Origin of the sequence: Pseudomonas reactans (assembly GCF_013387025.1) — a bacterium.
GTDB classification, from domain to species: Bacteria; Pseudomonadota; Gammaproteobacteria; order Pseudomonadales; family Pseudomonadaceae; genus Aquipseudomonas; species Aquipseudomonas reactans.
Map to the genome: position 1 here is coordinate 1 of NZ_JACAQP010000032.1, position 45,718 is coordinate 45,718.

Annotated in this window: 39 protein-coding genes; 26 read left to right on the plus strand and 13 right to left on the minus strand. The window is 62.5% G+C overall.

Annotation, left to right across the window (positions count from 1 at the left end; all coding sequences use genetic code 11):
• Positions 1–176 precede the first annotated feature (176 nt).
• From HX793_RS24565 to HX793_RS24580, 4 genes are all read left to right on the plus strand, one after another.
• Positions 177–617, plus strand: coding sequence for a GNAT family N-acetyltransferase (locus HX793_RS24565; protein WP_177049174.1), 441 nt, complete (start codon positions 177–179; stop codon positions 615–617).
• Complete coding sequence (locus HX793_RS24570) at positions 614–1,207, plus strand: FMN-dependent NADH-azoreductase (RefSeq protein ID WP_177049172.1); 594 nt, start codon at positions 614–616, stop codon at positions 1,205–1,207. The genes HX793_RS24565 and HX793_RS24570 overlap by 4 nt, the downstream gene beginning before the upstream one ends.
• 60 nt (positions 1,208–1,267) lie before the next feature.
• Positions 1,268–2,419, plus strand: coding sequence for a MalY/PatB family protein (locus tag HX793_RS24575; protein WP_177094816.1), 1,152 nt, complete (start codon positions 1,268–1,270; stop codon positions 2,417–2,419).
• An 87-nt stretch (positions 2,420–2,506) separates the two neighbouring features.
• On the plus strand, positions 2,507–5,857 hold the full coding sequence (locus HX793_RS24580) for a hypothetical protein (protein WP_177060177.1): 3,351 nt from the start codon (positions 2,507–2,509) through the stop codon (positions 5,855–5,857).
• Positions 5,858–5,972: 115 nt separating this feature from the next.
• Here HX793_RS24580 and HX793_RS24585 read toward each other — a convergent pair whose 3' ends face one another.
• Positions 5,973–6,188, minus strand: coding sequence for a TOBE domain-containing protein (locus tag HX793_RS24585; protein ID WP_003173733.1), 216 nt, complete (start codon positions 6,186–6,188; stop codon positions 5,973–5,975).
• 318 nt (positions 6,189–6,506) lie between these two features.
• On the opposite strand from HX793_RS24585, the gene HX793_RS24590 reads away from it, so the two are divergent.
• The 3 genes from HX793_RS24590 to HX793_RS24600 are packed head-to-tail and all read left to right on the plus strand — an operon-like array spanning position 6,507 to position 9,008.
• A complete protein-coding gene (locus HX793_RS24590; protein WP_177049166.1) occupies positions 6,507–7,463 on the plus strand; it encodes an aliphatic sulfonate ABC transporter substrate-binding protein in 957 nt (318 codons plus the stop codon).
• A gap of 10 nt (positions 7,464–7,473) precedes the next feature.
• A complete protein-coding gene (locus tag HX793_RS24595; RefSeq protein ID WP_016979599.1) occupies positions 7,474–8,295 on the plus strand; it encodes an ABC transporter permease in 822 nt (273 codons plus the stop codon).
• Positions 8,292–9,008 (plus strand): ABC transporter ATP-binding protein, encoded by a 717-nt coding sequence (locus tag HX793_RS24600; RefSeq protein ID WP_177060179.1) that lies wholly within the window; start codon positions 8,292–8,294, stop codon positions 9,006–9,008. The genes HX793_RS24595 and HX793_RS24600 overlap by 4 nt, the downstream gene beginning before the upstream one ends.
• On the opposite strand, the gene HX793_RS24605 is transcribed toward HX793_RS24600, so the two are convergent.
• The 3 genes from HX793_RS24605 to HX793_RS24615 all read right to left on the minus strand — a co-directional run bounded on the left by HX793_RS24605 (position 9,005) and on the right by HX793_RS24615 (position 11,470).
• The gene (locus HX793_RS24605) at positions 9,005–9,922 is read right to left on the minus strand and encodes a FecR domain-containing protein (protein WP_177094814.1); all 918 of its coding nucleotides are present in this window, start codon (positions 9,920–9,922) and stop codon (positions 9,005–9,007) included. The genes HX793_RS24600 and HX793_RS24605 overlap by 4 nt on opposite strands.
• On the minus strand, positions 9,919–10,437 hold the full coding sequence (locus HX793_RS24610; protein ID WP_177094812.1) for a sigma-70 family RNA polymerase sigma factor: 519 nt from the start codon (positions 10,435–10,437) through the stop codon (positions 9,919–9,921). The genes HX793_RS24605 and HX793_RS24610 overlap by 4 nt, the downstream gene beginning before the upstream one ends.
• Positions 10,438–10,528: 91 nt before the next feature.
• Positions 10,529–11,470: a LysR family transcriptional regulator gene (locus tag HX793_RS24615; protein WP_061436758.1), complete on the minus strand. Its 942-nt coding sequence runs from the start codon at positions 11,468–11,470 to the stop codon at positions 10,529–10,531.
• A gap of 116 nt (positions 11,471–11,586) precedes the next feature.
• On the opposite strand from HX793_RS24615, the gene HX793_RS24620 reads away from it, so the two are divergent.
• The 9 genes from HX793_RS24620 (at position 11,587) to HX793_RS24660 (ending at position 20,954) form a co-directional block, all read left to right on the plus strand.
• Positions 11,587–12,882, plus strand: a complete 1,296-nt coding sequence (locus HX793_RS24620) for an MFS transporter (RefSeq protein ID WP_177005408.1) — start codon at positions 11,587–11,589, stop codon at positions 12,880–12,882.
• Between the two features lie 16 nt (positions 12,883–12,898).
• Positions 12,899–14,083, plus strand: a complete 1,185-nt coding sequence (gene rhmD / locus HX793_RS24625; RefSeq protein ID WP_177094810.1) for an L-rhamnonate dehydratase — start codon at positions 12,899–12,901, stop codon at positions 14,081–14,083.
• Between the two features lie 10 nt (positions 14,084–14,093).
• Positions 14,094–14,894, plus strand: a complete 801-nt coding sequence (locus HX793_RS24630) for an HpcH/HpaI aldolase family protein (RefSeq protein ID WP_177094808.1) — start codon at positions 14,094–14,096, stop codon at positions 14,892–14,894.
• 11 nt (positions 14,895–14,905) lie between these two features.
• Positions 14,906–16,339, plus strand: a complete 1,434-nt coding sequence (gene aldA / locus HX793_RS24635; RefSeq protein ID WP_177094806.1) for an aldehyde dehydrogenase — start codon at positions 14,906–14,908, stop codon at positions 16,337–16,339.
• A gap of 70 nt (positions 16,340–16,409) precedes the next feature.
• Entirely contained in the window at positions 16,410–17,285 is an 876-nt protein-coding gene (locus tag HX793_RS24640; protein WP_177094804.1) for an amidohydrolase family protein, read from the plus strand.
• Positions 17,285–17,605, plus strand: coding sequence for an L-rhamnose mutarotase (rhaM, locus tag HX793_RS24645; RefSeq protein WP_177094802.1), 321 nt, complete (start codon positions 17,285–17,287; stop codon positions 17,603–17,605). Before HX793_RS24640 ends, rhaM begins: the two co-directional genes overlap by 1 nt.
• 40 nt (positions 17,606–17,645) lie before the next feature.
• Positions 17,646–18,704, plus strand: a complete 1,059-nt coding sequence (gene rhaT, locus HX793_RS24650) for an L-rhamnose/proton symporter RhaT (protein WP_177060184.1) — start codon at positions 17,646–17,648, stop codon at positions 18,702–18,704.
• A gap of 29 nt (positions 18,705–18,733) precedes the next feature.
• Positions 18,734–19,504 carry an L-rhamnose 1-dehydrogenase Lra1 gene (gene lra1, locus HX793_RS24655; protein ID WP_177005402.1) on the plus strand — a complete coding sequence of 257 codons (771 nt, stop codon included), beginning with the start codon at positions 18,734–18,736 and terminating at the stop codon, positions 19,502–19,504.
• 127 nt (positions 19,505–19,631) lie between these two features.
• The gene (locus HX793_RS24660) at positions 19,632–20,954 is read left to right on the plus strand and encodes a carbohydrate porin (protein WP_177049145.1); all 1,323 of its coding nucleotides are present in this window, start codon (positions 19,632–19,634) and stop codon (positions 20,952–20,954) included.
• Here the strand turns inward: HX793_RS24660 and HX793_RS24665 are convergent.
• Together HX793_RS24665 and HX793_RS24670 are read right to left on the minus strand one after the other, a co-directional pair.
• Complete coding sequence (locus tag HX793_RS24665; RefSeq protein ID WP_177049143.1) at positions 20,951–21,565, minus strand: LbetaH domain-containing protein; 615 nt, start codon at positions 21,563–21,565, stop codon at positions 20,951–20,953. The genes HX793_RS24660 and HX793_RS24665 overlap by 4 nt on opposite strands.
• A 42-nt stretch (positions 21,566–21,607) precedes the next feature.
• Positions 21,608–22,684 carry a sigma-54 interaction domain-containing protein gene (locus HX793_RS24670; RefSeq protein ID WP_095016028.1) on the minus strand — a complete coding sequence of 359 codons (1,077 nt, stop codon included), beginning with the start codon at positions 22,682–22,684 and terminating at the stop codon, positions 21,608–21,610.
• Positions 22,685–23,086: 402 nt separating this feature from the next.
• Between HX793_RS24670 and HX793_RS24675 the strand changes: the two genes are divergently transcribed.
• From HX793_RS24675 to HX793_RS24700, 6 genes are all read left to right on the plus strand, one after another.
• Positions 23,087–24,154 (plus strand): ABC transporter substrate-binding protein, encoded by a 1,068-nt coding sequence (locus HX793_RS24675; RefSeq protein WP_177060185.1) that lies wholly within the window; start codon positions 23,087–23,089, stop codon positions 24,152–24,154.
• Between the two features lie 14 nt (positions 24,155–24,168).
• Positions 24,169–25,395: an alpha/beta hydrolase family protein gene (locus HX793_RS24680; RefSeq protein ID WP_177060186.1), complete on the plus strand. Its 1,227-nt coding sequence runs from the start codon at positions 24,169–24,171 to the stop codon at positions 25,393–25,395.
• Between the two features lie 12 nt (positions 25,396–25,407).
• Entirely contained in the window at positions 25,408–26,613 is a 1,206-nt protein-coding gene (locus tag HX793_RS24685) for an LLM class flavin-dependent oxidoreductase (protein ID WP_177049139.1), read from the plus strand.
• Between the two features lie 4 nt (positions 26,614–26,617).
• On the plus strand, positions 26,618–28,174 hold the full coding sequence (locus tag HX793_RS24690) for an ABC transporter substrate-binding protein (RefSeq protein WP_177094800.1): 1,557 nt from the start codon (positions 26,618–26,620) through the stop codon (positions 28,172–28,174).
• Positions 28,175–28,325: 151 nt separating this feature from the next.
• The gene (locus HX793_RS24695) at positions 28,326–30,887 is read left to right on the plus strand and encodes a TonB-dependent receptor plug domain-containing protein (RefSeq protein ID WP_177094798.1); all 2,562 of its coding nucleotides are present in this window, start codon (positions 28,326–28,328) and stop codon (positions 30,885–30,887) included.
• 14 nt (positions 30,888–30,901) lie between these two features.
• A complete protein-coding gene (locus HX793_RS24700; RefSeq protein ID WP_028615999.1) occupies positions 30,902–31,987 on the plus strand; it encodes an LLM class flavin-dependent oxidoreductase in 1,086 nt (361 codons plus the stop codon).
• A gap of 117 nt (positions 31,988–32,104) precedes the next feature.
• Here HX793_RS24700 and HX793_RS24705 read toward each other — a convergent pair whose 3' ends face one another.
• From HX793_RS24705 to HX793_RS24735, 7 genes are all read right to left on the minus strand, one after another.
• Positions 32,105–33,883 (minus strand): dipeptide ABC transporter ATP-binding protein, encoded by a 1,779-nt coding sequence (locus HX793_RS24705; protein ID WP_177094796.1) that lies wholly within the window; start codon positions 33,881–33,883, stop codon positions 32,105–32,107.
• Positions 33,880–34,689: an ABC transporter permease gene (locus HX793_RS24710; RefSeq protein ID WP_177094794.1), complete on the minus strand. Its 810-nt coding sequence runs from the start codon at positions 34,687–34,689 to the stop codon at positions 33,880–33,882. The genes HX793_RS24705 and HX793_RS24710 overlap by 4 nt, the downstream gene beginning before the upstream one ends.
• The gene (locus tag HX793_RS24715) at positions 34,686–35,744 is read right to left on the minus strand and encodes an ABC transporter permease (RefSeq protein ID WP_177094792.1); all 1,059 of its coding nucleotides are present in this window, start codon (positions 35,742–35,744) and stop codon (positions 34,686–34,688) included. The genes HX793_RS24710 and HX793_RS24715 overlap by 4 nt, the downstream gene beginning before the upstream one ends.
• Positions 35,737–37,293: an ABC transporter substrate-binding protein gene (locus HX793_RS24720; RefSeq protein ID WP_177094790.1), complete on the minus strand. Its 1,557-nt coding sequence runs from the start codon at positions 37,291–37,293 to the stop codon at positions 35,737–35,739. Before HX793_RS24720 ends, HX793_RS24715 begins: the two co-directional genes overlap by 8 nt.
• Positions 37,294–37,297: 4 nt before the next feature.
• Positions 37,298–38,485, minus strand: coding sequence for an LLM class flavin-dependent oxidoreductase (locus HX793_RS24725; protein ID WP_177094788.1), 1,188 nt, complete (start codon positions 38,483–38,485; stop codon positions 37,298–37,300).
• Between the two features lie 137 nt (positions 38,486–38,622).
• Positions 38,623–39,354, minus strand: a complete 732-nt coding sequence (locus HX793_RS24730) for a class II aldolase/adducin family protein (protein WP_028615993.1) — start codon at positions 39,352–39,354, stop codon at positions 38,623–38,625.
• Between the two features lie 15 nt (positions 39,355–39,369).
• Positions 39,370–40,413, minus strand: coding sequence for an ABC transporter substrate-binding protein (locus tag HX793_RS24735; RefSeq protein ID WP_095016018.1), 1,044 nt, complete (start codon positions 40,411–40,413; stop codon positions 39,370–39,372).
• Here HX793_RS24735 and HX793_RS24740 point away from each other — a divergent pair.
• The 4 genes from HX793_RS24740 to HX793_RS24755 are packed head-to-tail and all read left to right on the plus strand — an operon-like array spanning position 40,412 to position 45,594.
• On the plus strand, positions 40,412–40,702 hold the full coding sequence (locus HX793_RS24740; RefSeq protein WP_177049123.1) for a hypothetical protein: 291 nt from the start codon (positions 40,412–40,414) through the stop codon (positions 40,700–40,702). The genes HX793_RS24735 and HX793_RS24740 overlap by 2 nt on opposite strands.
• Positions 40,703–40,706: 4 nt before the next feature.
• A complete protein-coding gene (locus HX793_RS24745; RefSeq protein ID WP_177049121.1) occupies positions 40,707–41,939 on the plus strand; it encodes an acyl-CoA dehydrogenase family protein in 1,233 nt (410 codons plus the stop codon).
• Positions 41,940–41,990: 51 nt separating this feature from the next.
• Entirely contained in the window at positions 41,991–43,757 is a 1,767-nt protein-coding gene (locus HX793_RS24750; RefSeq protein WP_177094786.1) for an ABC transporter ATP-binding protein, read from the plus strand.
• Entirely contained in the window at positions 43,750–45,594 is a 1,845-nt protein-coding gene (locus HX793_RS24755) for an ABC transporter ATP-binding protein (protein ID WP_177049117.1), read from the plus strand. Before HX793_RS24750 ends, HX793_RS24755 begins: the two co-directional genes overlap by 8 nt.
• The last annotated feature ends 124 nt before the right edge of the window (positions 45,595–45,718 follow it).

Consider the following 45,718-nt stretch of genomic DNA (forward strand, 5'->3'; position numbering starts at 1 on the left):
AGAGCCCTTTGGTTACTTTGGGGCTTTTCCAAAGTGACCCGCCGTAAGGGCGGAACCTTAAGCCGCCGTTACCCAAATATCGGATATGCCCCAACCCAAATGTCCAATCATGCCCCTGTCCCACCTCAGCCATACCCACAACAATGGCATACCCCTCACCACACAAAGCCCCCACCATGAATGACCACATCGAATTCACCTACCTGGAAACCGAAGCCGACCTCATCGCCAGCTTCCCAGTCATGCACCAACTACGCCCCCACCTCACCGACGCCCCAGCATTCGCCGAACAAATCCACCGCCAACGGCAAAACGGCTATCACCTGCTCGCAGCAAAAGAGCACGGCAAGGTAATCGGCCTGGCCGGCTATCGGCTAACCGAAAACACCCTGTACGGCCGCTTCATCTACGTAGACGACCTGGTCGTAGACGCCACGCAACAAAGGCGCCGCCTGGGCGAACACCTGCTGGACCGCGTACGCGAAGAAACCCGCGCCCGCGGCTACCGCTGGCTGGTACTGGACACCGGCATGCACATGGCCCTGGCCCAGCGCTTCTATTTCCGCCAGGGCCTGTTGCCCCTGGGCATGCACTTTTCCCAGGACCTGAACCAATGACCCGCACCCTGCTCCTCAGCTTCAGCCCCCACGGCAAAGCCGCGCAGACCTTCAAACTGGCCCGCGCCTTCTTGCGCGACCTGGTCCCCGACGCCGAGGTAACCGAGCGTGACTATGGCAGCCAGGCACTGCCGCCCCTGACCCGTGAATATGCCAACGCGCTGACCACCCCCGGCGGACTCAGCGGCAGCGCCACGACACTCTCGGAACAATTGATTGTGGAATTGGAAGCCTGTGATCTGCTGATCCTGTGCACCCCCGTACACAATTTCACCGTGCCGGCGGCGCTCAAGGCCTGGATCGATCATGTGGTGCGCATCCAGCGCAGTTTTACCGTGAATGAACAGTTCGCCAAAGTCGGCTTACTGCAGGACCGGCGTACCTTTGTGCTGGTCAGTTCAGGTAACGCCCGCAAGGGCCATGAGCCGGACTTCCTGACCCCGTACATGAGCACCATCCTGTCGACGGTGGGCATTCACTCGGTGGATTTCGTCTACCTGCCGGCCATGGTGCGCGGTGAAGAAGCGGTCAACCGCGCCCTGGAACAGGCGCACCGGCAACTCGCGGCGGCAATCAGCTCTGGCCTATAAAAATAATGGCGCTAGAATCAGCGCCATTCTTGCGCCTGACTTCCTGATACGAGCCCCCCCATGAGCTTTGATTTCGACACGATCCACCCCCGCCTCGGCACCGGCAGCACCAAGTGGAACCGTTACCCGCAAAACGTGTTGCCGATGTGGATCGCCGACATGGACATCGCCGCCCCGCCCGCCGTCCTGCAAGCCCTGCACGCGCGCCTCGACCAGCAGGTGCTGGGCTACAGCGTCGCCGGGCCAGATGTGCGCGAGGCGATCATCGCCGACCTGTGGGCCAAGTACGCTTGGCGCGTTCAGCCGGATGAACTGCTGTTTCTGCCCGGCGTCGAGCCCGGCTTTAATATGGCGCTGCACGCGTTTGTAAAACCGGGCCAGGCCGTGGTGCTGCAAACCCCCAACTACCGGCCGATTCGCCTGGCGCCCGGCCACTGGAACCTGACGCGCATCGAAGTGCCCTTCGAGCTGATCAACGGCGAATACCTCACGCCAATGCCTGCGATGCGCCAGGCGCTGACCGGCGCGGGTGCGCTGTTGCTGAGCAACCCGCACAACCCCATGGGCAAAGTCTTCCCACGCGAAGAACTGCTGGCCGTGGCCAACGCCTGCCTGGAACACGGCGCGCTGATCATCTCCGACGAGATCCATGCCGAACTGTGCTTCGACGGCCGTCGCCACATTCCCACCGCCAGCCTCAGCCCCGAGATTGCCCAGCGCACCATTACCCTGATGTCGGCGAGCAAGGCCTACAACGTTGCTGGCCTGAAGACCTGCTTCGCGGTGATCCAGAACGCCGAGATCCGCGAGCGCTTCAACAATGCCCGTTGCGGCATGGTCGACAGCGTCAGCCCGCTGGGCCTGGAAGCCACCCGCGCAGCCTACAGCCAGTGCAGTGATTGGCTCGACGCACTGGTGCAGTACCTGCAAAGCAACCGTGACTACCTGCTCGACGCCGTGCAAACCCGCCTGCCTGGCGTGGTCATGCATGCACCACAAGGCACCTACCTGGCCTGGCTGGATTGCAGCGCCCTGGGCCTGGATGACCCACAGCAGTTTTTCCTGGAGCAGGCCAAGGTCGGCTTGAGCGCCGGGATCGAGTTTGGTGACGACAGCCAGCAATTCGTGCGCCTGAACTTCGGCTGCCCACGGGCCATGCTGGAAGAAGGCCTGCAACGCATGGAGCGCGCGCTGCGCAACCGTCAGGCCTAATTCACAACTTTTCGCAACGAGTGCCGAACCCCTGCTGTTACTGTTTTTGCCGACCGCCACAACCGGCTACAGCAGGAGTTCCATGGCATGACGACCCAGCCCCTCGATCGCTCGTCCGACCCCAAAGCCCTTCCCCGCACGCCGCCCAAGTCCGGCGCGCCGTTCCATGTGCTGCTCAAGAACAGCGCCAATAACAAGAAGGTAGAGGCCCACGACAAGACGCCGTCCGGGTTGGATGCCAGCAAGAAAGACGGTTATGAACTGGCCGCCAAGGATGCAACACCACCTCCCGCCCTCGCCGACTACAAGGCCATCGGCCCACCCGATGAAGTCGGCCCGGGGTTGATTCGTTATGAGACCCAGGACGGCAAGAAAGTCATCGTCAGCGAACAGGACAGCCCCGAGCTGTTCAAGCAGGTCAGTACCGACTTCAAGTCCCTCTCCGGCGTGGTCGCCAGCCAGAATGCCGGCTACCAGAGCCTCGGCGCCGACGGCAGCGCCCCGGCGAAACTCGCCGACTACAAATCACTCGGCCCACCCGATGAAACCGGCCCGGGCGTGATCCGCTACGAGACCCAGGACGGCACCAAGGTCGTCATCAGCCAGCGCGACAACCCCGAAGCGTTCCAGAAAGCCAAGGACGCCTATGCCAGCTTCACCGGCCTGTCCAGCAGCGAAGACGCCGGCTACAAGCGCGCCAGCGACAATGAAGTGTGGCCACCCTACGGCGGCACGGCGGTTGGCCCGGTCGATGAAGTCGGCCCAGGCCTGATCCGCTTCGAAAGCAACGGCCAGAAGATGGTGGTGGCCCGCGACGACAACCCCAAGCTGTTCGACTACCTGGCCGGCCTGCATGAGGTCTATACCGACCCCGGCAAGAAAGCCGTGGTGGAAGGCGAGCTGAACAACGGCGCGGTGCTGGCCGACGCCAATACGCCAGTGCCGGGCCTCAACGATTACAAGAATTTCAACTGGAACAACGACCAGAAAGACAACATCCTCACTTATGAACTGCATGACGGCACCAAGGTGGTGGTCTCGGCCGACGTCAGCCCCGAGCTGTTCAAGAGTGTCGCCACCGCCAATGACACCTGGGCCAAGATCCACACCAGCGAAGGCGAAGGCTACAAGCTGGCCGGGCCGAATGACTTCCTGAAGAACACCGACATCACCTTCGGCTCCCCGGATGAATTGGGCGACGGCCTGATCCGCTACGAAACCAGCGAAGGCAAGGTCATCGTCTCCAAGGAACTCAGCCCGCAGCTCTACGACGATGTGGCGGCAAAATGGGAAGCCTGGAGCGCCAGCTCGGTGGACGACACCCGCGCCAAGCACAACTTGCCCAAGGCCGACGAGCTGGATGTACTCAACCTGGACACCGGCGTGCATGCCGATGAAAAGGACGACAAGTCGCCCACCCTCAGCGTCAGCGAGTTGGCCACCACCCAACTGATCGACACCTACCGCGAAGGCGTGAAAAACGGCTCGATTCCCAAAGACGACCCGCGCGCCAAGCTGGTTCGCGCCCTCGAAGCCCAGGCGGCCTATCAGAACGGCCACGGCATCACCGGCTACGAAGAGGCCAAGCGCCCGTTCAACACCACCTGGCGTGAGTTCGATGACAAGCAGACCGAGCTGACCTCGGCCGACATGCACGACATCATCGACGGCAAGGCCGTGCAAAAGCAGATCGGCGAGCTGTTCAACGACCCGACCGTGCAGGCTGACTACAAGTCGAAAATGGACGAGGCGATCAACAAACTGCCCAACAAGGACGAGATCAAGCAGAAGCTGCTGGACCTCACTTCCAACCCGGATTACGTACTGTACCTCAAGGACCTGCAAAGCCAGGGCAAGACCTACGAGGCGCAGAAAGACCTCAGCGACACCCTCACGTCGTTGTCGCTGTTCGACCCGGAAGCTGCGAGCAAAGCCGCACAGAATATCCAGGCCGACGGTTTGACCACCGACCTCAATGCGATCCTGTCGGACCCGAGCAAGATCTCCGACGAGAACAAAGAACTGGCGACCAAGGACCTGTTCGGCCTGCTCAAAGGCGTGCTCAAGGGCAACGTGCTGGACTTGCCGCGCCGTACCCAGGAAACCCTGGAGAAATTCCTCAACGAAGGCCTGCAAGGCAAGGAAAAATCCGCCGCCGTCACCAAGGCCTTGGAAGAACTGGGCGCCGTCTACCAGAAAAACGGCGCGATCAGCGAAGCCGACCTGAAAACCGCCTTGAGCAAACCCTATATCCCGGTGGCCGATCGCGGCATGCTCGGCGAGGTGTTCAACACCCTCAACAGCAAGGGCATTCTCGGTTCCCTGGGTGCCGGTGTGAGTCTGTTCTCCGGGATTTACCAACTGGTGGGCAAAGGCGGCAAGCTCGGTGAAACCCCGGCGCAGCGCATGACCATCGCCAAGGACTTCCTGAGCTTTGCCGGCGGCTCCAGCCACTTCGTGCGCCTGGGCGACAAGATCGGTGAAACCCTGGGCAAAGGCGGCCTGGTGGACTTCCTGGGGCTGGACAAGACCCTGCCGGAAATCTGGGGCAAGACCGGCATGCAGGAGCCGAACTTCGAGTTCCGCGTCAGCGAATTGCCCTCCGAGGTCAAATCCAAGATCGCCACCGCCCTCGATGCCGTGCCGGACAGCCAGTACGACGGCATCGCCAAGATGTTCGGCGACGGCGACAAGGCCGTCACCGAGGCCACCGAAGGCTTGGCCACGCACCTGGATGACGGCCTGGCGGCTGCCGGTGCGGCCAAGCTGGGCGCGTCCAAATCGGCGAAGATCGCCGGTTCCGTGATCAAGGTGCTCGGCCCCGCCACGGACATTGCTGGCGGCTTTGCCGACATCGTGTTGGGTGCGCTGGCGATCAAGAGCGGCGTGAAGGATAAGGATCCCCTGGCCCAGGCGGCCGGTGGCCTGCAAGTGGCCGGCGGTGCATTCGGTGCCTCGGCGGGCGTGCTGGGGGCTGCGGCGCTGTTTGGCGCGGGCACGGCGGCGGCGTTGACCGGGCCGTTGTTCCTGGTGGGTGTGGTGTTGGCGGTGGTCGGCGGGATCATTGGCTACTTCGTCGACCACAACAAAAAGCAGAAGGCTACCGAAAAGGAAAACGACTGGTACCGCGACCTGGCCGGCGACGGTTTATTGCAGGACAACTGGGCTGACAAGGTCGAATACGCCCACTACGAGATCCACCATTACGGTGGCCGTGACGCGCCGACCGATGACAGCATCTTCCGCTTCCAGCAGTCGGAATGGGAACACTTCGACGAGACCCCGCAAAAAGGCGGCTCGTCGAGCAATCGGCTGGATGGGGGCTTGCACAAGGATTACAAAGATCCGAACGAGAAACCGAAAAGTCTACCCACCGATGCCCCGCCGGAAAGACCGCAGCCTCATCCACCCGGCGGTTCAGGCCCGAAAATAGCCTGACGGCTCGCCCCCCGTTGTAGGAGCCGGCTTGCCGGCGATGAGGCCAGCAGGATCAACGTTGATCTTGCGGCCGCCATCGCCGGCAAGCCGGCTCCTACAGGGGGTGTGCGGGGTTTTAGAGTTTGGCAATGGACACTTCGGTGGACTTCACAAACGCAATCACCTCACTGCCCACCTTCAATTCCAGGTCACGCACCGAACGGGTGGTGATCACCGAAGTGACAATGCCGGACGCGGTCTGCACGTCGATTTCCGACACCACTTCCCCCAGCAGGATTTCCTTGATCACGCCCTTGAACTGGTTGCGCACGTTGATCGCTTTAATGGTCATGTCGGCTTTCCTTTTGGCTGTTGGGTCAATCCGCACGAATGCGCAGGCCCTTAAAATGCGCCATCGCTCAGAACATTAAAAGGAATATATAACTCTTTATTTATTCGATACAGATATATATGAACTGTTGCCCAGCCAACAGCGCTTCAACAATCTGCCTTCTCCCACCACAGCTCAACGCTTCCTGAACCCCGGAAACACGCCTCCAAAGCACATGGCACAGAGACTGCATATTCCTATAAAGCATGATGGAACATGCAAACCAAATTTTCTGAATATAAGAAAAGCCTTCTCTCAACGCCTTGCCGGAGCTGTTCCATGAAAGCCTTCACCCAACGCCTATTCAGCGCCTGCACCCTCGCGCTGTGCCTGCAACCCCTGGCCCAAGCCGCCGACACCGACCCCGCCGAAGTCAACCTCGACTACGCCTATTACTCGCCCGTCAGCCTGGTGCTCAAGCACTTCGGCTGGCTGGAACAAGCCTTGCCGCAATCCAAAGTGGGCTGGGTATTGAGCCAAGGCAGCAACCGCTCGCTGGAATACCTCAACAGTGGCGGCGTGGACTTTGCCTCGTCGGCCAGCCTGTCGGCAGTATTGAGTCGCGCCAACGGCAGCCCGATCAAATCGGTGTATGTGTATAGCCGCGCCGAATGGACCGCGTTGGTGGTGCGCAAAGACTCGCCGCTCAACAGCGTCACCGACCTCAAGGGCAAGAAAATCGCCGCCACCAAAGGCACCGACCCGTACCTCTTCACCCTGCGCAGCCTGCAACAGGCCGGGCTGAAAAAGGACGACGTGGAACTGGTGCACCTGCAACATCCGGACGGCCGCACTGCGCTGGAAAAAGGTGACGTGGACGCCTGGGCGGGTCTCGACCCGCACATGGCCGCCAGTGAAATCCAGGCCAGTTCGCGCCTGCTGTACCGCAATAAAGACTTCAACAGCTACGGCGTGGTCAGCGTCACCGAGAAGTTCGCCAAGGCGCATCCGCAGACCATCACCAAGGTACTCGGCGCCTATGAAAAGGCACGGGATTGGGCAGTGAAACACCCGGATGAATTCGCCAAGCTGCTGGCCGACGAGTCCGGCCTGCCGCTGGAAGTGGCCAAGCTGCAACTCTCGCGCACCGACCTGAGCACGCCGTTCCTGAGCAGCAAGGATGTGGTGGCGTCCAAGGCGGCCGCGCCGATCCTGGTGTCGGAAGAACTGGTGCGCAAAGGCGTGAACGTGGACCAGGTGATCGACCAGTTGATCGACACTTCGTTCGGCCATTAAGGAGCCCGTGATGACCAGCAAAACCCAAGCATTGCCCCTTGCCGCACCGGTGGTGATCAACCGCAGTGCCTGGCCAAGGCGGCTCAAGGGCCTGGTGTTGCCGGTGCTGATCTTGCTGGTGCTGGAGGTGGTGGTGCGCGTGGGTTGGCTGCCGTCGTACCAGATGCCGGCACCCAGCGAGATCGCCGTGACCCTCACCGACCTGGCCGAAGGCGCATTGTGGAAGCACATCAGCGCCAGTCTGGGCCGGGTGCTGCTGGGCTTCGCCATTGGCGCCAGCCTCGCCCTGGTGTTTGCCGCCTGGGTCGGTTTGAGCCGCGAGGCGGAGGCCTACCTCGAACCGACGTTTGCCGGGCTGCGTTCGATCCCGAGCCTGGCTTGGGTACCGCTGTTGCTGCTGTGGCTGGGCATCGACGAAACCTCGAAGATCGTGCTGATCGCGATTGGCGCGTTTTTCCCGGTGTACCTCAATGGCGTCGCGGCCATCCGCGATATCGACCGCAAGCTGGTGGAAGTCGGGCAGATGTACGGTTTCAGCCGGCGGCGGCTGGTGCGTCGGATCCTGCTGCCCGCCGCCCTGCCCGGCCTGTTCACCGGTCTGCGCAGTGGCTTGAGCCTGGCCTGGATGTTTCTGGTGGCGGCCGAACTGATTGCGGCTACCAAGGGCTTGGGTTACCTGCTCAGTGATGGGCGGGAGACTTCGCGGCCGGATATCGTGCTGGCGGCGATTATCGTATTGGCGCTGTTGGGCAAGGTCAGCGATGGCCTGCTCGCAGCACTGGAAACGCGTTGCCTGGCCTGGCGCGATACCTTCCAGGGAGCCGGCCAATGAGCGTGCAACCGCTGTTGGATATTCATGTCGCGCGTAAAAGCTTTGCCAGCACCACCGTGTTGAAAGACGTGCGTTTGGCGTTGAAACCACAGGAGACCGTGAGCCTGCTCGGCCCCAGCGGCTGCGGCAAAAGCACGCTGCTGCGCATCGTCGCCGGCCTGGAACAGGACTTCCAGGGCGAACTGCGCAGCCCCGATGGCGAAGTGGCCTTTGTGTTCCAGGAGCCACGGTTGATGCCCTGGCTCACGGTGGAACAGAACATCGGCTTCAGCGATGACAGCCACTACGACAAGGCCTGGGTCACGCAGTTGATCGAGGAAGTCGGCCTCAAGGGCTTTGCCCAGGCGCTGCCCAAGGCGTTGTCCGGCGGCATGGCGCAACGGGTGGCCATTGCGCGGGGGTTGTATTCACGGCCACAGGTGTTGCTGCTGGATGAGCCGTTCAGTGCAGTGGATGCATTTACCCGCATGAAGCTGCAGGATTTGCTGCTGCAACTGGCCGAACATCATGCCATCGCCTTGTTGCTGGTGACCCATGATGTGGACGAGGCGCTGTACCTGAGTGATCGGGTGCTGGTGATGGACAACCGGCCGAGCAGCATTCGCCAGGAATTGGCGGTGAACCTGCCGCACCCGCGTGACCGGCGTGATCCGTTGCTGGCGCAGCTCAAGGCGCAATCCTTGACTGAGTTGCAGCGTGCCCATGTGATCTAGACGACCTTGCGCAAGGTCACCCAATACCGCGTCCGCGCCTGCACCTCGAGCCCCAGGGTCGAGGCCAGCAGGTTAAGGATGCGGTCGGTGTCGTCCAGGCGGAAACTGCCGGTGACCCGCAACGACTCCAGGCTCGGCTCCCAGCGCAACACGCCCGGCCGATAACGTTCCAACTCCCGCAGGAAGTCGCCCAGCGCCTGGTTCTGCGCAGTCAACACACCGTCGCGCCAGCCCAATTGCAACACATCGAATGGCACCCAGGCCCCTAGCCCGCTGGCGTTGAGCGGCGCTTGCTGCCCTCCCTGCAAGCTCGCCATCTGCCCGCTCAAATCACGCACCTGCACGGATCCCTTGAGCACCGACACCCTACAACCGGCGGGCAGTTGCCGCACACACACCTCGGCCTGGCTGACCCTCAACTCGCCGTAGCGCGTCTGCACGGTCATCGGTGTGGCGCCGGGTACATTCAACGCCAACTCGCCGTCGACCAGCGTGATGCGTCGCTGCGCCAGGTCCACGTCCACCGCCGTCGCGGTATTGAGCTGCAAGCTGCCGCCATCGGCCAAGGACATGCGTTTGCGCTCGCCGGTGGCGGTGTGCAAGTCGGCGCGCCAGGTCTCGATGGGCAATTGGCGGCTGACCAACCACGCGGTCGGCACCAGTGCAGCGATACCCAGCGCACGCTTGAGCACGGCACGGCGTCCCGGTTGCGGACGGTCGAGACTGGCCATCGCCAAGGCCTGGGGCAAGTCGCTGAAACGCTGGCGCAGGGTCTGGGCTTTTTGCCAGGTCTGTTCATGCTGGGGGTGGCTGTCACGCCAATGCTGCAACGCGGCGTGATCACGCTCGGTGGCTGCGCCGGATTCCAGCAGCGCCAACCATTGCGCGGCGGCGCGGGCGACGTCGCGGCTCACAGGTCCACCAGCAGGCAGTGTTCGTAGGCCTGGGCCATGTAGCGTTTGACCGTGCGCTCCGACACGTCGAGGCGCTGGGCAATCTCCCGGTAACCCAGCCCTTCCAGTTGGCTCCACAGGAAGGCGCGGCGGACCAGCACCGGCAAGCCATCCAGCAATTCATCCAGAGCTTGCAGGGTCTCCAGCACCAACCAACGCTGTTCGGGCGACGGCACGCAGGCTTCAGGGAGACTCGCCAAGGCCTTCAGATAGGCCTGTTCAAGGCTGCGCCGCTGATGAAAATTCACCAACAGGCGCTTGCCGACGGTGACCAGATAGGCACGCGGCTCCTGCATCTGCGCAATCGGCTGGGCGCTGGCGAGCACCCGCAAGAACGTATCCTGGCTCAGGTCAGCCGCATCCCAGGCATTGCCCAGGCGCCGACGCAACCAGCTTTCCAGCCAGCTACGGTGGTCACGGTACAGGCTCGACAGCGTCAGTTCGGGGGCGTGGGTCGGAACAACAGCATCATTCATGGCAAGCGACCTGCGCGGCGCGAGTGAGTCTCAAATGAGATTTATTCTATTTAATATCGTACCGACGCACCATGCCCTTTACACATCACGTTCAAAGCATCGCGGCCTTCTGCCGCAACAAGTCGATAAACAACCCCAGTTCACGGCTCACCACTTCGCCTTTGCGCAACAACATGCCAAACGGCGCCAGTCGCACGTCGAGGGCCACCGGCAGCGCCACCACCAGGCCCATTTTCAGGTAATCACGCAGTGCGCTTTCGGACAGCACCATCACGGCGTCGGTCAGCTGGATCAACTGCTGCATGGAGTACACCGAGCTGCACTCGATGATGTCCGCCGGGCTGGGCAGCGCCAAATCCTGCAGCGCCTGGTCGAAGCCGATGCGCGCAGGGCTGGTTTGCGGTTGCAGGATCCACGGCCAGTCGCGCACCAGTTCATCCAGCATCAACTGCTCACGCTGGGCCAGGGGGTGGCCGGCGTGCACCACCACCAGCAAGCGTTCGTTGCCCAGGGGTTCGAAGCTGTAGTGCTCGTTGTCGGTGGCAGCATTGCGGCGCGAGATAGCCAGGTCGATGCGTCCCTGTTCAAGCAACTGGATCACTTGGTCACTGGTGTCACCCATGATGCGGATACGCAGTTGCGGGTTCAGCGATTTGATCTGCGCGATGGAGTCCATCACCAGGTCCGGTGCGGCGCCCATGATGGTGCCAATCGACAGGTAGCCATAACCGCCCTGCTGTCGTGCCATCAAGTCTTCGGCACACCGGTCCAGGCCGCTCAGGGCGGATTCGGCAAAACGGATCAACTCCTGCCCGAGCGCCGTGGGGCGCATGCCCCTCGGCAACCGCTCAAACAGATCACAGGCAAACATGTCCTCGATCTCACGCAGCATGCGCGTGGCGGCAGGCTGCGACATGTTCAGCGCCTGTGACGCACGGTGCAGGTTCTGGCTGGAGCTCAGCGCAACGAGCATATGCAGATGCTTGTAGCGCAGGCGGTTGAACAGGCTGGGAGAGATCGCGGGACTGCGCATTTTTATCCTTGTTATCGATACCCTGAGGTTATCACTTGTAAGCGAGATTCGATTTGTAGCGCATTGCTCGGCGGCCGTACAGTCCGTCCCATAAGAACAAAACATCGGACGCCACTATGAAAACCCTCCCAGCGCCCCTGCTCGCCAAGATTTCCTGGCGACTGCTGCCCTTCCTGCTGTTGATGTACATCATGGCCTTTCTCGACCGTGCCAATGTCGGGTTTGCCAAACAAGCTTTCCAGGCCGACACCGGTCTAAGCGACGCCGCCTTTGCGTTTGGCGCTGGCGTGTTCTTTGTCGGCTACGCGCTGCTGGAAGTGCCGAGCAACCTGATCCTGCACCGTGTCGGCGCCCGCCTGTGGATGTGCCGCATCATGGTCAGTTGGGGCCTGATCTCGGCTGCCATGGTCTTTGCGCACAACGAAACCAGCTTTTATGTGCTGCGTTTTTTACTCGGCGTGGCCGAAGCCGGATTTTTCCCCGGCGTCATTCTTTACCTCACCTACTGGTTCCCCCAGGCCGTGCGCGGCAAGGCCATGGGTTTCTTCTATTTCGGTGCGCCGCTGGCCTTCATCTTCGGTAGCCCGTTGTCCGGTTTGCTGCTGGAAATGGATGGGTTTGGCGGCATACACGGCTGGCAGTGGCTGTTCGCTGTGGAAGGCCTGATGGCAACTGCAGTGGGCATCTGGGCCTACTGGTATCTGGACAATCGCCCCGCCGACGCCAAGTGGCTGACCCCGGCTGAGCGTGAGCAAGTGCAGAGCCTGCTGGATCAGGAAGACCAGCACAAAACCTCCCACGGTCGCAGCCTGCTCACCGTGCTGTGCCAACCCTCGGTGTTGTACTTGTGCCTGGTGTACCTGCTGATCCAGGCCAGCGTCTACGGCGTGGTGTTTTACCTGCCGACCCAAGTGGGCGATCTGCTCGGCACCAAGGTCGGCTTGATGGTCGGGCTGGTCTCGGCCATTCCCTGGCTCTGCGCACTGTTTGCAGCTTGGTGGATTCCCAGCTACAGCGACCGTACCGGCCTGCGTCGCCAGACCGCCTGCCTGACCCTGCTGATGGCTGCCGCCGGCATCGCCTGCTCGGTGACCTTCGCCAACCCGCTGCTGGGCATGCTCGCCCTGTGCTTTGCCGCCTCGGGGTTCATCGCGGTGCAACCGGTGTTCTGGACGTTCCCCTCCAGCTACCTGGCCGGCAGCGCCGCTGCGGCCGGCATTGCCTTGATCAACTCGTTCGGCGCCCTCGGTGGCTTCATCGCACCGGTCATCAAGCACTGGGCCGAAGGCGCTTTCAATTCCCCGGCAGCCGGCCTGTACCTGCTGTCCGCCACCACGGTACTGGCTGCATTGCTGGTGCTGGGCATCCATTCACCCGGCCGCACCGCGTCGAAAACGCCGGCCACTGTTTAACGCTAGGAGTCACATCATGGGTCATCTCACCATCAAACACGTCCGCGCCTTTGTACTGCGAGGCGGCGGCGCCGATTACCACGACCAGGCCGATGGGCATTGGATCGACGACCATATTTCCACGCCGATGAGCAAGTACCCCGAGTACCGCCAGAGCCGCCGCAGCTTTGGCATCAACGTGCTCGGCACCCTGGTGGTGGAGATCGAAGCCAGCGACGGCACCGTCGGTTTCGCTGTGACCACTGGCGGTGAACCGGCGGCTTACATTGTCGAGAAGCACCTGGCGCGCTTTCTCGAAGGCGCGCGCGTCACCGACATCGAGAAAATCTGGGACCAGATGTACCAGTCCACCCTCTACTACGGGCGCAAGGGCCTGGTGATCAACACGATTTCCGGCGTCGACCTGGCGTTGTGGGACCTGCTCGGCAAAATCCGCCAGGAACCGGTGCACCAACTGCTCGGCGGTGCGGTGCGTGATGAGTTGCAGTTCTACGCCACCGGCGCGCGCCCGGATCTCGCGCAGAAAATGGGTTTTATCGGCGGCAAAATGCCCCTGCACCACGGCCCCAGCGAAGGCGAAGAAGGCCTGCGCAAGAACCTCGAAGCACTGGCGACCATGCGTGAACGGGTCGGCCCGGACTTCTGGCTGATGCTCGATTGCTGGATGAGCCTGGATTTGAACTACGCCACCAAGCTGGCGATCGGCGCCCATGAGAATGGCCTGAAGTGGATCGAAGAAGCGCTGTCCCCAGACGATTATTGGGGCTATGCCGCCCTGCGCAACAACGTGCCCAAAGGTATGTTGGTGACCACCGGTGAACATGAAGCCACCCGCTGGGGCTTCCGCATGCTGTTGGAAATGGGCTGCTGCGACATCATCCAGCCCGACGTCGGTTGGTGCGGCGGCCTCACCGAACTGGTGAAAATCTCGGCGTTGGCCGATGCGCATAACGCAATGGTCGTGCCCCACGGTTCGTCGGTGTACAGCTATCACTTTGTCGCCACCCGCCATAACAGCCCATTCGCCGAGTTCCTGATGATGGCGCCCAAAGCGGATGAAGTGGTGCCGATGTTCCACCCGCAATTGTTGGGCGAACCGGTGCCGGTAAATGGCCGCATGCGCTTGTCGGCGCTGGACAAGCCGGGCTTCGGCGTTGACCTGAACCCGGACTGCCAACTGCACCGTCCCTACAACCGCTGAGGAACCCGCCATGAACATGCCCCGCAATGGCTTCAAGGCCGCCCTCGCCAAGGACGCCACCCAATACGGCATCTGGGCCGGTTTCGCCACCGGCTACGCTGCCGAGATCGTCGCCAGCCTCGGATATGACTGGATGCTGATCGACGGCGAACATGCTCCCAATACGGTTCCGAGCGTCCTCAACCAGTTGCAGACGGTCGCACCGTACAGCACCGCGCCGGTAGTGCGCGCCGTCAACAGTGACGCCAGCCTGATCAAGCAACTGCTCGATATCGGCGCCCAGACCTTGATGATCCCAATGGTCGAAACCGCCGAACAGGCCCAGGCCCTGGTGCGTGCCATGCGTTACCCGCCCCACGGCATCCGTGGCGTCGGCGGCGGTCTGACCCGTGCCACGCGCTGGGACGGCGTGGACAACTACCTGAACACCGCCCATGAAGAGCTGTGCCTGATCGTGCAAGTGGAATCGCGCCTTGGCGTGGAAAACGTCGCCGCGATTGCCGCCGTAGAAGGCGTTGACGCTGTATTCATCGGCCCCGCCGACATGTCCATCGGCCTGGGTCACGCTGGCAACCCCGGCCATCCGGAGGTTCAGGAGCGCATCAAGCACGCCATCGACGCCACCCTCGCCGCGGGCAAGGTCAGCGGCATCCTGGCGCCCAACGAAGACGATGCACGCCGCTATCAGGCCTGGGGTTGCCGCTTTATCGCGGTGGCCATCGACATCAGCCTGCTGCGCCAGAGTGCCCTGGCCACCCTTGCCCGCTATCGCCCTGCCGCCGAAACGACAGCGCTTTCGCGTACTTATTGAGGAACCTGCCCATGTCATCCGTTCCCGTTTACCAGAACTTCATCAATGGCCGCTTCAGCTCCAGCGAAGCGCACATTGACGTGCTCAACCCGGCCACCGGCGCCTTGTTGTCGAAGGTGCCGGCGTCCACCGCCGCCGAGGTCGACCAGGCCCTGGCCGCCGCACGCCAGGCGCAAAAGACCTGGGCGCGCAAACCCGCTATCGAACGTGCCGGGCACCTGCGCCGCATCGCCGCCAAGCTGCGCGAGAACGTTGCGCACCTGGCGCGCACCATCACCCTGGAACAAGGCAAAGTCAGTGGTTTGGCGGAGGTGGAAGTGAATTTCACCGCCGACTATCTCGACTACATGGCCGAGTGGGCACGACGCATCGAAGGCGAGATCATCACCAGCGACCGTGCCAATGAAAATATCTTCCTGTTCCGCAAGCCGTTGGGCGTGGTGGCCGGCATCCTGCCGTGGAATTTTCCGTTCTTCCTGATCGCGCGCAAAATGGCGCCGGCGCTGCTCACCGGCAACACCATCGTGATCAAGCCCAGCGAAGAAACCCCGAACAACTGCTTCGAGTTCGCCAAGCTCGTCGCCGAAACCGACCTGCCCGCCGGGGTGTTCAACGTGGTCTGCGGCGACGGCCGGGTCGGCGGCGCGCTCACGGCGCACACAGGCGTCGACATGATCAGCTTCACCGGCAGCGTGGCGACCGGCTCGCGGATCATGACGGCCGCCGCACCGAACATCACCAAGCTCAACCTGGAACTGGGCGGCAAGGCACCGGCCATCGTGCTGGCAGATGCCGATCTGGAGCTGGCGGTCAAAGCCATCCGCGATTCGCGCATCATCAACACCGGCCAGGTGTGCAACTGCGCCGAGCGGGTGTACGTGGAGCGCAAGGTTGCCGACCAGTTTATCGAACGCATCAGCGTAGCCATGTCCGCCACCCGCTATGGCGACCCTATCGCCCAGGCCGACGTGGAAATGGGCCCGCTGATCAACCGCCAGGGCCTGGACAGCGTCAACCGCAAAGTACGCACCGCCCTGAGCCAGGGCGCAACGTTGGTCAGCGGCGGGCAGATTGCCGACCTGGGTGCGGGTTTTCACTTCCAGCCGACGGTATTGGCTGGATGCCGCGCCGACATGGAGATCATGCGCGAAGAGATCTTCGGTCCGGTGCTGCCGATCCAGATCGTCGACGACCTCGACGAAGCCATCGCCCTGGCCAACGATTGCGACTACGGCCTGACGTCGTCGATCTACACCCGTGACCTGGGCAAGGCCATGCACGCGGTGCGCGAAATCGACTTTGGTGAAACCTACGTCAACCGTGAAAACTTCGAGGCCATGCAGGGCTTTCATGCCGGCGTGCGCAAATCCGGCATTGGCGGTGCCGACGGCAAGCACGGCCTGTATGAGTACACCCATACCCATGTGGTGTACCTGCACAGCTGAGCTGGTTAATCGGGGCCGGGCGCGCTAGCGTGCTGGCCCCTCCGAATTTGCTTTTGATAAGGACTGCGTCATGCCCCTGACTGCCTACAGCGGCCCGATCATCGACAGCCATTTGCACCTGTTCGACCCACGTCGCCCCGAGGGCATTCCATGGCCTGAACCCGGTAACCGGCTGTATGCCGCGCACCTGCCGGCGGATTACTGGGCCCTGGCCGCGCCGCACAATGTGGTCGGCGCAATTGCCGTGGAAGCCAGCCCGTGGCGCGACGATAACCGCTGGCTGCTCGACACCCTGCGCAGCGAATCGCGCATGCTCGGCTTTGTCGGCAACCTGGATCCGCTGCACGCCGACTTCGCCAACGACCTCGACGCGTTGGTCAATGAGCCGCTGTTTCTCGGCCTGCGCTACGGCAATCTGTGGAATCGCGACCTGCTGCAAGACCAGGCGCGTCCTGGCTTTATCGACGGCCTGCGCCAACTCGCCGCCAGCGGCCGTGGCCTGGACAGCGCCAACCCGAATCCGCGTCTTGTCAAAGGTCTGTTGCAGTTGAGCGACAGGCTGCCCGAGCTGCGCATCATCATCGACCACCTGCCCAACGCCCAGGTGCCATCAGGCGAAGAGGCGGCCTATCACGCGGACCTCCTACGCCTGGCCGAACGCCCGAATGTGTTCGCCAAACTCGCGGAGATTCCCCAGCTCGGCCCTCAAGGCTTGATCACCGACACGACGTTCTACAACGATCGCTTGGCGGTGTTGTGGGAAGCCTTTGGCGAAGACCGCTGCTTTTTCGGCAGCGACTGGCCCAACAGCGATCACCTGGCGGATTTCGCCACCACGCTGGGCCTGGTCAAGCGCTGCATTGCCGCCAAACCCGAGGCTGTACAAGCCAAATTCTTCCTGCACAACGCGGTGCGGATCTACACGCCTAGCCATGGAGCGCCGTGATGCAGACCCGTGCCTTTCGCATGAACCTCAACCCCGGCCAGGCCGATGAATACCGCAAGCGCCACGACGACATCTGGCCCGAACTGGCCCAGGCGCTGCTCGATGCGGGTGTGGTGGATTACCGGATTTTCTTCGATGAACCGGGCAATGCGCTGTTCGCCGTGCTGACCCACGAAAATGTCCACGGCCTGGACGAACTGCCCGGTACAGCACTGATGCAGCGCTGGTGGGCCTACATGCAGGACATCATGCCCAGCCATGCAGACGCCTCACCGATCAGTGTTGACCTGCTGCCCATGTTCCAACTGACGCGCCCCTGATCCAACCGACGCACAACAACAATAAAAAGGATTCGACTACGTGGAAATCATTCTCCTTGGTGTGATTCTGCACTTTATCGGCGGCTTCGCTTCCGGCAGTTTCTACATCCCTTACAAGAAGGTCCGCGGCTGGGCCTGGGAAAGTTATTGGATCACCGGCGGCCTGGTGTCCTGGCTGATCGTGCCGCTGATCGCGGCGCAACTGACGGTGCCTGGCTGGGTGGAAATCCTGCGCAACGCCGACACCAGCACCCTGCTCTGGACCTATCTGTTCGGCGTGTTGTGGGGCATTGGCGGGCTGACATTTGGCCTGACCATGCGCTACCTCGGCTTGTCCCTGGGCATGTCGCTGATCATGGGCCTTACCTCGGCCCTCGGCGCATTGATGCCGGCGCTGTACCGCGACCTCTTCACCACGGAGACCGAAGGTACGCTGACCTCGATGCTGGCTTCGCAAGGCGGGCATTGGGTGTTGTGGGGCGTGGCCGTATCGCTGGTCGGCATTGCAGTGTGCGGCAAGGCCGGGCTGATCAAGGAACGAGAAGTGTCCCAGGCGGTGAAGTTCGCCAGTGTCAGCGAATTCTCCCTGGGCAAGGGCATGCTGGTGGCGGTGATTTCCGGGGTGCTGAGTGCGTGTTTCAGCTACGGCATTTCCGCCGGTCGACCGCTGGCCGCCGCGGCTGTAGAGCACGGCGCCAACAGCCTGTTCCAGAACAACGTGACCTTCATGGTGATCATGTGGGGCGGACTCACCACCAACGGTATCTGGTGCCTGTGGCTGAACTGGCGCAACCGCACCTTCCATAACTACACCGACCGCAGCACCCCGCTGTTGGGCAACTACCTGTTGGTGGCGATTGCCGGCACCCTGTGGTTCCTGCAGTTTTTCTTCTACGGCATGGGCGAAAGCCGCCTGCAGAACGACGCCAGCTCCTGGGTACTGCACATGTCATTCATCATCATCGTGTCCAACTGCTGGGGCCTGTATTTCCGCGAATGGCACGGCACCAGTGCGGCCAACAAAGGCGTGCTGGTGGCGGGTATCGCGGTGATCCTCGGTGCGATTGCCATGGTCGGCTACGGCAATTACCTGGGCTGATGTCGCTTATTTCTTGAAGGAGAGTTTTTATGTTGCTTGCAGACAAAACCGTGATCATCACCGGCGCCTCCCGTGGCATCGGCCGCGCCGCCGCCCGTGAATGTGCGCGCCAGGGGGCCCGCGTGGTCATCGGCCACAGCGGCAGCGGCCAAGGTACGGAGGCTGCGTATTCGTTGATCGAGGAGATCAAGGCCTTCGGCGGCCAGGCCATCGAAGTGGGCGGCGACGCCGCCGACCCGGACACCGGTGACAAGCTGGTGGCCGGCGCAGTGAACGCTTTCGGCAGCGTCGACGTGTTCGTCAACAATGCCGGTATCTGCCCGTTCCACTCGTTCCTCGACATGCCCCGCGAGGTCTACCTGAAAACCGTCAACACCAACCTCAACGGTGCCTATTTCGCCGTACAGGCGGCGGCCAACCAGATGAAAAACCAGGGTCGCGGCGGCGCGATCATCGCCGTCAGCTCCATCAGCGCGTTGGTAGGCGGCGGCATGCAGACCCACTACACACCGACCAAGGCCGGCCTGCATTCGTTGATGCAATCCTGCGCAATTGCCCTGGGACCGTACGGCATTCGCTGCAACTCGGTACTGCCGGGCACCATCGCCACCGACATCAACAAGGACGACCTGGCCGATGAGGAAAAACTCGCCTACATGACCGCGCGCACGCCGCTGGGTCGTCTGGGTGAGCCGGATGATGTGGCCGGGCCCATCGTATTCCTCGCCTCGGACATGGCGCGCTACGTAACCGGCGCGTCGTTGCTGGTGGATGGCGGGTTGTACGTAAACCTGCAGTAACACCCCGCACTCTTACAAACACCACAAATCCACTGTGGGAGCGGGCTTGCCCGGCTCCCACACGGCTCGCGCACGCCTGAAATTTGAGTTTCAACACCCATAAAAACAACAATCCAAGGAGCCTCCCATGCGCACCACCCTCCCCCTGGCCCTGCTCTGCAGCGCCATGTCGACCTGCGCCTTCAGCGCCGGATTACTGGACCCAAACTCACCCGCCATGCTCGGCGACTGGAACGGCCTGCGCCCGCAACTGGCCGAGCAAGGCTATGACTTCACCCTCAAGTACGTCGGCGAAGTCGGCTCCAACCTCGGCGGCGGCTACAACTCGCACACCACCGCACGCTGGAGCGACCAGTTGATTCTCGGTGTGAACATGGACTTGCAAAAACTGCTCAGCTGGCAGGACGCGATCTTTCGCATCGGCATCGGCGAGCGTCACGGCAAAGACATCACCAACGACCGCGTGCATCAGCCGAACGCCACCGGACTGACCTCCACCATGGAAGTGTTTGGCGGCGGTAATGCCTGGCGGCTTTCGCAGTTCTGGTACGAGCAGAAATTCTTCGAGCGCAAATTCGCCTTGAAACTGGGGCGCTTCGGCCATGGCGAAGACTTCGATCAGTTCCCCTGTGAATTCCAGAACGTGACCCTGTGCGGCTCCCAGGAAGGCAACTGGAACGGCGTATGGAATAGCTTCCCCATCAGCCAGTGGGCGGTGCGTGCCAAGTATCAGTTCACCGATGAGTTCGCGGTGCAAGTGGGTGCCTATGACAAAAACCCTGGCAATGCCGAAGCCAGCAATGGCTTCAAACCCTTCATCAGCGGCTCCCAGGGCACCAGTTTTCCCATCGAGGCCATCTGGAAAGGCCAGGTTGCCGGGCTGAGTTCCGAATACCACGTGGGTTACTACTATGCCAACGCCAATACCAAGGACATGCTCAAGGACGCCGACGGTAACTTTGCCGCCAGCTCGCAAAAGCCTTATCGGATGTATTCCAGTAATGACGGTTGGTGGCTGTCGGGCCAGCAGCAGTTGACGACGGTCGACGGCAACAATAAGCGCGGGCTCAACCTGTTTGCCAACCTGACGATGAATGATCCGGACAAGAGCGTGATCAAAAACCTGATCCAGGTCGGCCTGATCTACCGCGGCCCGTTCGATTCACGCCCAGACGACACTGTCGGCATTGGCGCATCGAAACTGCAGGTCAGCGACCGCTATACCCGTAACACGCAGATGCTCAACGCCGTCAATGGCGTAACCGCCATTGATGACCCGTTGTACGTGCCCGAGCAGCGCCGCGAATACAGCTACGAAATCAACTACGGTGTACAAGCGACAAAATGGCTGATGGTGCGGCCCAACCTGCAATACGTGAAGTACCCCGGCGGGCTGACGCAAACCACCGGCGCAGTCGTCGGCGGCGTGCAGTTTATCGCCGACTTCTAGTCTTTCTCTGCATCAAACACCTGCCCGCGCCCCACCACGCTGGCAGGCTTGAGCAGCGCACCTGGCGCCAATACCGCATTGGCGCCGATCCGGCACTGGTCACCGAGCAACGCGCCAAACTTATCGCAACCGGTGCTTTGCAACGCCCCGTCCACTCGTACCAACACTTCTTTGTCATCGCGCTCATTGCGGTAATTGGCGACGATGCTCCCCGCCTCCAGGTTGATCCCCTGCCCCAGCACCGAATCACCGACAAAGTTGAAATGCGCCAGCTTGCTGCCGCTGAACACGAAGGACGTCTTCAACTCAGCGCCGGGGCCGATGATGCAGTGTTCATCCAGCCAGCAACCGCCACGCAGCAGCGAGCCGCTGGCAATGAAACAATGCGCACCGACAATCAATGGCGGTTTGAGCAAGGCACCGACCTCGACGGTGGCAGTCCGGTGGACCGCGATTTCATTCTGGATGACGTACTCGTCGGCCGGCAGTTCGGCTAACAATTGGCGAACGATGGCGGGCGCCTGGGTGACCAGCGCCCAAGGCGTAAGGTCAGCCCAGGGCGCCAGGGCAGAATCGGAAAAAACGGCGATGTAGTCAGCAAGTCGAATCAACGTCGAACCCTCGAGCGGTCAGCGAAGTCCGAAAACCTAGCATTACTGGCCGTCGAGTAACACCGGTTTGCCCAGTTCACCGATCTTTTCCAGGCGGGCCCGCACGATATTGCGGCTGATATTCAGCAGGCGGCCGGTCTGCAATTGATTGCCGTGGCAATAGCGATAAGCCGCGCGAAAAATCGTCTCTTCGATGTGTTCGTAGAGGTCTGGAATGTTCTGTTCGAACAATGCGTTCAGCGCACTTTCCAGGTCGACCGGACCACTCAGGGCGGGCGGCGCGTGGCTGGCCTCGTCCTGGCGAATGCCCGAAGAGCGCATGTCCACCAAATGCAGGTCCGCCGGTTGCACCCGCTGGTTACGGCACACCAGCAAGGCGTGGTGAATGGCGTTTTCCAGCTCGCGAATATTGCCCGGCCAGCTGTGTTCGAGCATCTTGCGCTCGGCCTCGATGCTCAGGCTTGCGCGGTTGTAACCCAGGCGCTGACAGTGTTCTTCAAGGAAGAATTCGGCCAGCGGCAGGATGTCGCCCGGCCGTTCGCGCAGCGGGGGCAGGCGGATGGTTGCGACGTGCAGACGGTAAAACAAGTCCTCGCGAAAATGCCCGGCCACTACCGCGTCAGCCAAGTTGACGTTGGTGGCCGCCACCAGCCGAACATTGATCGGGATCGGCGTGCGCGAACCCAGGCGCACCACTTCACGCTCCTGCAAAACCCGCAGCAATTTAACTTGCATGTTCAGCGGCAAATCGCCGATCTCATCGAGGAACAGCGTGCCGCCATTGGCCGCTTCAAACCAGCCGGCCTTGTGGGTGGTAGCACCGGTGAACGCGCCTTTTTCATGGCCGAACAGTTCGCTTTCCACCAGGGTTTCGGCAAACGCACCGCAATTCACCGCCACAAAGGGTTCACGCCCGCGACGGCTCAGATTGTGGATATGCCGTGCGACCAATTCCTTGCCGGTGCCGGTCTCGCCAATGATCAAGGTGTTGGCTTCACTGGGGGCCAGGCGCTCGATACGCGCCAGCAATTCCTGGGAGCGCGGGTCCTTGAAGACCAGCACGGTGGCACGCACCGACTTGGTCAATTCGCGGGCATTGGGATGGGTGATCAGCGACATGGTGCATTCCTGGCAGTAAAAGCGCGTGCTCAATAGTGCATGAAGTTTTCTATACCATTTAATTATTAATTAATATTTATATATACCCGTTTCGAATATACCAACACCCCTACCCTTGACTGCTGCTGGAGCAGCAATCGGCCAGCACTTGCGTGTTTGCACATCAGCAGCCGAGACAGGATCACCTCCCTGCCACCACCGCTGAAACCCTTGTAGTACGTGGTCTAGAGCGATTGTGGCAGCGACTGGCATGCAATCTGCTCTCTCCCTGTCAACACAATCCCCCTGTAGGAGCCGGCTTGCCGGCGATAGCGTTTTTTCAAACGCTGCAAGGCTCAAGGACCCCATCGCCGGCAAGCCGGCTCCTACAGGGGATTGCCAATTCAAGTAGGGAGAAGCCCCATGAAAAATGTATGGCGCAGCAGCATTGCCGCCCTGTTCGCCCTTTTTGCGAGTACTGCCATTCAGGCCGCACCAGCCTCAGTGAAAATCGCCATCGTCGCTTACACCCAAGGCGGCAAGCCGGTATTCGGCGGCATCGCCGGGCGCGTGATCGAGGACGGCTGGCTGGAAGCGCAATTGCGCGAACGCGGGGTGAAACTCGAGTGGATCGCCCTGCCCCACGCCGGCGCCGGCCCGCAGATCAACGAAGGCTTCAGCAACAACAGCCTGGACTTCGCCGTTCGCGGCGACCTGCCATCGGTGATCGCGGGAGCCGGTGGTGTGCCGGGCAAGCTGATCGTGCCCGGCGGCAGCGGCAACAACATCTACCTGGTGGTGCCCGAAGGCTCCAGCGCCCAGACCATCGAAGACCTCAAGGGCAAACGCCTGGCCCTGCACCGTGGCCGGCCGTGGGAGTTTGCGTTCAGCAACTTCCTGGCCAGCAAGGGCCTGACACTCGATGACTTCAAGATTGCCAACCTCAACCCACAGGTGGGCGCGGCGGCGGTATCGGCCGGCAAAGTCGATGCGGCAGTGCTGCTCAGCGAGGCCTATGCCCTGGAAGACAAAGGTGTGGGCAAGATCATCTGGTCGACCAAGCAAGGCAGCAACGACTGGCGATTGGTCTCTGACCTGTGGGGCACCGACACCTTTGTAAAACAGTATCCGCAGATCACCCAACTGCTGGCCACCGCTTGGGTCAAGGCCGCGTGGTGGATTTCTCAGCCGCAGAACCAGGACGCCTATTACCAACTGTCCTCCCGCGCCGGCACCGCCGAAAGCGTGCTGCGTCGCGACGACCAGAACGACCCGGTGGCCTGGAAAGAACGCTGGGCGCCAAAAAGTGATGCGCAGCTCAAGGCCCATTACCAGGCTCTGACGGCCTATGCGCTGGCCAACCACCTGATTCGCGACACCTACGACATCGGCCCGTCACTGGCTACCGGCTTTACCCACCAGGCCCTGATCGACCTGAAACTCACCGACTACTGGCCGGCCCTGCGTGGCCAGGTCAGCACGAATCCTTGATAGGGAAATGATTGATGAAACTGCCCCATTCCTTCGCTTTCGGCCTCAGCGTATTGGCCTTGTCCATGAGTGCGCTCGCGGCTGACGTGTATGCACCCAAGCCCGACCCGCTGCAAGGCGATGGCCGCGTCTCGGCGTTCTACACCTGGGAACAAGCCATTCCCGCCGTTCCCGGCAAATTGCTGCGCAGCGAGCCGCTGGACAGCACCATCAGCCTGGCGAATGCCGCCAGTGCCCAGCGCATCCTGTACACCTCCACCGACGGCATCGATAACAAGACGCCCATCGTGGTCTCCGGCGCCTTGTTTCTGCCTAAAGGCAAACCACCTGCCGGCGGATGGCCGGTGGCAAGCTGGGGCCATGGCACCGTCGGCGTGGCGGATGTGTGCGCGCCGTCCTGGCAAGGCCGTTCCTACCGTGACGTGGCTTACCTCAACCGCTGGCTGGAAGAAGGCTTTGCCGTGGTCGCCACCGACTACCAGGGCCTTGGCGTGCCCGGAGGCCACCCATTGCTTAACAGCCGTATGGCCGCCTACGGCATCCTCGACGCCGCCAAGGCTGTGGTGGCCGGGGTACCAGGGCTGGCCGATAAAGTGTTGATCGTCGGTCAGTCCCAGGGGGGCGCGGGCGCCTTTGCCGCGGCGGCCTACGCGGCAACCTATGCGCCGGACCTGGGCGTCAAGGGCAGCATCGGTACCGGCGTGATCTACACCCTCGACTACGCGAAAAACCCCAGTGAGGCAGTGCGCAACAAGGTCGACCCGACGTTGGCCTACGGCTTCTACACCTTGCTTGCCGCCCAGCAATACGACCCGAGCATCAACCCGGCGGACTTCTACACCGACAAGGCGCTGCCGATCTTCGAACAGGCCCGCACCAGTTGCCTGTTCGCCCTGGAAGGCGACGTGGAAGGTCTCGGCCTGAGCATCGCCAACACCAAGAAAGACTACAAGGGCAAGCAGCTCGCGCCGTGGCTGGCGCAGGTTTCGTACCCGACCCTGAAGACCTCCAAACCGATCTTCATCGGCACCGGCGCCGAAGACACCACCCCCGCCGCCGCGACCCAGGTGAAGCTGATGCAGGACGCCTGCAACGCCGGCTCCGTGGTGGAAGGCCATCTGTACAAAGGCCTGGGCCACAGCGCGACGGTCAATGCGTCGCTCAAGGACTCGATCCCGTTCGCCCACAAAGTCATCAACGACCAGCCGATCACCCCGATCTGCGCCCCGACCGCCCAGTAGGCAGGAGGCTTCATGAGCATCGAATTCTTCACCCGCTTGCCGTTGCACGGCGAAACCCAGTTCCTGCCCGGCGATCCGCGTAACCGGGGCGACTGGCACCGTGGCGGCGCCAACAGTACCGGTGCAGTCTCCGGGTTCAGCGTGGGCGATCACTTTACCTACATCGACTACCTGGGCCAGATTGCCAAGGCCGCCGAGATCAATGGGTTTGGCGGTGCGTTGATGGTCAATGCGCCGACCGGCGAAGAACCCTGGACCGTCTGCTCATTGCTGGCCCGCGAGACGCGCACTCTGCAGTTCGTCACTGCGTTCCAGCCCTACCACTACACCCCATGGGTCGCGGTGCAACAAGCTGCGACGTACCAGCGCGCAACCGGCAATCGCTTGGTGTGGAACATCATCAACGGTGGCTCGGACGCGATCCAGCGCCAGGTCGGTGACTACAGCGAGCACGATGAACGCTACGAACGCGCCACCGAGTTCATGGACGTGGTCAAGGGCTATTGGCACAACGAGACCTTCCACTACGATGGAAAATTCTACAAAGCCGACGGCGGTGGCCTGCGTGGGCCGTTGAAGAAGGCCGAGCTACCGCTGATCTGCACCGCCGGTTCGTCGATTGCCGCACGGGAATTCGCCGCCAAGCACGCCGACTTCTACCTGATGCGCGCCGAGCATCCGGATGAAATCGCCGCGCTGATCGCCGACCTGCGCCAGCGCGCACTGAAATGGGGGCGTACCGACATCCGTTTCGGCCTGTCAATCGACGTGATCACCCGCGAGACCGAAGCGCTGGCGCGCACCGAGGCCAAGCGTTTCTTCGACGAAGGCATCGCCCGTGGCGCGGTCAAGGCCGTGGCGGCGCATGCCGGGCTGCGCACAGCGCGCAAACTGAGCTACGAACACGGTTTTGCCGAGAAGAACGAAGCCCAGGGTTTCGACGACTTCTTCATCCATCCGAACGTGTGGACCGGCTTCGGCTATATCGGCATTCCACCGGGTTGCGCGCTGGTGGGTAGCTACGAGAACGTGGTGGCGCGGATTCGCGAGTACAACAGCATCGGCATCGACCTGTTCTTCCTCGCGGGCTACCCGCACCTGGAAGAAGCCTATCGCCTCGGCGAGCACATCCTGCCGCATTTTCGCAGCGAGCGCGTCGAGCTGAGCCGACCCCAGGAGCCGCTGCGCGAGCTGCATTCGGCCAACGGCGGAGCCTGAGACCATGACCTTTCTGCTGAGCCGCCGAGACTTTCTCGGCTACAGCGCCACCGTCGGCGGCGGCCTGCTACTGACGGGTTGCGGCCCGAGCGACACACCGGCCGGCGTGACCGGCAACGACCAGCCGCGTTATGGCGGACGCTTGCGCCTGGGCATTCTCGACGGCAACCAGAGCGGCAACCTGGACGCGCATAAACCGGTGGGCAGCGGCATCGTTCGCGGGTTTGCGCTGTACAGCAAGTTGTGGGAGTGGGACGAGCACATGCAACCGCGCCTGGCCCTGGCCGAACTGGCCGAGCCAAATGCCGATGCCAGCGCCTGGACCCTGCGCCTGCGCCCGGGCCTGGAGTTCCACAACGGCAAGACCATCGATGCCGACGACCTGATCTTCTCGATCCGCCGCCTCACCGACCCGCAACTGGCTTCGCCCTATGCCGCGCTGTTGCACTGGGTGGATCGCGACAATCTGGTCAAGCTGGACCATCGCACCGTGCGCCTGAGCTTTCGCGAAGGCCGCAGCTACATGCCGCTAGCGGAAACCTGGGTCAACTTCGGCGGCATCGTCCCGGTGGATTACCATCCAGTGACCAACCCGGTGGGTGCCGGCCCCTACCAGTTGAAAAGCTTTACCCCCGGCCAGCGTTCGTTGTTCACCCGCTTCGAGAATTACTACAAAGACGGCAAGCCCTATGCGGATGAACTTGAAATCATCGACTTCAAGGACCAAGTCTCACGCCTCGCCGCCCTGCGCGCCGGGCAGATCGACATGGCCAATGTGCTGCCCACCGAACAATTGCCGATCCTGCAAAAAGACCCGCGCCTGCAGGTGATCAAGTCGGTGTCTGGCAATTGGCTGTCCTTCGACATGAACCTGGACAAGCCGCCGTTCAACGACCCACGGGTACGCGAGGCGTTTCGTTTGCTGGCGGACCGGGAGGAGTTGGTACGCCGCGCGCTGAATGGCCAGGGTCGCGTAGCCAACGACTTGTATGCACCCAGCGATCCGACCTTCAACCACAGCCTCGGCCCACGCGCTTACGACCCGCAACGCGCAGCGCAATTGCTCAAGGACGCCGGCCAGGAAAACCTCGAGGTGGAATTGATCACCACACCGGGGCAGGGTTTGAGTTCGGCGCTGGTCCTTGCCGAACAAGCCAAGCGCATCGGCGTGACCCTGAAGGTCAAACAAGTCGACCTTGCCACCTTCCAGGGCCCGCTGAAAAACGACTGGACCCTGAGCACTGGCGGCAGCATTGGCGCACCGTTCCTGGCCAGCGCGATACACACCGACGCGCCGTTTGCGGTGTCAAACAAGACCCACTTCAACGACCCGCACTTCAGTGAACTGTTCCTTGCCGCCATGGCCCAGCCCGACCTGGAAAAACGCAAGGCCCTGGTGCATCAGGTGCAGCAGATCCAGTACGAACGCGGTGGCATGTTGATCTGGGGCTACGCCGACCTGCTCGACAGTGTGTCGACCCGCGTCGGGGGTGCCCAGGCCGAAGAGTCACTGTTCAGCACCTGGCGATTCGAGAAGCTCTGGCTCAAAGACTCAGCCTGACCCAATGAAACCGCACCCCCCTCTGTAGGAGCCTGGCTTGCCGGCGATGGGGCCCTCAAGCCCTGCGCCGACCAAACGGACGCCATCGCCGGCAAGCCGGCTCCTACAAGGGTCGTGCGCCCTTCACTCTTTTTTATGGGGCATTTCTGCCATGCACGCTATCGCCTTGCGTTTACCCCTGTTGCTGGCCGCAACCCTGCCGCTGCAGGCCTTTGCTGCTGATACCCAACTGCAGACCGTGACGGTGCAGGCCAGTAGCGCCGAGTCGGATGACGACGCCCTGCCCACCCGACCGCCGACCTCGGTGTACGGCGGCACCGAAACCAAAGTGCTCGACACTCCGCGCTCGGTGGTGCAGGTCAATGCCGAGCAATTGGCCAACGGCTCGATCCACAGCGCTGATGACTTGGTCAAATACGCACCTGGCATCACCCGTGGCGGCGGCCAGAACGCCGGAATCGCCCCGCAGTTCCGCGCCCAGGGTTCGGAGATTTTCCAGGACGGCCAGCGCGGTTATGCGGTGCGCCATCCGGCCAACTTCAACGCCTATGAAGGCGCCGATATCGTGGCTGGCCCATCCTCGGTGACCTACGGTTCAGTGTCCGGCAGCGGCGGTTACGTCAATTACCTGAGCAAAAAACCGAACTTCAATGAGTTCAAGACCAAACTCAGCGGTGAATTGGGGTCATGGGTGCCGGACGGCACGTCACGCAGCTCGAATAAATTCAGCCTCGACAACACTGGCCCGCTGAGCGACAACCTGGCCTACCGCGTCAGCATCACCAAGCAGCGCCAGCAGGATTTCTACGACAACGTCGACAATAATTTCGATGCGTTCTACGGCGCCCTCGCCTGGCGCAACGACAACGTTCGCGTCGATTGGAACGCCAGCTACGACAACTATTACGACTACAACATCACCCACGGCTGGAACCGCGCTACGCAGAACCTGGTGGACCACGGCAAGTACTATGCCGGCCGTGCCACGCCCATCATCCAGAACGGCAACACCCTATGGTCACCGGTGCTGGCGTCCGGCGCTGCGGACGCGCCGACCTTGGGCTGGGTCAAGCGCCAACGTAATGCACAAGGCCAATACAGTGTGGTCGACGGCAGCTTCCAGGCCGCCTCGCCGAACACCCAGGCCAACCCCGGCAGCCTGCGTGGTTGGGTGTATGACCCGACGCTCGCCGGCAATGGCGAACAGTCGCTGTCGTCGCAGACCGGGCAGCGCAAGGAGGATGAAAGCAGCTCGCGGCGCTTTACCACGCAACTGCGCATCGAGGCCGACCTGTCGCCGAGCATCACCGTGGCCAACAGCACGTTCTATGAACGCTCCAAGGACATCACCGACGCGGTGGGTGCGTTCCAGGTGCAGTCCAAGGACAACATTTTCGACAACCGTTTCGAGTTTCGCACACGCAATGAAACCCAACTGGGCGGCTGGACCCTGCGCGACGACAGCAACACCGGCCTGATTTACCGCCGCGAATTCAACCAGTCGATTGCCGCCAATAACAGCTTTGGCTCGACCATCAACGCCTACGACTTGACCCAGAATCCTTCCGGCAAGAACCCCGGCGACCTGCTCGGCCTGGACGGCAGCAACCCTGCCGGCGGCAACGCTGCGTGGATCGGCCAACCCGGCGTGCCGCAGTACTCCAACTACTACGGATGGCTGAACCTGCCGCCGATGTACGCGGCCGGGCATGGCCTGTACGCCGAATCCGTAGCGCCCTACACCGCTGAAAGCACCTGGACCACCAAGACCCTGTTCAGCCAGCACAACCTCAAGTACGGCGAGTATTTCGGCCTGAACATTGGCGCCAGCCGCAGCTGGATCCAGGCCGAAATCGACAACCCGTTCGTGCTCGCTGGCGGCAACCGGCGCAAGGACAGCGACAACTACCGGCTATTTGCATTTCAAGTCAGCCCGTACGTGAAGCCCACCGAAAACACCACGCTGTACTACACCTTCGACCGCTCGCTGGCGGTCAATACCGGGTTCTTTTCCAACGGTTTGGGTTGGGGCAGCGGCACCGGTGCCAACCAGCTCAACCCGCTGGCATTCCAGAGCCTGAGTGTGCTGCACGAAGTCGGCGTCAAGGTCGAAGCCGTGCCCAACCAGTTGTTCATGACCTTGGCCGCGTTCAAGCAGGCCCGCGACCAGGCGCCCGACAGCAATAACAACATCGCCCGGCTGATGATCAAGGGCGTGGAAGCCACCGTGCGCTACCAACCGGATGACCACCTGCGCAGCGGTTTGAACCTGTCCAAGCTCAACGCCTACAACGAGTTCACCTCACAGGCGGGCTTTGCTTCAGCAGGCTTCATTCCCGACAACGGCACCGTGTTTGGCGACAACAACAGCCTCAACCAGCGGCCCTCCGGGCGTTACGACGCGGTACAGATTCCTGAGTACACCGCCAGCGGCTACGTGGACTATCGCTTCGATTCTGGCTTCGGTGCCGAACTCTCCGGCTGGTGGACCAGCAGTTGGTATCTGAACCTGAGCAAGACGGTGAAGATCCCCGACGAATACAACCTCGACCTCGCCGTGTATTACCGCCAGCCGCAGTGGAGCACCACTTTGCGCGTGCTGAACCTGACCAATGAACTGAATTTCGTCAGCGGCCTGGCCGGTTCCACCAATACCTTCTTGCAACCCATGCCTGGCCGCACCTTGCTGGCCCAGGTCGACTATCAATTCTGATCCAGGAGCACCGTATGTCCATTGAATTTGTCGGCATGATTTTCCCCCGCCAGTGGTCCGAAACCCGTGGCGTGCGCAGCCCGGATTTCGACCTCGACTTTATCCGTCACCATGCCCGCGCCCATGAACATGCCGGCTTCGACCGCGTGCTCATCGCCAGCGGCCCCGGCAGCGCCGACAGCTTGCAGATCGCCGCCTACGCGGCGGCGCACACCGAGCGGCTGGGCTTCATGATCGCCCACCGTCCGGGCCTCACCGCGCCGACCGTCGCGGCGCGGTCCTTCGCCACGCTGGACCACACCACCGGCGGCGGGCGTATTCGCCTGCACGCGATCACCGGTATCACCGCCGAGCCGCAGGAAGGTGACTTCCTGCTGGACAAGACCGAGCGCTACCAACGCACCGATGAATACCTGCAGATCGTACGACGCACCTGGACCGCCGAGGAACCCTTCGATTTCGAGGGCAAGTACTTCAACATCAAGGGAGCCTTTTCGCCGGTCAAGCCGCTGCAACAGCCGCACATCCCGATCTCGTTTGGCGGGTCATCGGACATCGCCTACCAGATCGCGGTGAAACACGCGGACTTGTATGCGCTGTGGGGCGAGCCGTTGAATGGCGTGGCGGAGCAGATTGCCAAGCTCAAGGCGGCGGCACAGGCGGCGGGGGTTACAGCGCCGCGAGTGAGTTTGTCGGTGCGCTTGATCCTGGGCGCGACCGAAGAACTGGCCTGGCAGCGTGCGGAACAGATCCTCGCACAGATCAAGGCCAACCCGCAGTTCGCAGCCGGCAGCCCGTGGCAAAAGCGCATCAAGGGCACCGGTTCGGAACGTTTGCTCGCGGCAGCGGCACGGGGTGATCGTCACGATCGTGCACTGTGGATGCCAACCGCCACGGCCGTCGGCGCCTATGGCGACACCACCGCCTTGGTCGGCACGCCGGAGACGGTGGCACAGGCGTTGTTGGATTACGTGGATTTGGGCGTGACGACGTTTTTGAACCGGGGGTATGACCCGCTGTATGACACCGTGGATTATGGGCGGTGGATCATTCCGGCGGTGCGTGAAGAAGCACGGCGCAGGCAGGCCAGGGTTGCGTAAGGGCGTATGACGCCATCGCCGGGAAGCCGGCTCCTACAGTCGATCGCGTGTATAGGTGTGCGGCACAAACCTGTAGGAGCCAGCTTGTCGAATCGTCGCACCGCGTAGCGGTGCCCGTCACCCCAATGACGGCGAATGCTCCAGCAACGCCCGCGTATACGCCGCCTGCGGCCTATCCAGCACCTCATCAACCACGCCTTGCTCCACCACCCTACCCGTCTTCAACACCAGTACCCGGTCTGCAATCGCACGCACTACGCCGAGGTCATGGGTGACAAACAGCAGCGTCAGCCCTTCGCGCTGCAACTGGCGCAGCAGGTCCAGTATCGAGGCCTGCACCGAAACGTCCAGCGCCGAGGTGATCTCGTCGCAGATCAACAGCCTCGGCTCGCACAACAGCGCACGGGCGATGGCTACGCGCTGGCGCTCGCCGCCTGACAGGCTATGGGGATAGACATCGGCCACTGAAGCCGGCAGTGACACACGTTCAAGCACCGCCTCAACCCGCTGTCGCGCAGCTGCCCCCTTGATCTTGAAGAAGTGTTCCAACGGCGCACTCAGGGTCTGGTACACCGTTTGCCGTGGGTTCAAGGCCCGATACGGGTTCTGGAAGATGTACTGAATCTGGTGCCGCAAGCCCGCATCACGCTGGCGAGACTGCAGGGGCAGCGGTCGACCGGCGTAACTCAACGCCCCTTCGGCGTTTTCGCCAAGGCCTGCCACTGCCCGCGCCAGGCTGGTCTTGCCGGAACCGGACTCGCCGACCAAGGCCAGGCACTCGCCCGGCTGCACCTGCAGCGTGATATCGAATAAAACCTGGCGGTCATAGGCGACATTCAAGCCGCTGATCGTTAAAAGTGCGGGTGCAATCTGTGCCGAAGCAATCGCAATCGGCGCCAGCGCAATCGCTTGCACCGGCTGAACGTGGGGTGCGATACACGCCACCTCATGGCCAACGTCCAATGCGTGCAATTGCGGCTCCAGCGCCAGGCATGCGGCGCTGAACCGCTCACAACGCGGCCCGAAACTGCACCCTGGCGGGCGCTGCCCCGGCGCCGGCGCATGCCCGGCAATCGCTTTCAACTCACGCCGCCCGGCCACGTCCGGTATCGCCCTCAGCAAGCCACGGGTGTAGGGATGGGATGGCCGACTGAATAACTTATCTCGCGACGCCATTTCAACAATGCGCCCGGCGTACATCACCATCACCCGGTCTACCAGGTCCTTGATCACCGCCAGGTCATGGGACACATACACCGCCGCCACGCCCTGGCTTTTGCACAGTCGACGCAGGGTCGCGAGGATATGCGCCTGGGTGCTGACGTCGAGGGCAGTGGTCGGTTCATCCAGTACGATCAGGCGCGGGCGCAGCACAAAGGCCAGCGCGAGCATCACCCGTTGTTGCTGGCCGCCGGACAATTGATGAGGGAAACGGCGCAGGAACTCAGGGTCTTGCGGCAAACCGACGTCACGCAAAGTCTCGCTGATACGGTGTTGCTGCGCCACACGGTCGAGCCCCGAGGGATGCACCGCCAAGGTTTCGCGCAGCAGGTGACCGATGCGCAGCGCAGGGTTCAACGCCGTCGCCGGGTCCTGCGCCACATAGCCGATCAGGCTGCCGCGTGCACGACGCAACGCCTCACCCTCCAGGCTCAACAAGGCCTGCCCAGCCACCTGCACCTGCCCGTCGACAATCCGTGCACCCCGCCGCGCATGGGCCAGCAACGCGGTCGCCAGGGTGGTTTTGCCCGACCCCGACTCCCCCACCAGCCCAAGAATCTCACCGGCCTGCAGGCTGAACGAGATGCCCGACACCACATCCACCTGCCCCGGCAACTCCACACGCAGGTCAAGGACCTGCAGGACCCCAGTGTCGATCTCCGTTATCGCGTTCATCGCTGCTGGTCTCCCATCCGTGCGCTGCGCCGGCCGATGCCTTCGGCGAGGATATTGGTGCCGTAGGCAAACACGCCGATCAGTATCGCCGGGGCCAGTACCGCCCAGGGCTGCACCAGCAAGCCGGCCTGGTTTTCATTGATCATCAAGCCCCAGTCCGCCGTGGGCGGCGCCACGCCGTACCCAAGAAAGCTCAAGCCCGAGAGCATGCCCACGCCCCAGGTCAACATATTGCCGAAGTGCACCAGCAGCGGTGTGAGGATGTTCGGCAGAATCTCCTTGAACAGGATTCTGCGCCGCGAATAGCCCATCATCTGCGCCGCCTCGACGAACTCCTGCCCCGCCACCGCCACGGCACTCGCGCGCGCCAGGCGGATCACGCCCGGGATGAAGGCGATGGACACGGTCAACACAATCAGCCACGGCGCGCGGCCCAGCATCGAGACGATCAACAGCACCAGAATCAGGTCGGGAAAGGCCAGGGACACATCCGCCGACCACGTGATCAACTGGTCCAGGCGCCGCCGTGATAGCCCCGCCAGCAAGCCGAGCGTGCTACCGATGGCCAACGCGATGCTCGCCGCCGCCACCGACATCCACAGCACCGACAAGCCGCCGTTGAGCAAGCGCGACAGCACGTCATGCCCCAAAAAATCATACCCCAGCCACGCCGACCCGGCAGGCGCGCCATACACCGGCCCCACCATATCGGTCGAACCATGGGGCGCCAGCCAAGGGCCAAGCAACGCGAAAGCAATCACCAGCGCCGTGACCAGTGCACCGTTGCGGATTTGCGGCTCGTTCATGCATCACCTCGCGAACGCCGCCACCACGGCGTGATGCCCCGGCGGTTGCGTTGAATCATCGTGACCCGGCGCGCCGTGCGCAGCTTGGGCGTGAGCAGCACGGTCAACAGGTCGGCGAGCAGGTTGATCAACACCACCGCCAAGGTGATCACCAGCACAATCGCCTGGATCATCGGCAGGTCGCGCATCTGGATTGCCGCGTTGAGGGCCGTGCCGATGCCGGGGTAGCTGAAGATCACCTCGGCCAGTACTGCGCCGCCGATCAGCGTGCGCAGGGTCAGCGCCACGCCCTGGATCGCGGGGACCAATGCGTTGGGCAAGGTGTGGCCCCACACGATGCGCCGATAAGGAATGCCGCGCAGGCGCGCCGCCACCACGTAATCAGAATCGAGCGCTTCGATCATCGCAGCACGCACCATGCGCGTGAGGTATGGCAGTGCGGTGAGGCTCAGGGCCAATACCGGCAGCACCAGGAACTTGAGCTGGCGCAGCAGCGACTGGTCGGGGTCGAGGATCGACACGGCGGGCAGCCAGTCCATGTGGGGCATGGAAAACAGCAGCACCAGACCGATAGCCAACAAAAAGCCTGGCGTGGCCTTGAGAAAGATCAGCAGCGACAGGCTCCAACGGTCCAGTCGACTGTCCCGGCGCAGCGCCAAGGCAACGCCGAGCGCCAGTGCGGCGGGCACCACGACCAGGATCACCCCCGTCAGCAACACCAGCGTGTAGCCAAATCGGCCCCACAGGATATCGCTGACCGGCGCATTCGAATCCAGCGACTCGCCGAGATCGCCGCTCAAGGCTGAGCCGAACCAGCGCAGGTATTGCCAGAGGATCGGCTGGTCCAGGCCCAGTTGGTGCTGGAGTGTGAGGATACTTTCCAGCGGCGCATCCGGGCCGAGGATCACCCGCGCCGGGTCCGAGGGCAGCGCCTGGGTAGCGATGAACACCACCAGGCTGATCAGCCAGGCGGTGAGCAGGCCATAACCCAGGCGCCCGATAAACCACGACAGCCAGGCAGGCGTGCGCGGGGACTTGCAGGACGGCTCAGACATGGTTCAACCACAACTCGTCAAAACGCCAGGAAGCGAAGGTGGTCTGCTCCGGCGTCAGGCCGCCGACCTTCACCGACGCCGCGTCCAGCACATCGTTAAAGCCCCAGATCAACAGGCCGCCACGCTCGTGCTGGATTTGCTGGGCTTCATGCACCAAGCTTTTGCGCAGCTCCAGATCGGGCTGGGCCAGGGCCTGGCGATAGAGGTCGTCGAAACGCCGATCATGAAAATTGCTGCGGTTGTAGATCGCCAGCGGCGCGTCGTTGTGCAGCGCCGACGCCAGGAAGCCACGGGCCGGTGTAGAGCCTGGCGACAGTTGCCATTGTTCGCGTTGCGGACCATTGAAGACCGCGCCGTCAACCTGGGTGACACGCACGTCCACACCGGCTTTTTTGGCTTGCTGGGCAAATACCAAGGCGGCATTCACACCGGGTCCTGGTGGGGTGGTCAACGCCACCCGCAAATCGGTCTGCCCGGCCTGGCGCAGGAGCGAGCGCGCCTGTTCCAGGTCATAGGGGCGTTGCGCGATTGCGTGGTTGTAGGTGGGGTCATGGGGCGAATACAGGTCGTTGGCGACCCGCCCAAAACCGTTCAGGCCACGGCCTACCAGCTCTTGTCGATCCGCCAGCAAGCGGAAGGCCTGCCGCACCCGCACGTCATCAAACGGTGGTTTGGCCAGGTTCAGGTTGAAGCCAGTAAACGAGGTACTGGGCGATACGCACAGCGACAACCGCGAATCGGCCTTGAGCAATGCGCTGTGCTCAGCCTGCACGCCACTAGCGACATCGATCTGCCCGGCGCGCAAGGCGGCGACGCGGGACACCTGGTCCTTGAATTCGATGATTTCCAGCTCATCGGCGTAAGGTTGGCCGGGCTTGTAGTAGTTCTCGAAACGTTCGTACAGCGAGCGCTGGCCAGGCACGAAACGTTTGAGTTTGTAGGGGCCGGCGCCTACCGGGTTGGTGATCGGGTCGTAGTCCGTCGGCACGATGCCGCCAAAGCTGATCAGGGTTTCATCCAGTGGAAAGAAACTCTGGCCCTGCTTGAAACGGATTTCGATGGTGCGCTCATCCAGCTTGCGCAACGCGTTGCGGTCAATGGCACCGACCAACCCAGCAAACGGCGAGGCCAGTTTTGGATCGGTGAGGCGCAGCAACGAAAACAGCATGTCATCGGCACCAATGGTCTTGCCATGGTGGAACTCCAGGCCCGGCTTGATGCGGATGGTCCAGGCGCTGGCATCGGCATTCGGCTCGGCAAACTCGGCCAGGGCCAGGCGTGTGCTGACGTCTGTGTTCCATTCCCAGAACTTGCTGTATAGCGCCCAACCGCGAATGATCCCGCCGCCCACCGGTTTATGCGCGTCCAGGTTGCCGGACTGGTCGCCATCGATAATGCCGACGCGCAGGCGGCCGCCGCTCACCGGTTTGCGGGTGAGCACCGCCGCGCCCTGGGAGGCGGCACCGCTGTCACAACCGGCGAGCAGCAAGCCGCCGCCAATGGCCAGGCTATGGCCGAGAAACGCTCGGCGGGAAAATCCATCATTCATTCGATCAAGCCTCTTCGCGCTGTTCAGTCGTTTGCGTGACACCCAGGCGCGGCACTTCAAAACCGTGGTCCAGGTCCAGCAGTGGAAACAGCAGGTCTGCCACGCGGTGGGCTTCGTCGATCAGCGGGAAACCGGAGAGGATGAAGGCCGAGGTGCCCTGGGCTTCATATTCGCGAATACGCTCGGCGACTTGTTCGGCGCTGCCCACCAGGTAGGTGCCCGCCGCCGGGCCGAGGATGTTGAAACCGAACAGGCTCGGGCCCAGCCACACGTTGGGGTAGATCTCCAGCTCACGCGCGGAGGGCAAACGCCCGGAGCGGATGGTCTCGACGTTGCGCTGGGTTTGTGGGTCGTCGCTGTGGAACGCCTCGAAGCTCACACCGGGCGGCAGCTGGCGCTCAATCGCATTTCGCGCGGTGTGCAGCGAGGTGCGTTGCAGCAGTTTTTCGGCGTGGGCCCAGGCTTCTTCCTCGGTCTCGCGCACGATGATCTGCAGGCGGGTGCCGAAGGTCAGCTCGCGGCCGATCTTCGCGGCTTCGGCCGCCACCTTGCGAAACTTTTCACCGAGTTTCGGCGGTGTGTTGGCGAAACTCAGGTACACATCCAGCAGTTGTACCGAATGCTCGACGCCCGGCCCCGAGGTGCCGGCGCCCCAGAGCGGGATACCCGGTTTCTGGTAAGGCGGATGCCAGCCACCCAAGGGATGGCTGGCGGCGCCCGGCGTCCGGGGGGCGAGCTTGACGTAATCACCGTCATAGCCCCGCGTATCACCCGCATAGAAGCCCTGGAACGCTCGCCAGTATTCGAGGCTGAATGCATAACGCTCGTCATGGGGATAGTGCACGCCGAGGGTGGCGAGGCCGGCGTCATTGCCGTTGACCACGTTGAACAGCAGGCGACCGTTGGAGAACTGGTCGAACGTCAGCGCCCACTTGGCCAGGACCGCCGGCGACAGCTCGCCCGGGTGTTGCGCCACCAAAAAGCGCAGGCGTTGGGTGGCGTCGATCAGCGAGGCGGCAACCGCGAGGCTTTCGTTGGGGCTGGAGCCGAGCAGCGAGCCGTAGTAGCCGAGGCGATCGCTGGCGACCGCGAGTTGTTTGATATGTTGAAAGTCGGTTTTCCAGCGGCCTTCGGGTTCCCACGGGTAAGGGCCATCCGGGGTGGTGAGGTACCAGAGAATCTTCACAGCCATGACAAACATCCTTGAATAGATCGCCATCCCTGTAGGAGCCGGCTTGCCGGCGATAGCGGTGCATCAGGCAACATCGATGTGGGATGTGCCGCCGCCATCGCCGGCAAGCCGGCTCCTACAGGGGGTTTGCGGTGTGGTTAGTTTTTGCGGTCGATGGCGGGTACAAGGCCCAGCGCAGTGGCCTGCTCAAACAACCCGCTCATCTTCCACTGCTGGGTCAACACGCCCGGTCCATAAGCGCGGGAACCACCCAGTGCATCGGCGAGCAATTGCAGCTGTGCGCCCTCCTCCAGCAACAGGATGAATTCCGCCGTGGCGCGCAGCCCTTGCTTGCCCCACACGGTGGAGCCGCCGTTGGCTTCAAGGATCGCCAGGTTGAAGGGGTTTTCGGCGATCTTGTCGAGGATGAAGTCCACTTCCTGCTGGCGACGGTCGATGTACACCGGCAGTTCACGGGCCAATTGATAGCGCTGCACCGGAACGTAATGGAACGGCAATGTGCGGTGGGTCTGGGCCCAGGCCCCCAGGTACGGCGAATGCACGTGGGACACGGTGGTCACGTCCGGGTGTTGCTGGAACAGCTTGGTGTAGCGCCCCAGGCCACCTTTGCCCTTGCCGAGGATCACATTGCCGGCAAAGTCGGTGACGGTGGCTTGCAGCGGTTTACGGTAGTTCCACGGGCCGCCGTAGTTCACCGACACCAGCAGTTCCTGGCCGGGCACGCGCTCGATAAAACCGACGGTGCCATTGGCAGTGATGGTGTTGGTTTCACGGAATACGGTGAAAGCCTCTTCGGCCTCCAGCAGCACTTTGTCGACAAAGGCCTGCAGTTCGAGGCTGATCGGTTGAGCGTGGGCAATGGCAGTCATGTGAGTTCTCCGGTTTCAGGCGCGGCGCTTGGCCAACAGTTCATGGGCAGCTTGCAGAGGGCGCGGGTCGACCCAGTCGACGATGGAAAAATCGCGTTCCAGGAAGCCGTGCAGGTAGAGAAAGTCTTTTTGGGTGGTGAGGAATTCCAGGCGCTGTGCCGACAGATCCGGCGCCAGGGTGGTGTGGAAATCGCCGCGATAGGCTTCGGCGACTCCGGCACTGCCGGCGCGGGTTTCCTCTTCGAGAATCGCGTTGAGGCTGTCGCGATGGTTCGCCGCCCACTCTGCCGCGCTGAGGGTTTGCGCAAGGAAGCGCACCACCAGGTCAAAGTGGTTGTCCAGCAGGCTCTGGTGCACGGTGATTGGCCGAGGCGTGCCGTTGTTGATGCGATAACGCGGTTCGGCGATCAGATCCAGGTCGATGCCCACCACCAGGCCCAACCGGCGCGCCGCATCGGCCGCCGAAGCGCCCTTGACGTAGACCGCGTCCACCTCGCCGCGCACCAGGTAATCCAGGCCCGACCACAGGCGCTGAAGCCCTTGTTGCGGGTCCGGCGCTTGCTCTTGGTCGTGCAACGCCACTTCCACCAGCTCCACGTCATCAAACCCCAGGCCGGCCAGGCTCAATGCACCCTTGTAGCCGTGCAGGCTCATGGCTCGAGCGATGCTGCCGGGGCGACTGTCGCCCCAGGCCGGCAGGGCCAGGCGCTTGCCTTTCAGGTCTTCGGGCCGGGTGATGCCGGAGTCCGGACGGACCAGAATGGTCTGCCACTCCTCGATCCAGGTCAGGCCGATTAATCGGCTTGGCGCACCTGCAGCACGTGCTGCCAATGCGGGGACATTGCCGCCTTCGCGAAAAAGCCCCGGCAGGTCGTGATCGTAATGGTGGCGACCCAGTTGGCGAGCCTCCTGCAACGTGGACACCGGCAGGCCATCCGGGGCGAACTCTTCGGTCAACCACCCCAGCTTGTAGGCGATGCCGGACGCAGTGGGCACCGGGCAGCGGGTGAACCAGATCTGCTCAAGCTCAGGCGTGGGCAGGACAGCGGAAAGGGTCATGGGCAGCTCCATTGAGTTGGGCAAGTCAGTGGAGGGAGGTATTGCAGAGGCCGTGCCAATTGGCGTGAGCCCCGGTTTACAAGGGTACTGGTGCTTGCTGGAGCAGGCGACTGCTGACCTGCCAACAGCACTGTTGCTGCGCCAGCAGCCACTTGCTCGAGCTGCTTCTCCAGCAGCACCCCAGCCTGCGCAGCCCCTGTACAGCATGGCTTTTCACATTGGCTTGGAACTTGCTCAAGCCCATTCCAACACCGCAATCCCTTGGATGCGAACCAAACCAGAAGGATGAATGCATGACTACATTTGAACAGGCGCCCGTTCGCCACCTGCACAGCGAAGCCGAGGCCATTGCTGCCGCCAAGGACATCGCGGTGGAAATCGCCGCCATCGCCGCCGACAGCCAGCAGAACGGCCAACTGCCCTGGCGCCAGGCGCAACTGCTGTCCGAAAGCGGCATCACCGCCATCGGCGTGCCCAAGGCCTTTGGCGGGCTCGGCGCTTCGGTGCAAACCATCGTTGAAACCGTACGCATCATCTCGGTGGCCGATGGCGGCGTCGGGCAACTGCTGCAGATCCACAACGTGATGCTGCGCGGGGTTTTCACCGGCTACCCGGAGGCGGTGCGTGATCGCCTGGTCAGTGACGTGCTGGCCGGCAAACGCTTCGGCAATGCGCTGGCCGAGGTGGGCGGCAAGAACAAATTCGCGCTCAAGACCCGCGTCGATCGCCGCGAAGATGGCGCGCTGGTGCTCAATGGCAGCAAGTTCTACTCCACGGGCTCCTATCTGGCCGAATGGATCTCGCTCACGGCCGCCTCTGATGACGGCGGCGCCGGCGTGCTACTCAACCGCAATGCACCGGGACTCACGCTGGTGGATGACTGGGAAGCCTTCGGCCAGAAGAACTCGGTCAGCGGCACGGTGAATTTCGACAACATCGTGCTGGACGAAGACTACGTGTCACGTCGCAAAGGCCCGATGAAACGCACCGGGCTGACCTTCCCGCAGATCCTCCACGCCGCTATCGACACCGGCATCGCCGCCGGCGCCCTGGCCGCGGCAGTCGACTATCTCAAGCACAACGCCCGGCCGTGGGTGGAAAGCGGCGTCGACCACGCCAATGAAGAGCCGCATATCATCAAGCAGATCGGCGAATACGCGGTGGCCCTACGAGCGGCTGAATCCCTGTTGCGTGATGCGGCGCGGGTGTTCGACCTGCATGAACTGGATCCGGAGAACAAGGAACTGCAGGATGAGTTGATCCTCTCGGTGGCCACTGCCCGCGCGCATTCCGACAGCGCTTCGCTGAAGATCTCCAGCGATATCTTCTCGCTGCTCGGCGCCAGTTCCTCGCTGAGCAAGTGGAACCTGGATCGCTTCTGGCGCAACGCCCGCGTGCACACCACCCACGACCCGATCCGCTGGCGCTTGCACCATGTGGGTAACTACTACCTCAACGGTGTGGACCCAGGCGAATACACCGCGATCCTGAATGCCAAGGAAACCCAGGGCGCCACTCGAAAATAAGCCATTCGGGCCGTGCGCGGCCCTTTCCTGTTTTTGCCTGATGAGCTTTTCATGATCGAACAACACCCTCTTCTACGCAGCCTGGCGATCTACCGGGAAATGCCCTGGCGATTCACCCTGGTGGCTGCGCTGTACGTGGCCATCAACTTGGGGCTGGTCTGGCAACAATGGCTGATCGGACATGCGGTGAATGATGTCAGCGCCGGCCGAGCCGTGGTCCATAACGCCGACGGTAGCCTGGACGCGAGCCTTGGCTGGTATTGGCTGGGGCTGATGCTCGCCGTGGCGCTTGGGCGCGGTGTGCTGCAATACATCGCCAGCGTGCTTTCGCTGGTGATCAGCCAGGAACTGCTGACGCGCCTGCGCGAACGCATCCTGGCCCAGGTGCAAAGCCTGCACCTGGGCTATCACTGGCAGCACGGCATGGGCGAGATGATTACCCGGACTACCCGCGACGCGGACAAGGTGCGCGATGCGCTGATCACCTTCTGGCGCCAGTTGGTAGAAACCCCGCTGGTGGTGCTCGCCACAGTGGGCCTATTGAGCTGGTACCACCCGCTGCTGGGGCTGGTGCCGCTGCTGTTGACGGTCACCGGGTTGTGGATTTTCGTGCGCCAGACCGAACGGTTGGTAAGCCTGGACCGCGCCGTAGGCAGCGCCTATGACCGGGTCAACCAGGACCTGAGCGAAGGCATTGGCGGCGTGCGCGTGATCAAGTCATTTGCCCTCGAACAGCCACGTATCCAGGGGTTTTCCGATCAGGTCGCGGTGTTCGCTGCATTGGCCCGCCAGGCACTGGCCTATTCCAGCTCACGCATCCCGCTGCCGCAGGCGGTCGTTGCATTGGGCCATGTGTGGATCCTGGTGTACGGCGCGCACTTGGTCGCAGCCGGGCAATTGGGGACTGGCGAACTGGTGACCTCACTGCTGATCGCCACCACCCTGGTGTTCCGTATCGAGGGCATCGGCCGGGTCATGCAGATCTTCGCCGATGCCCGCGCCAGCGCCGAGCGAATCTGGCAATTGCTCGACGCCCCGGCCGAGATCCGCAACGGTACTGCCACCCTGCCCGCCGGTCCCCTGGGGCTCAAGCTGGAACAGGTCAGCGTGACGGCGCCAGGCGGGGGGCGTGACATCCTTCACGACTGCTCACTGACCTTGCAGCCTGGTGAAATCGTCGCCTTGGTCGGCGCCACCGGCACCGGCAAAAGCCTGCTGGCGGGCCTGCTGCCGCGCTTGAGTGACGTCACCGCCGGGCGTCTGCTGCTGGGTTCAGACAGCGCCGGCTGGCAAGACATCCGCGAGCTGCAACTGGGCCCGCTGCGCAAGCGTGTTCACGTGGTGCCCCAGGAAAGCTTTCTGTTCGCCGGTACCCTGGCCGCCAATCTGCGCCTCAGCGCGCCCGCTGCCACCGACGAGGAACTGCGCGAGGCGCTACGGCTCGCCGCCGCTTCAGACGTGTTGCAGCGCCTGCCCCTCGGCCTGGAAACTCCCTTGGGCGATCGCGGCGTGACATTATCCGGCGGCCAGCGCCAACGCCTGTGCCTGGCCCGCGCGCTATTGGGTAAACCGGACATCCTGTGCCTGGACGATGCCACCAGTGCCCTTGACGCCATCAGCGAGCGCCAGGTGCTGCACAACCTGCGGCAACTGCATGGCACCACGGCGCTGGTGATCTCCAGCAAGCTCTCGACCATCCTGCTGGCTGACCGTGTGCTGGTCCTGGACAACGGCAAGATCTGCGCCGAAGGCCCGCACGCCGACCTGCAATCATCCAATCCGTACTACCGCGACCTGCTGGGGATCGACCATGGCTAACCCGCTGCCAGGCAAAGCCTTGAGCGACATCGAAATCGAAGAAATGCTGGCCAAAAAAGCCCTGGATCGCAGCATGTTCAAGCGGTTGCTGCCTTTACTGAGGCCCATCCGTCGGCAGATCCTGGCGGTGATCGGCATCGAAATCCTGCTGGTGTTCACCGTGTTCCTGCGGCCGTGGTTCGTGCGCGAACTGCTGGATCGCGGGCTGATTCAACAGGCCGACCACTGGCTGCTGGATGAGCGTCTGGTGGTATGGCTGGGGCTGGGCTTGGCGGCCAGTTGGCTGGCGCGCTTCCTGCTGGCCGGGGTCTCGCAGTTCATTGCCGGCAGCGCCGCGATCCGGGTGTTGAATGCCTTGCGCGTGCAGGTGTTCGCCCATGTGCAAAGCCTGAGCGTGAGCTACTTCGACCAGACCCGTGCCGGACGCATCATTTCCCGGGTCGACCGCGACGTCGACGCCCTCGAACCCTTGGTGATCCAGGGCCCGCCGGAATTGCTGGGCGCGGTGCTGCGCTGCGGCCTTGCCTCGGCGATGCTGTGGCGCATCGACCCACGATTCTTCTTGAGCCTGGTGGCGACGGTGCCGTTGCTGGTGCTCGCCACGTGGAGCTTCAAACGCATTTCCCAGCGTAACTGGGCCACGGTTGCGGAGAACCGCAGCCGCTTTACCGCGCACCTGGTGGAAAGCGTCAGCGGTGCGCGCCTGTTGCAGCAATGCGCCCAGGAAGCACCGAACCTGCAGCGTTATCGGGGTTTGCTGGATGACTTTAACCTGGCATTGATTCGCGGCAGCGTGCGTTCGTCATGGTTTGCACCGTTCACCGCGCTGCTCAGCTCGGCGGGTATTGCGGTGCTGCTGTTGGTGGGCGCGTATGGATTGGCGGCGGGTGATGTGAGTGTCGGCCAGGTCGCGGAAAGTCTGTTCTATGTGTTTTTGTTCCTCGGGCCCTTGCAGGAGCTGTCGGACCTGTTTGAACGCTACGCGACCGGCTCGGCCTCGGCCCAGCGGATTTTCCTGCTGCTGGATACCACGCCGCTGATCGTAGACCGTGAGAGGCCCCAGCCGTTGGAGCATGCGCGCGGCGAAGTGCATTTTGACAACGTGGGCTTCAGCTACGGCCAGGCGCCCGTGATCACGGGCCTGGACCTGCATATACCGGCCGGTGAAGTGCTGGCGATTGTCGGCCCCTCCGGACACGGAAAAAGCACGCTGGTGCAGTTGCTGACGCGGTTTTACGAAGCGCAGAGTGGCGCCGTGCGGCTGGACGGCATTGACGTACGCGATCTGGCCCAGCACACCTTGCGCCGTCACGTTGGCGTGGTGTTGCAGGACAATGTGCTGTTCAGCGGCAGCATCCTCGACAACCTGCGCCTGGCCGCGCCACGGGCCGACGACAGTACGCTGATCGCCGCCGCCCGTGAGTTGGGCGCCGATGAGGTGTTGGAGCGTCTGCCGCATCAGTACCACACTGAAGTGGGCCCTCTGGGGGCGCACTTGAGCCACGGTCAACGGCAGCTGGTGTGTCTGGTTCGCGCTTACTTGGCGGATCCCGCGGTGTTGGTGCTGGATGAGGCGACGTCGGCGGTGGATATTCATACGGAGCGGCGGATTCAGCGGGCGTTGCGGCGGCTGTGTGAGGGGCGTACGGCGATCATCATTGCGCATCGACTGGCGACGATTCGTGATGCGGACCGGATTGCGGTGGTGAGGCATGGGCAGGTGGTGGAGCTGGGACCGCATACGGCTCTTATCGCGCGGGGTGGCGCGTATGCAGCGTTGTATCAGACGTTTTTGCGTGGTGTCGGAAGCCGTGAGGTTGGGGCGCTTTTGTTGTAGGTGATGGGTTGGGGGCATATCCGTTATTTGGGTGATGGCGGGTATTGGTTCCGCCCTTACGGCGGGTCACTTTGGAAAAGCCCCAAAGTAACCAAAGGGCTCTTGCCCCAACACTCGGCACCTC

Excerpts from the sequence above, each read along its gene's own strand:
- HX793_RS24745 (WP_177049121.1), top strand. The coding sequence starts at position 40,707 with ATGACTACATTTGAACAGGCGCCCGTTCGCCACCTGCACAGCGAAGCC.
- aldA (WP_177094806.1), top strand. The coding sequence starts at position 14,906 with ATGTCATCCGTTCCCGTTTACCAGAACTTCATCAATGGCCGCTTCAGC.
- HX793_RS24600 (WP_177060179.1), top strand. The coding sequence starts at position 8,292 with ATGAGCGTGCAACCGCTGTTGGATATTCATGTCGCGCGTAAAAGCTTT.
- HX793_RS24670 (WP_095016028.1), bottom strand. The coding sequence starts at position 22,684 with ATGTCGCTGATCACCCATCCCAATGCCCGCGAATTGACCAAGTCGGTG.
- HX793_RS24750 (WP_177094786.1), top strand. The coding sequence starts at position 41,991 with ATGATCGAACAACACCCTCTTCTACGCAGCCTGGCGATCTACCGGGAA.
- HX793_RS24565 (WP_177049174.1), top strand. The coding sequence starts at position 177 with ATGAATGACCACATCGAATTCACCTACCTGGAAACCGAAGCCGACCTC.
- lra1 (WP_177005402.1), top strand. The coding sequence starts at position 18,734 with ATGTTGCTTGCAGACAAAACCGTGATCATCACCGGCGCCTCCCGTGGC.
- HX793_RS24570 (WP_177049172.1), top strand. The coding sequence starts at position 614 with ATGACCCGCACCCTGCTCCTCAGCTTCAGCCCCCACGGCAAAGCCGCG.
- HX793_RS24715 (WP_177094792.1), bottom strand. The coding sequence starts at position 35,744 with ATGTCTGAGCCGTCCTGCAAGTCCCCGCGCACGCCTGCCTGGCTGTCG.
- HX793_RS24710 (WP_177094794.1), bottom strand. The coding sequence starts at position 34,689 with ATGAACGAGCCGCAAATCCGCAACGGTGCACTGGTCACGGCGCTGGTG.
- HX793_RS24585 (WP_003173733.1), bottom strand. The coding sequence starts at position 6,188 with ATGACCATTAAAGCGATCAACGTGCGCAACCAGTTCAAGGGCGTGATC.
- HX793_RS24725 (WP_177094788.1), bottom strand. The coding sequence starts at position 38,485 with ATGGCTGTGAAGATTCTCTGGTACCTCACCACCCCGGATGGCCCTTAC.
- HX793_RS24720 (WP_177094790.1), bottom strand. The coding sequence starts at position 37,293 with ATGAATGATGGATTTTCCCGCCGAGCGTTTCTCGGCCATAGCCTGGCC.
- rhmD (WP_177094810.1), top strand. The coding sequence starts at position 12,899 with ATGGGTCATCTCACCATCAAACACGTCCGCGCCTTTGTACTGCGAGGC.
- HX793_RS24610 (WP_177094812.1), bottom strand. The coding sequence starts at position 10,437 with ATGAATGATGCTGTTGTTCCGACCCACGCCCCCGAACTGACGCTGTCG.
- HX793_RS24590 (WP_177049166.1), top strand. The coding sequence starts at position 6,507 with ATGAAAGCCTTCACCCAACGCCTATTCAGCGCCTGCACCCTCGCGCTG.
- HX793_RS24695 (WP_177094798.1), top strand. The coding sequence starts at position 28,326 with ATGCACGCTATCGCCTTGCGTTTACCCCTGTTGCTGGCCGCAACCCTG.
- HX793_RS24640 (WP_177094804.1), top strand. The coding sequence starts at position 16,410 with ATGCCCCTGACTGCCTACAGCGGCCCGATCATCGACAGCCATTTGCAC.
- HX793_RS24575 (WP_177094816.1), top strand. The coding sequence starts at position 1,268 with ATGAGCTTTGATTTCGACACGATCCACCCCCGCCTCGGCACCGGCAGC.
- HX793_RS24680 (WP_177060186.1), top strand. The coding sequence starts at position 24,169 with ATGAAACTGCCCCATTCCTTCGCTTTCGGCCTCAGCGTATTGGCCTTG.
- HX793_RS24690 (WP_177094800.1), top strand. The coding sequence starts at position 26,618 with ATGACCTTTCTGCTGAGCCGCCGAGACTTTCTCGGCTACAGCGCCACC.
- HX793_RS24595 (WP_016979599.1), top strand. The coding sequence starts at position 7,474 with ATGACCAGCAAAACCCAAGCATTGCCCCTTGCCGCACCGGTGGTGATC.
- HX793_RS24630 (WP_177094808.1), top strand. The coding sequence starts at position 14,094 with ATGAACATGCCCCGCAATGGCTTCAAGGCCGCCCTCGCCAAGGACGCC.
- rhaM (WP_177094802.1), top strand. The coding sequence starts at position 17,285 with ATGCAGACCCGTGCCTTTCGCATGAACCTCAACCCCGGCCAGGCCGAT.
- HX793_RS24740 (WP_177049123.1), top strand. The coding sequence starts at position 40,412 with ATGGGCAGCTCCATTGAGTTGGGCAAGTCAGTGGAGGGAGGTATTGCA.
- HX793_RS24580 (WP_177060177.1), top strand. The coding sequence starts at position 2,507 with ATGACGACCCAGCCCCTCGATCGCTCGTCCGACCCCAAAGCCCTTCCC.
- HX793_RS24660 (WP_177049145.1), top strand. The coding sequence starts at position 19,632 with ATGCGCACCACCCTCCCCCTGGCCCTGCTCTGCAGCGCCATGTCGACC.
- HX793_RS24735 (WP_095016018.1), bottom strand. The coding sequence starts at position 40,413 with ATGACCCTTTCCGCTGTCCTGCCCACGCCTGAGCTTGAGCAGATCTGG.
- HX793_RS24705 (WP_177094796.1), bottom strand. The coding sequence starts at position 33,883 with ATGAACGCGATAACGGAGATCGACACTGGGGTCCTGCAGGTCCTTGAC.
- HX793_RS24620 (WP_177005408.1), top strand. The coding sequence starts at position 11,587 with ATGAAAACCCTCCCAGCGCCCCTGCTCGCCAAGATTTCCTGGCGACTG.
- HX793_RS24755 (WP_177049117.1), top strand. The coding sequence starts at position 43,750 with ATGGCTAACCCGCTGCCAGGCAAAGCCTTGAGCGACATCGAAATCGAA.
- HX793_RS24700 (WP_028615999.1), top strand. The coding sequence starts at position 30,902 with ATGTCCATTGAATTTGTCGGCATGATTTTCCCCCGCCAGTGGTCCGAA.
- HX793_RS24615 (WP_061436758.1), bottom strand. The coding sequence starts at position 11,470 with ATGCGCAGTCCCGCGATCTCTCCCAGCCTGTTCAACCGCCTGCGCTAC.
- HX793_RS24685 (WP_177049139.1), top strand. The coding sequence starts at position 25,408 with ATGAGCATCGAATTCTTCACCCGCTTGCCGTTGCACGGCGAAACCCAG.
- HX793_RS24730 (WP_028615993.1), bottom strand. The coding sequence starts at position 39,354 with ATGACTGCCATTGCCCACGCTCAACCGATCAGCCTCGAACTGCAGGCC.
- HX793_RS24675 (WP_177060185.1), top strand. The coding sequence starts at position 23,087 with ATGAAAAATGTATGGCGCAGCAGCATTGCCGCCCTGTTCGCCCTTTTT.